This is a genomic window from Kribbella qitaiheensis, from assembly GCF_014217565.1.
In the GTDB taxonomy this organism is placed as follows: domain Bacteria; phylum Actinomycetota; class Actinomycetes; order Propionibacteriales; family Kribbellaceae; genus Kribbella; species Kribbella qitaiheensis_A.
Map to the genome: position 1 here is coordinate 2,455,041 of NZ_CP043661.1, position 56,101 is coordinate 2,511,141.

Annotated in this window: 56 protein-coding genes and 2 pseudogenes (1 of these 58 running past the window's edge); 32 read left to right on the plus strand and 26 right to left on the minus strand. The window is 66.5% G+C overall.

Annotation, left to right across the window (positions count from 1 at the left end; genetic code table 11):
- Positions 1-28 precede the first annotated feature (28 nt).
- Positions 29-1,339: an ABC1 kinase family protein gene (locus tag F1D05_RS11165; protein WP_185447412.1), complete on the plus strand. Its 1,311-nt coding sequence runs from the start codon at positions 29-31 to the stop codon at positions 1,337-1,339.
- A 22-nt stretch (positions 1,340-1,361) separates the two neighbouring features.
- On the opposite strand, the gene F1D05_RS11170 is transcribed toward F1D05_RS11165, so the two are convergent.
- Entirely contained in the window at positions 1,362-1,529 is a 168-nt protein-coding gene (locus F1D05_RS11170; protein WP_185447413.1) for a hypothetical protein, read from the minus strand.
- A 90-nt stretch (positions 1,530-1,619) separates the two neighbouring features.
- Between F1D05_RS11170 and F1D05_RS11175 the strand changes: the two genes are divergently transcribed.
- Positions 1,620-2,192, plus strand: a complete 573-nt coding sequence (locus tag F1D05_RS11175) for an NUDIX hydrolase (RefSeq protein ID WP_185447415.1) — start codon at positions 1,620-1,622, stop codon at positions 2,190-2,192.
- A 393-nt stretch (positions 2,193-2,585) separates the two neighbouring features.
- On the opposite strand, the gene F1D05_RS11180 is transcribed toward F1D05_RS11175, so the two are convergent.
- Both F1D05_RS11180 and F1D05_RS11185 read right to left on the minus strand, forming a co-directional pair.
- Positions 2,586-3,602 carry an alcohol dehydrogenase catalytic domain-containing protein gene (locus F1D05_RS11180; RefSeq protein ID WP_185447417.1) on the minus strand — a complete coding sequence of 339 codons (1,017 nt, stop codon included), beginning with the start codon at positions 3,600-3,602 and terminating at the stop codon, positions 2,586-2,588.
- An 8-nt stretch (positions 3,603-3,610) separates the two neighbouring features.
- The gene (locus F1D05_RS11185; RefSeq protein WP_185449107.1) at positions 3,611-4,306 is read right to left on the minus strand and encodes an SDR family oxidoreductase; all 696 of its coding nucleotides are present in this window, start codon (positions 4,304-4,306) and stop codon (positions 3,611-3,613) included.
- Positions 4,307-4,320: 14 nt separating this feature from the next.
- Between F1D05_RS11185 and F1D05_RS11190 the strand changes: the two are divergent.
- Positions 4,321-4,707, plus strand: a pseudogene (locus tag F1D05_RS11190) (LysR substrate-binding domain-containing protein); the annotation flags it as partial.
- Between the two features lie 109 nt (positions 4,708-4,816).
- Here the strand turns inward: F1D05_RS11190 and F1D05_RS11195 are convergent.
- The 4 genes from F1D05_RS11195 to F1D05_RS11210 all read right to left on the minus strand — a co-directional run bounded on the left by F1D05_RS11195 (position 4,817) and on the right by F1D05_RS11210 (position 8,437).
- Positions 4,817-5,035 (minus strand): hypothetical protein, encoded by a 219-nt coding sequence (locus F1D05_RS11195; protein ID WP_246486596.1) that lies wholly within the window; start codon positions 5,033-5,035, stop codon positions 4,817-4,819.
- Positions 5,036-5,069: 34 nt separating this feature from the next.
- On the minus strand, positions 5,070-5,357 hold the full coding sequence (locus tag F1D05_RS11200) for a WhiB family transcriptional regulator (RefSeq protein ID WP_185447419.1): 288 nt from the start codon (positions 5,355-5,357) through the stop codon (positions 5,070-5,072).
- Positions 5,358-5,511: 154 nt separating this feature from the next.
- The gene (locus F1D05_RS11205) at positions 5,512-5,706 is read right to left on the minus strand and encodes a hypothetical protein (protein WP_185447421.1); all 195 of its coding nucleotides are present in this window, start codon (positions 5,704-5,706) and stop codon (positions 5,512-5,514) included.
- 601 nt (positions 5,707-6,307) lie between these two features.
- Complete coding sequence (locus F1D05_RS11210; protein WP_185447423.1) at positions 6,308-8,437, minus strand: ATP-dependent DNA helicase UvrD2; 2,130 nt, start codon at positions 8,435-8,437, stop codon at positions 6,308-6,310.
- Positions 8,438-8,549: 112 nt separating this feature from the next.
- Between F1D05_RS11210 and F1D05_RS11215 the strand changes: the two genes are divergently transcribed.
- Positions 8,550-8,789 (plus strand): mycoredoxin, encoded by a 240-nt coding sequence (locus F1D05_RS11215; RefSeq protein ID WP_185447425.1) that lies wholly within the window; start codon positions 8,550-8,552, stop codon positions 8,787-8,789.
- 274 nt (positions 8,790-9,063) lie between these two features.
- Here F1D05_RS11215 and nudC read toward each other — a convergent pair whose 3' ends face one another.
- A complete protein-coding gene (gene nudC / locus F1D05_RS11220; protein WP_185447427.1) occupies positions 9,064-9,987 on the minus strand; it encodes an NAD(+) diphosphatase in 924 nt (307 codons plus the stop codon).
- A gap of 43 nt (positions 9,988-10,030) precedes the next feature.
- On the opposite strand from nudC, the gene deoD reads away from it, so the two are divergent.
- Together deoD and F1D05_RS11230 are read left to right on the plus strand one after the other, a co-directional pair.
- Positions 10,031-10,744, plus strand: a complete 714-nt coding sequence (gene deoD, locus F1D05_RS11225; RefSeq protein ID WP_185447429.1) for a purine-nucleoside phosphorylase — start codon at positions 10,031-10,033, stop codon at positions 10,742-10,744.
- Between the two features lie 215 nt (positions 10,745-10,959).
- The gene (locus tag F1D05_RS11230; protein ID WP_246486597.1) at positions 10,960-11,340 is read left to right on the plus strand and encodes a hypothetical protein; all 381 of its coding nucleotides are present in this window, start codon (positions 10,960-10,962) and stop codon (positions 11,338-11,340) included.
- A 300-nt stretch (positions 11,341-11,640) separates the two neighbouring features.
- Here F1D05_RS11230 and F1D05_RS11235 read toward each other — a convergent pair whose 3' ends face one another.
- Positions 11,641-12,318: a GOLPH3/VPS74 family protein gene (locus tag F1D05_RS11235; protein WP_185447431.1), complete on the minus strand. Its 678-nt coding sequence runs from the start codon at positions 12,316-12,318 to the stop codon at positions 11,641-11,643.
- Here F1D05_RS11235 and F1D05_RS42520 point away from each other — a divergent pair.
- From F1D05_RS42520 to F1D05_RS11250, 3 genes are all read left to right on the plus strand, one after another.
- Positions 12,317-13,018, plus strand: a complete 702-nt coding sequence (locus tag F1D05_RS42520) for a Uma2 family endonuclease (protein WP_185447433.1) — start codon at positions 12,317-12,319, stop codon at positions 13,016-13,018. The two genes, F1D05_RS11235 and F1D05_RS42520, sit on opposite strands and share 2 nt — an antisense overlap.
- A gap of 133 nt (positions 13,019-13,151) precedes the next feature.
- Positions 13,152-14,350 (plus strand): IS3 family transposase gene (locus tag F1D05_RS11245; RefSeq protein WP_185449045.1). Its coding sequence is split into 2 segments (ribosomal slippage): positions 13,152-13,416 and positions 13,416-14,350, totalling 1,200 coding nucleotides; the frame shifts between segments, so codons are not numbered across the junction.
- A 76-nt stretch (positions 14,351-14,426) separates the two neighbouring features.
- Positions 14,427-14,972, plus strand: a complete 546-nt coding sequence (locus F1D05_RS11250) for a Uma2 family endonuclease (RefSeq protein ID WP_185447435.1) — start codon at positions 14,427-14,429, stop codon at positions 14,970-14,972.
- Here F1D05_RS11250 and F1D05_RS11255 read toward each other — a convergent pair.
- Positions 14,969-18,193, minus strand: coding sequence for an ATP-dependent DNA helicase (locus F1D05_RS11255; protein ID WP_185447437.1), 3,225 nt, complete (start codon positions 18,191-18,193; stop codon positions 14,969-14,971). The genes F1D05_RS11250 and F1D05_RS11255 overlap by 4 nt on opposite strands.
- A gap of 40 nt (positions 18,194-18,233) precedes the next feature.
- Positions 18,234-21,383 carry an ATP-dependent helicase gene (locus tag F1D05_RS11260; protein ID WP_246486599.1) on the minus strand — a complete coding sequence of 1,050 codons (3,150 nt, stop codon included), beginning with the start codon at positions 21,381-21,383 and terminating at the stop codon, positions 18,234-18,236.
- Positions 21,384-21,938: 555 nt separating this feature from the next.
- Between F1D05_RS11260 and F1D05_RS11265 the strand changes: the two genes are divergently transcribed.
- The 4 genes from F1D05_RS11265 to F1D05_RS11280 all read left to right on the plus strand — a co-directional run bounded on the left by F1D05_RS11265 (position 21,939) and on the right by F1D05_RS11280 (position 24,039).
- Positions 21,939-22,430, plus strand: a complete 492-nt coding sequence (locus F1D05_RS11265) for an HIT family protein (protein ID WP_246486600.1) — start codon at positions 21,939-21,941, stop codon at positions 22,428-22,430.
- On the plus strand, positions 22,423-23,097 hold the full coding sequence (locus F1D05_RS11270; protein ID WP_185447441.1) for a DUF6624 domain-containing protein: 675 nt from the start codon (positions 22,423-22,425) through the stop codon (positions 23,095-23,097). Before F1D05_RS11265 ends, F1D05_RS11270 begins: the two co-directional genes overlap by 8 nt.
- A gap of 336 nt (positions 23,098-23,433) precedes the next feature.
- Positions 23,434-23,847, plus strand: a complete 414-nt coding sequence (locus F1D05_RS11275; protein ID WP_185447443.1) for a helix-turn-helix domain-containing protein — start codon at positions 23,434-23,436, stop codon at positions 23,845-23,847.
- Between the two features lie 30 nt (positions 23,848-23,877).
- Positions 23,878-24,039 (plus strand): hypothetical protein, encoded by a 162-nt coding sequence (locus F1D05_RS11280; protein ID WP_185447445.1) that lies wholly within the window; start codon positions 23,878-23,880, stop codon positions 24,037-24,039.
- Positions 24,040-24,299: 260 nt separating this feature from the next.
- On the opposite strand, the gene F1D05_RS11285 is transcribed toward F1D05_RS11280, so the two are convergent.
- Both F1D05_RS11285 and F1D05_RS11290 read right to left on the minus strand, forming a co-directional pair.
- Positions 24,300-24,596 carry an MGMT family protein gene (locus F1D05_RS11285; RefSeq protein WP_185447446.1) on the minus strand — a complete coding sequence of 99 codons (297 nt, stop codon included), beginning with the start codon at positions 24,594-24,596 and terminating at the stop codon, positions 24,300-24,302.
- 78 nt (positions 24,597-24,674) lie between these two features.
- Positions 24,675-25,514: a TIGR03560 family F420-dependent LLM class oxidoreductase gene (locus F1D05_RS11290; protein ID WP_185447448.1), complete on the minus strand. Its 840-nt coding sequence runs from the start codon at positions 25,512-25,514 to the stop codon at positions 24,675-24,677.
- Between the two features lie 358 nt (positions 25,515-25,872).
- On the opposite strand from F1D05_RS11290, the gene F1D05_RS38795 reads away from it, so the two are divergent.
- Complete coding sequence (locus F1D05_RS38795; protein ID WP_206686173.1) at positions 25,873-26,076, plus strand: hypothetical protein; 204 nt, start codon at positions 25,873-25,875, stop codon at positions 26,074-26,076.
- Positions 26,077-26,118: 42 nt separating this feature from the next.
- Here F1D05_RS38795 and F1D05_RS11300 read toward each other — a convergent pair whose 3' ends face one another.
- Positions 26,119-26,385, minus strand: a complete 267-nt coding sequence (locus F1D05_RS11300; protein WP_185447449.1) for a DUF2277 domain-containing protein — start codon at positions 26,383-26,385, stop codon at positions 26,119-26,121.
- Positions 26,386-26,462: 77 nt separating this feature from the next.
- Here F1D05_RS11300 and F1D05_RS11305 point away from each other — a divergent pair, with 77 nt between their 5' ends.
- Positions 26,463-27,107, plus strand: coding sequence for a TetR/AcrR family transcriptional regulator (locus F1D05_RS11305; RefSeq protein WP_185447450.1), 645 nt, complete (start codon positions 26,463-26,465; stop codon positions 27,105-27,107).
- A complete protein-coding gene (locus F1D05_RS11310; protein WP_185447451.1) occupies positions 27,104-27,907 on the plus strand; it encodes a maleylpyruvate isomerase family mycothiol-dependent enzyme in 804 nt (267 codons plus the stop codon). Before F1D05_RS11305 ends, F1D05_RS11310 begins: the two co-directional genes overlap by 4 nt.
- Positions 27,908-27,977: 70 nt before the next feature.
- Here F1D05_RS11310 and moeZ read toward each other — a convergent pair whose 3' ends face one another.
- The 3 genes from moeZ to F1D05_RS11325 all read right to left on the minus strand — a co-directional run bounded on the left by moeZ (position 27,978) and on the right by F1D05_RS11325 (position 33,260).
- Positions 27,978-29,168, minus strand: coding sequence for an adenylyltransferase/sulfurtransferase MoeZ (moeZ, locus tag F1D05_RS11315; RefSeq protein WP_185447452.1), 1,191 nt, complete (start codon positions 29,166-29,168; stop codon positions 27,978-27,980).
- Between the two features lie 237 nt (positions 29,169-29,405).
- A complete protein-coding gene (locus tag F1D05_RS11320) occupies positions 29,406-32,048 on the minus strand; it encodes a Calx-beta domain-containing protein (protein WP_246486601.1) in 2,643 nt (880 codons plus the stop codon).
- Positions 32,049-32,435: 387 nt separating this feature from the next.
- Positions 32,436-33,260 carry an alpha/beta fold hydrolase gene (locus F1D05_RS11325; protein WP_246486602.1) on the minus strand — a complete coding sequence of 275 codons (825 nt, stop codon included), beginning with the start codon at positions 33,258-33,260 and terminating at the stop codon, positions 32,436-32,438.
- A 158-nt stretch (positions 33,261-33,418) separates the two neighbouring features.
- On the opposite strand from F1D05_RS11325, the gene ligD reads away from it, so the two are divergent.
- The 4 genes from ligD (at position 33,419) to F1D05_RS11345 (ending at position 36,042) form a co-directional block, all read left to right on the plus strand.
- The gene (gene ligD / locus F1D05_RS11330) at positions 33,419-34,345 is read left to right on the plus strand and encodes a non-homologous end-joining DNA ligase (RefSeq protein ID WP_185447455.1); all 927 of its coding nucleotides are present in this window, start codon (positions 33,419-33,421) and stop codon (positions 34,343-34,345) included.
- 119 nt (positions 34,346-34,464) lie between these two features.
- The gene (locus tag F1D05_RS11335; RefSeq protein WP_185447456.1) at positions 34,465-35,094 is read left to right on the plus strand and encodes a TetR/AcrR family transcriptional regulator; all 630 of its coding nucleotides are present in this window, start codon (positions 34,465-34,467) and stop codon (positions 35,092-35,094) included.
- A gap of 228 nt (positions 35,095-35,322) precedes the next feature.
- Entirely contained in the window at positions 35,323-35,550 is a 228-nt protein-coding gene (locus tag F1D05_RS11340) for a DUF3107 domain-containing protein (protein ID WP_185447457.1), read from the plus strand.
- Between the two features lie 213 nt (positions 35,551-35,763).
- Positions 35,764-36,042 carry a GlsB/YeaQ/YmgE family stress response membrane protein gene (locus F1D05_RS11345; RefSeq protein ID WP_206686174.1) on the plus strand — a complete coding sequence of 93 codons (279 nt, stop codon included), beginning with the start codon at positions 35,764-35,766 and terminating at the stop codon, positions 36,040-36,042.
- Between the two features lie 209 nt (positions 36,043-36,251).
- Here F1D05_RS11345 and F1D05_RS11350 read toward each other — a convergent pair whose 3' ends face one another.
- Positions 36,252-36,941, minus strand: coding sequence for a ferritin-like fold-containing protein (locus F1D05_RS11350; protein WP_185447459.1), 690 nt, complete (start codon positions 36,939-36,941; stop codon positions 36,252-36,254).
- Positions 36,942-37,340: 399 nt separating this feature from the next.
- On the opposite strand from F1D05_RS11350, the pseudogene F1D05_RS11355 reads away from it, so the two are divergent.
- The 3 genes and pseudogenes from F1D05_RS11355 to F1D05_RS11365 all read left to right on the plus strand — a co-directional run.
- A pseudogene (locus F1D05_RS11355) lies at positions 37,341-38,456 on the plus strand (DEAD/DEAH box helicase); the annotation flags it as partial.
- 271 nt (positions 38,457-38,727) lie between these two features.
- Positions 38,728-39,480, plus strand: coding sequence for a hypothetical protein (locus F1D05_RS11360; protein WP_185447461.1), 753 nt, complete (start codon positions 38,728-38,730; stop codon positions 39,478-39,480).
- 201 nt (positions 39,481-39,681) lie between these two features.
- Positions 39,682-40,641 carry a DUF4349 domain-containing protein gene (locus F1D05_RS11365; protein ID WP_246486604.1) on the plus strand — a complete coding sequence of 320 codons (960 nt, stop codon included), beginning with the start codon at positions 39,682-39,684 and terminating at the stop codon, positions 40,639-40,641.
- Here the strand turns inward: F1D05_RS11365 and F1D05_RS11370 are convergent.
- Positions 40,638-41,396 carry a ParA family protein gene (locus F1D05_RS11370; RefSeq protein ID WP_185447464.1) on the minus strand — a complete coding sequence of 253 codons (759 nt, stop codon included), beginning with the start codon at positions 41,394-41,396 and terminating at the stop codon, positions 40,638-40,640. The two genes, F1D05_RS11365 and F1D05_RS11370, sit on opposite strands and share 4 nt — an antisense overlap.
- A 119-nt stretch (positions 41,397-41,515) precedes the next feature.
- On the opposite strand from F1D05_RS11370, the gene F1D05_RS11375 reads away from it, so the two are divergent.
- Positions 41,516-42,373 carry an alpha/beta fold hydrolase gene (locus tag F1D05_RS11375; RefSeq protein ID WP_185447465.1) on the plus strand — a complete coding sequence of 286 codons (858 nt, stop codon included), beginning with the start codon at positions 41,516-41,518 and terminating at the stop codon, positions 42,371-42,373.
- A 439-nt stretch (positions 42,374-42,812) separates the two neighbouring features.
- On the opposite strand, the gene F1D05_RS11380 is transcribed toward F1D05_RS11375, so the two are convergent.
- Entirely contained in the window at positions 42,813-43,061 is a 249-nt protein-coding gene (locus tag F1D05_RS11380; protein ID WP_185447466.1) for a hypothetical protein, read from the minus strand.
- Here F1D05_RS11380 and F1D05_RS11385 point away from each other — a divergent pair.
- Positions 43,054-43,536, plus strand: a complete 483-nt coding sequence (locus F1D05_RS11385; RefSeq protein WP_185447467.1) for a winged helix-turn-helix domain-containing protein — start codon at positions 43,054-43,056, stop codon at positions 43,534-43,536. The genes F1D05_RS11380 and F1D05_RS11385 overlap by 8 nt on opposite strands.
- Positions 43,537-43,664: 128 nt before the next feature.
- Here F1D05_RS11385 and F1D05_RS11390 read toward each other — a convergent pair whose 3' ends face one another.
- Together F1D05_RS11390 and F1D05_RS11395 are read right to left on the minus strand one after the other, a co-directional pair.
- A complete protein-coding gene (locus F1D05_RS11390) occupies positions 43,665-44,735 on the minus strand; it encodes a hypothetical protein (RefSeq protein WP_185447468.1) in 1,071 nt (356 codons plus the stop codon).
- Positions 44,732-45,235 (minus strand): RNA polymerase sigma factor, encoded by a 504-nt coding sequence (locus tag F1D05_RS11395; RefSeq protein ID WP_185447469.1) that lies wholly within the window; start codon positions 45,233-45,235, stop codon positions 44,732-44,734. The genes F1D05_RS11390 and F1D05_RS11395 overlap by 4 nt, the downstream gene beginning before the upstream one ends.
- Before the next feature lie 930 nt (positions 45,236-46,165).
- Between F1D05_RS11395 and F1D05_RS11400 the strand changes: the two genes are divergently transcribed.
- Both F1D05_RS11400 and F1D05_RS11405 read left to right on the plus strand, forming a co-directional pair.
- On the plus strand, positions 46,166-46,993 hold the full coding sequence (locus F1D05_RS11400; RefSeq protein WP_185447470.1) for a hypothetical protein: 828 nt from the start codon (positions 46,166-46,168) through the stop codon (positions 46,991-46,993).
- Between the two features lie 50 nt (positions 46,994-47,043).
- Positions 47,044-47,304, plus strand: a complete 261-nt coding sequence (locus F1D05_RS11405; protein ID WP_246486605.1) for a hypothetical protein — start codon at positions 47,044-47,046, stop codon at positions 47,302-47,304.
- Between the two features lie 105 nt (positions 47,305-47,409).
- On the opposite strand, the gene F1D05_RS11410 is transcribed toward F1D05_RS11405, so the two are convergent.
- The 3 genes from F1D05_RS11410 to F1D05_RS11420 form a co-directional block, all read right to left on the minus strand.
- Positions 47,410-48,204 (minus strand): ABC transporter ATP-binding protein, encoded by a 795-nt coding sequence (locus F1D05_RS11410; RefSeq protein ID WP_246486606.1) that lies wholly within the window; start codon positions 48,202-48,204, stop codon positions 47,410-47,412.
- A gap of 139 nt (positions 48,205-48,343) precedes the next feature.
- On the minus strand, positions 48,344-48,640 hold the full coding sequence (locus F1D05_RS11415; protein WP_185447474.1) for a hypothetical protein: 297 nt from the start codon (positions 48,638-48,640) through the stop codon (positions 48,344-48,346).
- Positions 48,640-49,809, minus strand: coding sequence for a helix-turn-helix domain-containing protein (locus F1D05_RS11420; protein WP_185447475.1), 1,170 nt, complete (start codon positions 49,807-49,809; stop codon positions 48,640-48,642). Before F1D05_RS11420 ends, F1D05_RS11415 begins: the two co-directional genes overlap by 1 nt.
- A 288-nt stretch (positions 49,810-50,097) precedes the next feature.
- Between F1D05_RS11420 and F1D05_RS11425 the strand changes: the two genes are divergently transcribed.
- The 5 genes from F1D05_RS11425 to F1D05_RS11445 all read left to right on the plus strand — a co-directional run bounded on the left by F1D05_RS11425 (position 50,098) and on the right by F1D05_RS11445 (position 54,044).
- On the plus strand, positions 50,098-50,472 hold the full coding sequence (locus tag F1D05_RS11425) for a hypothetical protein (RefSeq protein WP_185447476.1): 375 nt from the start codon (positions 50,098-50,100) through the stop codon (positions 50,470-50,472).
- A complete protein-coding gene (locus F1D05_RS11430) occupies positions 50,469-50,825 on the plus strand; it encodes a hypothetical protein (RefSeq protein WP_185447478.1) in 357 nt (118 codons plus the stop codon). Before F1D05_RS11425 ends, F1D05_RS11430 begins: the two co-directional genes overlap by 4 nt.
- 677 nt (positions 50,826-51,502) lie before the next feature.
- Positions 51,503-51,670, plus strand: coding sequence for a hypothetical protein (locus F1D05_RS11435; protein WP_206685912.1), 168 nt, complete (start codon positions 51,503-51,505; stop codon positions 51,668-51,670).
- Between the two features lie 188 nt (positions 51,671-51,858).
- The gene (locus F1D05_RS11440) at positions 51,859-52,206 is read left to right on the plus strand and encodes a hypothetical protein (protein ID WP_185444046.1); all 348 of its coding nucleotides are present in this window, start codon (positions 51,859-51,861) and stop codon (positions 52,204-52,206) included.
- A gap of 113 nt (positions 52,207-52,319) precedes the next feature.
- Positions 52,320-54,044: an FtsK/SpoIIIE domain-containing protein gene (locus F1D05_RS11445; protein WP_185447480.1), complete on the plus strand. Its 1,725-nt coding sequence runs from the start codon at positions 52,320-52,322 to the stop codon at positions 54,042-54,044.
- A gap of 577 nt (positions 54,045-54,621) precedes the next feature.
- Here F1D05_RS11445 and F1D05_RS11450 read toward each other — a convergent pair.
- Positions 54,622-56,101, minus strand: the 3' portion of a protein-coding gene (locus F1D05_RS11450) for a recombinase family protein (RefSeq protein ID WP_246486851.1). The gene runs 92 nt beyond the window's last position; 1,480 of the gene's 1,572 nt are visible here — the last part of the coding sequence; its start codon lies beyond the right edge, outside the window; the stop codon is at positions 54,622-54,624.

The window sequence follows — 56,101 nt, forward strand, 5'->3', positions numbered from 1 at the left end:
CACTTGGGTGACCGGACAGAATGGGGATGTGTCAGACCTCCCCCGCAAAGCGCTCAGCCGTACCGCGAAGTTGGCCAGTCTGCCGCTCGGTGCCGCCGGGCGCGCCACAGTCGGTCTGGGCAAGCGGATCGGCGGTGCTCCGGCCGAGGCCGTGATGGCCGAGTTCCAGCGCCGTACCGCGGATCAGTTGTTCTCCGTCCTGGGTGAGCTCAAGGGCGGGGCGATGAAGTTCGGGCAGATGCTGAGCCTGATGGAATCGGCGATGCCCGAGGAGTTCGCGGCGCCGTACCGGGCGACATTGACCAAGCTGCAGGACTCCGCGCCACCGATGCCGGCGTCCACTGTGCACACAATCCTGTCCCGCGAGCTGGGCAAGCGGTGGCGGGACCGGTTCGAGGAGTTCGATGACATCCCCGCGGCCGCCGCGTCCATCGGCCAGGTCCATCGGGGCATCCTGAAGGATGGCCGGGAGGTCGCGGTCAAACTGCAGTACCCGGGTGCCGCCGAAGCGCTGCGGGCCGATCTGAAGCAGCTCGGCCGGTTCGCCCGCACCCTCGGCACGTTCTTCCCCGGGATCGACATCAAGCCGCTCGTCGCCGAGATGCAGGAACGCATCGGCGAGGAACTGGACTACGACCGCGAGGCGCAGGCGCAGCAGCAGTACGCCGACGCCTTCAAGGACCACGACGAGTTCGTCGTCCCGCGCGTCATCAAGCACTCCCCCAGCGTCATCGTCTCGGAGTGGATCGAAGGCAAGCCGCTGTCGAAGGTGATCACCGACGGCTCCAAGAAGGAGCGCGCCGCGATCGGGCTGAAGTACGTCCGGTTCATGTTCAGCGGGCCCAAGTACGCCGGTCTGCTGCACTCGGATCCGCACCCGGGCAACTTCCGGGTGATGCCCGACGGCCGTCTCGGAGTGGTCGACTTCGGGCTCTGCGCGCGGCTGCCGGACGGGCTGCCGTCAGCGATGGGCCGGTTGCTGCGGATCTCCCTCGAGGGCGACGGCGCGGCGGTTTTGGCCGGGTTGCGCGAGGAGGGGTTCATCAAGCCGCGGATGGACATCGACCCGAACCAGTTGATGGATTACCTGGCGCCGTTCGCCGAGCCGGCCCGGGAAGAGACGTTCCAGTTCAGCCGGGCCTGGATGCGGGCGCAGGCGACCCGGACGAGCGACTTCCGCTCGCCGAACGCGTCCCTGGGGCTCAAGATCAACCTGCCGCCGTCGTACATGCTGATCCATCGCGTCTGGATCGGCGGCATCGCCGTGCTGTCGCAGTTGGAGGCCGAGGCACCGTTCCGCTCGGTGCTGGAGGAGTTCCTCCCGGGCTTCGCCGACTAGCCCGTACTGCGTAAGCGCTGGCTCACCACCAGGCGCTGTCGAGCTTTCCCTCGATGCTGCGGACGTTCTCGCGCGCGCAGGCGTCGCAGTACAGGAGCTTGCGCCCGTTCTCGACCGAGGTCATCCAGGTCAGCGGCGCCTCTTCTGTTTCGGCCTGCTGGCCGCACAGTGAGCAGGTGGCGTTCGGCATGCTCCCAGCATGGAGCAAGCGGCTAGTGCACGTGCCTGGGCGCCGCTAGCGCAACGGAACTTCCGACACGGGGCCACTAGTGTCCTGCGCATGCGTTGGCTGGTGCACGGTGAAGAAGTGGTCTGGAGCAGTCCCTGGCTGAGTGTCCGTCGCCTGGATGTCGAGCAGCCGGACGGCAAGCGGGTCGGCTACGACGCAGTCCGGCTGAGCGATGTCGCTGCGGCTGTCGTCACGGACGCCGAGCAGCGAGTGCTGCTGCTGTGGCGGCATCGGTTCCTGACCGATACCTGGGCATGGGAGCTGCCGATGGGGATCGTGGAGCCGGGTGAGGCACCGGCCGACGCGGCGGCTCGCGAGGTCGAGGAGGAGACCGGCTGGCGGCCGGGGCCCCTCACTGCGCTGAGCCGATCGCAGCCGGGCGCCGGGATCATGGACTCGACCCACTACGTCTTCCGGACGACCAGCGCGTCGTACGTCGGGGAGCCTGTCGAGCGGAACGAGTCGGACCGGATCGAGTGGGTGCAGCTGGCCGACGTACAGGGAATGATCGAGCGGCACGAGATCGTCAGCGGGATCACCCTGATTGGTCTACAACAGGCCCTGCTACAGGACGCGGCTGCTGTTGGGCCCGGGCGTCCTGGAGGAGTTCCCGGCGGTAGCTGAGGCTGCTGCGAGTGAAGCGGTCCGTGTTGGCGTCGTAGACAGCCCGACCGAGCTCGGAGCCGAGCGCCTCCCGCGGTACCGCGTCGGCGCCGGCCAGGATGAACTTGAGCACCTCGTCCAGCGCCGCGAGCGCGCCGTCCAGAGCGGACCGACTCCGTACGCCGGATGCCTCGGCGGATGGGCGCTCCGCCTGCTCAGCGGTGTCTGTGGAGGTGACCGGCGCCGCATCGCGGATGCTGCCGGCAGACTTGTTCGACGCCCGTACGGCGGGGCTCGTCGGCGAACTCGGGCTCGTCGAGGCCGCCAGAGAGCGGGAACGTGGCCGCTGGATTCATGGCGACTGCGCTGCAGGCGCGCAACCGCGCCAAGCAGCACAGCCGGACGTCCGGTGGGTCAGGATTGCGGTTGGGTTTGTAGGACGATGCGGAGGTTCGCCTTCGGCTGGTGCTGCCAGGCTTCCTCGGCCTGCTCCAGCGGGTAGGTCTCGATGATCGGCCGGACCCCCTTCAGGACGGCGAAGTTCAAGGTGTCCTCGCTGTCCTGGGCGACCCCGCTGTACCAGCCGGACAGCGACAGACGGCCGTCCGCCAACTCATGGCCGGTGACCTGGATCGGGTCGCCGCCCTCCAGCACGATCAGCTGACCGTTCGGGCGCAGGCCCTTGATCAGATCGGTCTGGAGTTCAGCGCCGGAGACGGTCGCCAGTACTGCGGACGCTCCACCGAGTGCCTTCAGAGCCTCACCCGCGTCGCCCTCGGTGCTGTCGATGTACTCGTCCGCGCCGAGCTGACGGGCCAGCTCCTCCTTGTCCCGACCGCGGTTGATCGCGACGGTCCGGAAGCCCATCTTGTCCGCGAACTGGATCGCCAGGTGCCCGACCCCGCCGACACCCTGTACCGCGACCAGGTCGCCCGGGCCGGCGTGAGAGTGGCGGAGCGCGTTGAAGGCGGTGATCCCGCCGCACATCAACGGGGCCGCCTCCTCGAAGGTCAGTCCCTCGGGGATCCGGGCGACCGCGTCCTGCGGCGCGACCATGTACTCGGCGTACCCGCCGTCGTACGACGTACCGACGATCGTCCGGCTGACGCAGTTGGTGAAGTCACCGCGCCGGCAGTACTCGCAGGTGAAGTCGACGCCACCGGACCAGCCGACGCCGACCCGCTGGCCGACCTGCCAGACCTCGACCCCCTCGCCGATCGCGTCGACGACACCGGCGATCTCGTGGCCGGGCACCCGTGGCAGCTTGGTGCCGAACAGGGCGTTGCGGGGAATGGCGTCGCCTCCACAGATGCCGCAGGCCTGCACCTTGACCCGGATCTGCCCCGGCTGCGGCTCCGGAATCGCCATATCGGTCACCACGAAAGGTCCACCGGCCTGCTGAACCTGAGCCGCACGCATCGTCGCTGTCATTTCTCTCCTCAGTGCATTCCGCCGTCGGCCACCAGTTGCTGGCCGGTGATGAGTCCGGCATCGTCGCCGGCCAAGAAGGCCGCGATGCCCGCCACGTCCTCGGTCGTGCCCAAGCGCCCGATCGGAACCATCGCGATCAGGCCCTTCTTGTACTCATCGTTCGCCGGGTCGGTGAAAATCCCCGCGCCGTCGATCGGCCCCGGGACGATGGTCTTCACGGTGATGCCCCGCGGCCCGAGTTCGAGCGCGAGCACCCGGGCGAGATAGCCGGTGGCCACCTTGCTGGTGCCGTACAGCCCCACGCCGACCTGCGGGACCGTCGTGGTGTTCGACGAGATCGTGATGATCCGGCCGTTGTCGGCGATCCGCCGGGCCGCCTCGCGCAGGACGAAGTACGGGCCCTTGGTGTTGACCCGGAACAGCAGGTCGAAGTCCTCCTCGGTCACGTCGGTGACCGGGATGTTCACCTTCTCCATACCCGCGTTGGCGACCACGATGTCGACCTGGCCGAACGCCTCGATCGTCGCGTCGTACAGGCGCTCGATGCCGGCCAGCTCCGACACGTCGGCGGCGACCGTGATCGCCTTCACCCCGAGCGCCTCGGCGGCCGCCTGGACCTCGTTCGCCGCGGTCTCGTCGCGCGAGTAGTTGACCACCACGTTCGCGCCCTGCGCGGCCAGCCGGAGCAGGATCGCGCGGCCCAGCCGCGCTCCCGCCCGGCCACCCGCTGTCCGAGCGGACCTCGCTGACGACCGCGGATCTCGCCGGCGTCCCCGTGATCGGTCCCCGCGACGGGATGCCCGAGGCGGTGGTGAACTTCTGGTTCATCGATCCCCGTCCCGATGGCAGCCGGGCGGTCTTCGGACCCCAGGCCCGTACGCCGGAGGAATGCCTCCACCTGGTCGCGGCCGGTCACGGCTGCTGGATCGCGCCGGCTTCGACGGTGACGTACTTCGCCCATCCGCGGCTGGTCTGGCTCCCGCTGGTGGACGCGCCGCCGAACGTGCTGGCGCTCATCTGGTCGCGCGACAGTACAAATGCGTACCTGCCGCTGCTCCTCCAGGAGACCCGTCGCATCGCGGTCTCTTGTACGCCGGCCAGCTGAGCCTTTGCTCTGCCCGGACATGCCGAGGAGCGGCATCCGGGTGGATGCCGCCCCTCGATCGTTCGGGTGGTGCTACCGGCGCCTGGTCAGAAGTGCCGGAGGTGGTGGATCAGACCAGCCGGGCGAGGGTGAGGCGTGCCTTTGCACTGGCCCTCGCCGCGCGACGGGTGGCCCGCTCGGCCTGCTTCTGTGCCCGGGCGATCTGGGTCGCCAGGTGGAAGCGCCGGTTCTGCTCCGCGTCGTTCAGTTTGGAACGACAATGAGCACGGGCGAGATCTTCTTGAAGTAAATGCATTTCAACTCTCCTGGGTGAAGTCTGGGTTTTCATGGTTCTGAGTCTCGATTCGGGATGGGTTAGGTCGTCAGGCGGCAGTAACGGTGTCGCACTTGCGAGGGCGGCCACGGGGCCGCTTGCGCGCAACGACAACACCCTGGACGAACAGTTCGCCTCCCCACACTCCCCACGGCTCGGAACGCTCAAGCGCTCCGGCCAGGCACTCGGCCTTCAGCGGGCAGGTGGTGCAAAGAGACTTTGCGTGCTCGACGTCCGCCGGGGATTCGGCGAAGAAGAGTTCTGGCGCGTAGGACCGACAGGGCAGGTCCTGCGACGTTGCAACCTCGTTGAATGCATCGAGGAAGCTAACGCTCATTCCGGTCACCTCCTAGTGACTGTCGTGCTGTTCTCTTGCTGCCTTCGTCGACCACCCGGATTGGTGGCCGGCAAAATCTGTGTCGGACAAACAAAAGGGCCGCGGGACCCTGGTGAGGGTTCCGCGGCCTTGGAGGTGCCGGCTGACTTTCGTGTCAGACCGGTGGACTCCATGCTCGAGAACCCTGACCGCCGTACTTCGCATCACCCACAGCTCCGCCCTGGATCAGGGCGAAACCGGTGGCCATGAGCACAACGGTCGCGTGCAGACGCGACGGGACGGCACCCTGGATCTGGGCGCACGGCTGCGTGCTGACGCCGAACGGCTTCTTCGCGATGTTCGTGTTCATTTCCAAGGCACCTCCTTCTCGTTGTGTGGCGAAGCGGGCGGTTAGCTCGATCGCTATGGTTTGAAGTTTTCGGTCACACCTCGACCGCAGAAGGAACAGTACGCCGACCTCGTCAGGCCCCGCAAACTATTTAACGCCAGTTTGCAAAGTTGGCCGGAAGTTGCCGCCGCGAGGCCCGGATCTTGCTCCCGGACGCCGTTCCGGCACGCTCCGGCACGCCCCCGGTACCCTCCGGGATCGTTGCCTCTGTCATCTAATTGCCACATCTGCCCTGAGCAGAACAAGACGTCCCAACCATGCGCCTCCAGCCGGCAGGCCCGCAACGAGTTTTCCGCGCCAAGCCCGGCCCGCTGCCCTCAAGGGCAACTCAGTGAGTGGAGGGTCGCACGCCGGAGGAGAACGTCCGGACCGCCAGGCCATCAATAGGGGGTAGTGAAGTCAGGCGTGAGCGCGGGCGCGGGCCGCGGGGCTGCAAAAGGGCGGGTATTGATGGCCTGGCGGTCCGGATCCGCGGCTCGGGGCCGGCACACGAGTCCGGACCGGCCGGACCTCGACGCACGGCGTGCCCGGCCGGGTCGCCGGATAGATCGGGCGGGCGGCTTCAGCGGGTGCAGATGTTGATTACTGGTTCGCCGTACTTCGTGACCTTGGTTCGGCCGATGCCGGGGATGCGGATCAGCTCGCGCTCATCTGTCGGGCGGGTTTCCGCGATCGCGATCAGGGTGGCGTCGGTGAAAATGACGAACGCGGGCATGCCCTCCTCGGCGGCGCGCTCGGCCCGCCATTCGAGCAGGGCGTCGTACAGCTTCTGGTCCATCGAGCCCGGGCAGTCCTCGCAGCGGCCGAGTTTGCGGGCGGCAGCCTCGAGCAGGCCGCGGCCGCAGACGCGGCACTTCGGGATCGGCTTGTCCGAGCGCGACACCCGCGGCGTGGTCGATCGCGGCGACGACGACTCCCACTCGCTCGGCCGGGAGGAGGTGCGGACCCCGATCGGGTCGAGGAACCGGGTCGGCCCGCGGGTGCCGCGGCCACCTGGTGAGCGGGACGTCGACCAACTGACCGACAACTGATCCTTCGCGCGGGTCACCCCGACGTAGAACAACCGCCGCTCCTCCTCGACCTGGGCCGGTGTCTGGGCGTAGGTGATCGGCAGTGTCCCCTCGTGGGCGCCGACGATGAAGACGCAGCCCCACTCCAGGCCCTTCGCCGCGTGCAGGGTGGCGAGCGTGACCCCCTCGGCCAGCGGCGCGTGCTGGATCGACGCGCGCCGGTCCAGCTCGGCCATCAGATCACCGAACCCGGCCTTGGGATTCGCCTTGGCGAAGTCGGACGTCATCGTGACGAGCGCGCTCAGCGACTCCCAGCGATCGCGGACCGCGCCCTTGCCCTCGGGTGGGTCGAGCGTCCAGCCGGCGCCACCGAGGATGCCGGTGACGGTCTCGACCAAGTCGTCGTCGGACGCGCCGCCCGCCTTCGCCTGGCCACGGAGGAGCATCGCGGCCTGCCGGATCTCGGGCCGCTCGAAGAATCGCTCGGCACCCTTCAGTACGGCGGGGATCTTCCGCTCGGCCAGCGCCTGCTCGAAGTTCTCCGACTGCGCGTTGGTACGGAACAGCACCGCGATGTCGCGCAGCGCCGTACCGGAGTCCTGGAGCCGGGCGATCGCGCGGGCGACGGCGTCCGCCTCGGCGACCTCGTCCGGATACTCCCGGTACGTCGGGGTCGGGCCCGCGTCACGCTGGGATCGCAAGGTGACCCGGCCGGGCAGACCGGTCGGTCCGGCCGCGTCGAGCACCTTGTTCGCCACGTCGACGATCTGCGGGGTGGAGCGGTAGTCGCGGATCAGCTTGATCACGGCGGCGGACGGATGGCGCTGGGCGAAGCGGACCAGGTTCTCCGGGTCGGCGCCGGCCCACGAGTAAATGGTCTGAGCCGGGTCGCCGACCACGCAGACATCCTCGCGACCACCCAGCCAGAGGTCGAGCAGGCTCTGCTGCAGGGGCGAGACGTCCTGATACTCGTCGACGACGAAGGTCCTGTACTGCCGGCGGATCTCGGCGGCGACCCGCTCGTCCTCGGCCAGCAGCGCGACCGCGCAGAGCAGCACGTCCTCCAGGTCGATCCGGCCGCGCTCGATCTTGACGTCCTCGTACGCCGCGAAGACGCGCGCGATCGTCGCCGGGTCGAACGCGGCCAGCGCCCGGCCGGACTGCGGCGCGACCTTCGCGTAGTCGTCGGGGCGGACGTTGCTCACCTTGGCCCACTCCACCTCGCCGGCCAGGTCGCGCAGCGCCGGGGTGTCGACCCGGACGCGGCAGCGGTTGGACGCCTCGGTCAGCAACGGGAACTTCCGGTCGATGATCGGTGGCAGCTCGCCACCGAAGACCTTCGGCCAGAACCATCTCGCCTGCCGGAGCGCGGCCGAGTGGAAGGTGCGGGCCTGGACGCCGTTCGTCCCGAGCTGGGCGAGCCGGCCGCGCATCTCACCGGCCGCGCGCTGGGTGAAGGTCACGGCCAGCACCCGGGCCGGATCGAAGGTGCCCGTGCGCACGCCGTACGCGATCCGGTGGGTGATCGCGCGGGTCTTGCCGGTGCCGGCACCGGCCATCACGACGACAGGTCCGTGCAAGGCGGTCGCGACGGCTCGCTGCTCGGGGTCGAGGGCCTCGAGCAGTTCGTCGGCGGACTTGCCTGCGACGGACTGCGTGATGTTACTCACGGACTGAGACATGCGGGAACAGCTCTCCCACCGGAGGGGTTCGGATACAAGGTAGAGCCACCCTAGACGGGCCGTCGGACAGAATCCGCAGCCCGCCGGACAACAGAGACGGAGCAAGCCGACGATGGCGGCATTCACGATGTACTCGACCCCCTGGTGCGGGTACTGCCACCGGTTGAAGGGCCAGCTCAAGCGAGCCGGTATCGAGTTCGCCGAGGTCGACATCGAGCAGGTACCGGACGCGGCGAAGATCGTCGAGAAGGTCAACAACGGCAACCAGACCGTGCCGACCGTGGTCTTCCCCGACGGCACCGCGATGACGAACCCGTCGATCGCCCAGATCGCCGACAAGCTCGTCGCCTAGTCCCCGTACTACGTACGCGGCGCCGCAACCCTGACGGGCAGCGCCGCGCCTCCACGTCGCCGGCGGCTGTCGGGGAGGTCCAGAGGTGGAGACCGTGATCACCAAGTGGGGACCGCGGACAAGGAATAGCCTGACCCAGGTCCCCACGACCTGGTCAAGGCCCACTCCTGGTCAGGTCCCCACTCCCGGTCAGGTCCCTAGGCCCGCAGACGCGGGCAGCATCACGAACTGGCTGTAGTACTAGGTCAGTGCTTCCACCACTCGGTATAGGTGGTTACCAGCTGCCGGTTAGTTCCTCGCCGTACCAGCCTTCGATCAGGCGGCGGGAGATGGAGATGTTGCCGGGGAGGGCCATCGTGCCGGCTTCGACGAGGGCGCGGAGGTCGTCGCGGCTGAACCACTTGGCTTCGGCGATCTCGTCCTGATCGACGTTGATGTCGTAGCCGGTGGCGGTGGCGTAGAAGCCGAGCATCAGGCTCGACGGGAGCGGCCAGGGCTGACTGCCGGCGTACTGGATGTCTTCGCCGATGACCACGCCGGTCTCCTCGAAGACCTCGCGGCGTACGGCGGCTTCCAGCGACTCACCGGGCTCTACGAAGCCGGCGAGGGTCGAGTAGCGCCCCTCCGGCCAGGCCTCGTTGCGGCCGAGCAGTGCCCGGTCCTGGTCGTCGGTGACGAGCACGATGATCGCCGGGTCGCTCCGCGGGAAGTGGCTGAGCCCGCAGACCGGGCAACGCCGTACGTGGCCTGCGTCTATTACCTCGGTGTGGTTGCCGCAGTTGGCGCAGTGCGTGTGTACGGCGTGCCAGTTGGCCAGCCCGACCACGTTGACCGCGATCCCGGCCTCCCGGTCGTTCAGCAGGCTGCCGAGCTCGCGCAGCCCGCCGTACGACTCGTCCGCCTCGCCGTCGACCAGTACTGCGAACACTGCCCGCCCGTCGGCGGTCTGCCCGGCTCCTGCGGTGTGGTCGATCCCCAGGAAGATCCGCACACCGTCCGGCGCAGCAGCAGGCGGGACCAGGCGCAGCGACGTACGGTCACTCTCCACTGCGAGCTGGTCGCCGGCCACCAGCGTCACCTGCGTGTCAGTGTCGGCCCACGCCTTCTCCAGCCATTCCGCGTCCCGCCGCCGGTCGGCAGCGCGGTCGAGAACGGAGCGGGACAGCGACAAGGAACCAGGAACGATCGAGTAGGCCACGTCTTCAACGTATCTCGGCCGCCGCCCATGGGAGGATCCCGGCATGAGTATTCACATCGCCGCCGAGAAGGGACAGATCGCGCCACGCGTGCTCTTCCCCGGTGACCCACTGCGGGCCAAGTGGATCGCCGAGACCTACCTGTCCGACGTCACCTGCTACACCGAGATCCGGAACATGTTCGGGTTCACCGGCACCTACAAGGGTGAGCAGGTCTCCGTCCAGGGCTCCGGGATGGGTCAGGCGTCGGCCTCGATCTACGCCAACGAACTGTTCGCCGAGTACGACGTACAGACCCTGATCCGGGTCGGTACCTGCGGCGCGCTCACCGAGAAGGTGAAGCTCCGTGACGTGATCGTCGCGATGTCCGCCAGCACCGACTCGCAGATGAACCGGCTGCGCTTCCACGGCATCGACTACGCGCCGACCGCCGACTACCAGCTCCTCCGGGCCGCGGTGGACGGCGCCGAGGCGGCCGGGCTGAACGTGCACGTCGGCCAGGTCTTCTCCGGCGACCTGTTCTACAACGACCGTCCGGACCTGGTCAGCCGCACCGCGGAGTACGGCGTACTGGGCATCGAGATGGAGGCCTCCGCGCTCTACACGCTGGCCGCCAAGTTCGGTCGCCGGGCGCTCGGCATCATGACCGTGTCCGACCACCTGATCACCAAGGAGGAGACCACCGCCGAGGAGCGGCAGACCACCTTCTCCGAGATGATCACCATCGCCCTCGACGCGGCGATCGGGGTGCCGGTCTGAACCGCTGGGGCGCCGTCCTGCTGAGCACTGCCCTGCTCGTCGGTACCGCAGCCTGTTCCAGCGACAAGTCCGCTCCCTCCTCCTCCTCCTCCTCTTCCTCCTCCTCCTCCGACAAGCCGGACGCTGCTGCCACCGCTGGCAAGCCCAGCACCAGCCAGCCGACTGCGAAGTCGTCGGACGGTGCTGGACCGACTACGCCGCTCAAGGCGAGCGAGGTGGTGGCAGGGCTCACCGGTGCGGGCTACAAGTGCAGCAACGACGGCACGTACGCCATCTGTACTTCGGGTCCCGCAGCAGTGTGGGTGCTCACCGGGGACCACCCGCGGCCGCCGGTGGTGTCACTGCACTCGGCCGGCCCGGTCGCGACTGCGTCCGCCGCGATCGCCAAGGCACTCCCGCAGGCGCTGGAGATCGCGCACATCGGCCAGAGCCAGGAGATCACCGACTGGTTCGCCAAGCAGAACGGCAAGACGTCCGGTCAGCTGTCCACCGGCGACTGGCAGGTCGACTACTCGGCCGAGGTCGACACCGAGGAGCCGGGCGCGCACCTGAGCCTGATGGACAAGCTCTGCAAGGCCAACTGCACCGCTGAGTGACACAGGAGGTGGAACCGTTACCCCGTACCGGTTCCACCTTCTTCCACGTTGACCAGGAGCTGGCTGCTCGTACTACGTGCCGCGTTGACCAGGAGCTGGCTGCTCGTAATACGGTGCCGCATTGACTAGGAGCTGCTGCTCGTACTACGTGCCGCATTGACTAGGAGCTGCTGCTCGTACTACGTGCCGCATTGACTAGGAGCTGCTGCTCGTACTACGTGCCGCATTGACTAGGAGCTGCTGCTCGTACTACGTGCCGCGTTGACTAGGAGCTGCTGCTCGTACTACGTGCCGCGTTGACTAGGAGCTGGCGGCGCTCGCGCTGGTGCTGGCGATGATGGCTGCGGTGACAGCGGCCTGCACTTCCTGGACCGCCTTGCGGACAGCCTCCGCGGCCCACTCGGACTCCGCGATCTCCTTCGCCCGGCGCTTGAGCGCCTTCTTGTCCACCGCGTCGGTGACGACCTTCGGGACCGCGTTCTGTGCGTTCAGCAACGCGATGAGCGCAGCGGTGCGCTCATCCGGCTCTGTACCGAGCTTGAGCACACTGCCCAGCGCAGTACGGACCTCTGCTTCATGCCGCGCGTCCTTGGCCGGCCAGCGGGTGACCGGGAACAGCCCGAGCACCTTGTCCTTGTCCGCCTCCAGAACGCCTCGCTCGGCGAGCCGGGTGAGCAGCTGGTAGCGCAGGTTCTTCGAGAGCTTGCCCAGCAGGTTCTTCGGCTTCTGGCCGGACTTCTGCGCCAGGAGCGCCAACCGCTCGTCCAGGATCGCGTCGCCGGTGGACGACGTGTCCAGAACCTTCAGCCGGCCTTCCTTGACGTCGTCACCCGCCACGGCGATGTCCACCTTGCCCAGCAGGGTCAGCTCGATCAGCACGGCGCCCCCGAGCGAGTAGTCCAGGCCTGGGTTACCGGTGATCGGCTTGCCGCTCTCGTCGTTGTACAGCAGCAACAGCAGGTCCTCTGCAATCAACATGCCGTCCAAGGTAGGTCCGACTCACCTAGGCGGTCATCAGCCGTGGGGACTATTCACCGCATCCTCCGCAAGACTGTTACTCGCCTCAGTGCTGGCCGTTGGGGTAGCGGTGGCCGTTGAGGATCACTGGTTCGCCCAGCTCGGCTGCGACGTCGGTGAGGAAGTTGGGGCAGAAGTAGTACCAGCTGATCGAGCGAACCTTGCCGTCCTCGGCCACGAGTTGCATCACGTCGTTGACCGAGGCCTTGCCGTCGCTGTCGACCAGGCGGATCACCAGCACGGTCTCGCCCCACAGGTCGACCACCTCGGCGGTGTAGCGGGATGGCTTGGTCAGGTCGAGGGTGTGCTCAATGGAGCCATCCCGGATCTGGTCGGCGCCGCACTCGTTCAGCATGCCGAGGATCTCGCTGTCCGCATCCTCCAGGAGCAGAGACGTCAACCGCGGTACGTAGTACGCCCACCCTTGCTCGCCATCGAGGTCGTCTCCCCCCGCACCCGCGTCACCGACGTGGTCCTCGAACGCGCCCGCTACGAGCAACACGGCATCCCGTCGTACTGGCTCCTCGACCCCGACCGCCAGGAACTGACCGTCCTCCGCCTAACCAACACCACCTACACCTGCCAAACCATCGCCCAAGGAGGAGAACCCTTCCCACAAACACCCCCTTCCCCCTCAACTTCTCCCCCGCCCAACTCCTGAGCTGATGGAGCACCGGGCAGTCAGGGGCAGATCCAGATCTGCCCTCCACACACTTGGCGGATCGGATCTGAGGTGCCACGAACCTTCCGGACAGCGGCTCAACTAAGATTGAGCTGTCCGGAAAGGGAAGATGTTGCCGCGTCCGAAGAAGAATTTCACTCCTGAGTATCGGGAGGAAGCTGTGAAGTCGGTGATTGAGACTTCACGTTCTGTCACTCAGGTCGCGAGAGAGCTCGGCATCAACCCGGGAACCCTCAGTAACTGGGTGAGCGCCTTTAAGCGAGACCATGCCGGCGAGGAACCGGCATTGAGCATGGACGAGCGTGCGCGGCTCCGCGAGCTGGAGCGGGAGACGCGAGAACTCCGGATGGAAAACGAGTTCCTAAAAAAAGCCGCAGCATACTTTGCCAAGGATCATCGTTGAGCGAAAAGTTCGAGTTCATCGATGCGGAGTATGCCAACAGGTTGACCCGAGAGAACGGAAATGCGCCGTCGATTGTGAAGATGTGCCGGTGGCTCGAGGTGAAACGGTCCAGTTTCAATGATTGGCGGAGCCGTCCGATGTCGGCGACTGCGCGCCGCCAAGGCGAACTCAAGCTGATCATCGTCAAGTCGTTCGAAGAGTCCGACGAGACCTACGGGTACCGGCGGGTGCATGCCGACCTGGTGGCCTGGGGTGTGACCTGTGGGCTGGAGTTGGTGCGCAAGCTCATGCGTGAGTTGGGTTTGGAGCCGTGCCAGCCGCGGCCGTGGCGGCACTGTCTGACCGAGCAGGATGGCCAGGCCGGCCCGATCCCGGATCTGGTAGATCGGGACTTCACCGCTGATGCTCCGGGGCACAAGATGGTCGGAGACATTACCTATGTCTCGACCTGGGAAGGGTGGCTTTATCTGGCGACCGTGCTCGATTGCCACACCAAAGCTGTGATCGGGTGGGCCATGGACGACAATTACAAAACCCCGCTGATCGAAGCCGCGATCGACATGGCGGTGCGGAATCACGATCTTGTCGACGGCGCAATCTTTCACTCCGACCGGGGCAGCAACTACACTTCCGCCCAGTTCGCCGCGACTTTGAAGAACAATAATCTTCGCCAATCAGTCGGGCGGACCGGTATCTGTTACGACAATGCGATGGCCGAATCGTTCTTCGGCGCTCTCAAGAACGAGCGTACCCACCGAACCGAGTACCCGACCCGCGACCATGCACGCCGCGATATCGCCCGCTACATCGAATTGCGCTACAATACTAAACGCCGTCACTCAGGGCTCGGCTACCGGACCCCACAGCAAGCCCACGACGACTACCTGGAAACACAATCCGCCGCCTGAATCAGCCATCAAAAAGCTGTCCGGAAAGCGCGTGGCACCTCAATCAGAGTGGTCTGATGACCACGGAGGAGGCACCATGGGAGCTGTGCAGAGACTTGAGCCTGATCCGTTCACGTTGGCGGACCTCGACGCTCTACCAGCGGACGGCCGGCAGCACGAACTGGTCGACGGGCTCCATCTGGTGACGCCCGCGCCGACGCCGCTGCATCAGTCTGCAGTGGGCGAGCTTTATCACCGGCTGCGGCTCGGCTGTCCTCGTGATCTCAAGGTGTTCCCGGCTCCGCTGGATTTCCGGCCGACGCCACATCGTTCGCTCCAACCCGACGTCCTGGTCGTACGCCGAGAAGACATCGGACCCAAGACGGTGGAGCGCCCTCTGCTGCTGGCCGTCGAGGTGTTGTCGCCGGCGACTCGCGCGAAGGACCTACTTCTGAAGCGCGGACTGTACGAGGACGCCGACGTTCTGTCCTACTGGATCTTTGATCCTGACCAAGAGCAACTCACGGTGCTTGAGTTGGTTGACGGGCGGTACGTCGAGCGGGCTGTTGTGAAGGGTAGTGATGCCTTTGAGGCTGAGCTGCCGTTCCCGGTGCGGATCGTGCCTGCGGAGCTGGTGGACTAGCCGTTGAGGAGGGCGATCAGGGCGGGCTTGTCCGGGAGGTTTTCGGGGTGGGTCACGTCGCCGGTGCGGACGTAGTAGAAGGCCGCGGTTACCTGTGTGATGGGGATGCCCAGGAGTTCAGCCCAGGCGACTCGGTAGATGGCTAGCTGGAGGGGGTCGGTTGTTTCGGTGCGGCTGGTTTTCCAGTCGATCACCTCGTAGCCGCGGGAGCCGTCGGGACGGATCACCTGGTAGACGGCGTCGATGCGGCCCCGGACCACCCGGCCGCCGATGGAGAGGGCGAACGGGGCTTCGATCTCGTACGGCATCTTCTCGCCGTACGGGCCGATCCGGAACGCGTCCATCAGCTCGGTCAGGTCGGTGTCGTCGACGATGCCCTCGTCCGCCGCGCCGGGCAGGTCGTCCGGGTCGATCAGGAACTGCTGGCCGAAGTAGCTCTCCACCCAGGCGTGGAACCTGGTGCCGAATCGCGCCGCCCGGTTGGGTTTGCGCGGCATCGGCCGGGCCAGCTCGGACGCCAGCCCGTCCGGGTCCTTCGCCAGCCGCATCACCTGGGTCGCGGACAACGCGGCCGGCAGCTCGACGTCGTACGCCTTCCGGCTCCGGCTTTCCCTTGCCTCTGACAACAATCGTTCGAGCTCGGAGTCCCAGCGCGCCACCGTCGCCTGTTCGTCCAGCAGCAATGACTCCTCGGCGTCGAGCGACGGCCCCTCCTCGCGGGACAGCTGCACCAGCGCCACCGATTCGAGTCGCCGTTGGTAGGCGGCCGCGTCGTACGGGGCGGGCCAAGGTGCCTGGGTCTGCTCGGCCAACTCCGGGTTCTCATCGGCCAACTCGGGCTGCGGAGCCCACGAGATGACCCGCTCCCCCGCATGCTTCTTCAGCACTTCCAGGTACGTCGAGGGCCCGCGCGGGCGTTTCTGCGTCGGCCCCCACCAGTGCCCGGTGGCGACTAGGAGCTCCTTGGCGCGTGTGAAAGCGACGTACCCGAGGCGGCGCTCCTCCAGCGAGTTGACCTCTTTGCACTCGTCGGCGAACGCCTTCAACCCCGCGTTCGACAGGTCGTGAAAGTCGGGCAGCGTCTCGGCGTCACCGCGCAACGGCCAAGGCAGCACCTTCGCGTTGGTGGTCCACTTGTCCCGGCCGCGATCCGACGGGAACACCTTCTGCACCAGCGTCGGCACGAACACGACCGGCCACTCCAGACCCTTCGACCGGTGCGTGGTCAGCAGCTTCACCGAATCGGCTTCACTCGGTACGGCGAGGTCGAGGCCGGCCGCGTACTCCTCCTCGGCCGCCAGATACGCGAGCAGTCCGTCGAGTGATCCGTCCGACTCGGTCGAGACGAAGTTGCCGACGGCATCGAGGAACGCGGCCAGGTGGTCGCGCCGGCCGGAGTCGACGTGATCAGGCGTCGCGGTGAGCTCCACGTCCAGCCCGATCGTGCTGATCACCCGGCGGACCAGATCGAGCAGCGGCTCCCCGGCGTGCGCGCGCAGGTCCCGCAGCTCGACCGACAGCTCGCGGAACCTGGTCATCGCCTCGGCGGAGTACCCCCAACCGTCAGGTCCCGGGTCGTCGACGGCCTCGGCGAGCGAGATCACCTCGGTCGAGTCCATCCCGGCGACGGCCGCGTCCAGCGCAGCGACCAGGTCGTCGGCGGCCGGGCGGTCCCCCGCGTCCGCGAGGATCCTCGACCGGTTCGCGAGCAGCGCCAGGTCGCGGTGACCGATCCGGTAGCGCGGGCCGGTGAGGATCCGCAGCATCGCCGCGTTCGCTGTCAGGTCGTTGACCGCTTGGAGTGTGGCGACCACATCGACCACCTCGGGCAGCGCGAGCAGTCCGCCGAGGCCGACCACCTCGACCGGCACCTTCCGCGCGATCAGCGCCTCGTGGACCGCGCTGAGGTCGGTGTTGGTCCGCATCAGGATGCCGATGTCCTTCCACCGGCGGTTCGTCGTCTTGTGCGCGGCGACGACGGCGTCCGCGACCCACTCGATCTCCTGCGAGCGCGTCTCGAACAGGCCGACCGTGATCGCTCCCTCGGGCGCGTTCTCCGGCGCCTCGAGCGGAATCACACCGGGGTGTTGCTGATAGAGCTCGGCCGCATGTTGGTTGGCCGCGGCCAGAATCTTGCTGCCACACCGACGATTCACACTCAGCACGTAGCGGGTCGCCGGCGTACCGTCCGCGTTCGGGAAGTGCTCGGGGAAATCGTCCAAGTTCGCCACCGAGGCGCCGCGCCAGCCATAGATCGCCTGGCACGGATCGCCGACGGCCGTGACCGGATGCCCGCCGCCGGAGAACAACGCGGTGAGCATCCGCCGCTGCGACACCGACGTGTCCTGGTACTCGTCCAGCAGCACGACCTTGTACCGCGCTCGCTCGATCAGCGGGACCTCAGGGCACTCCTCGGCCAGCCGCGCGCCGAGCGCCATCTGGTCCGCGAAGTCGACCACGCCCCGCTCGCCCTTGTACTTCTGGTACTCCTCGACCAGCTGCAGGATCTCGTTCCGCTTCAGCGCGGTCTCGGCCAGCTTCTTCACGTCGACTGTCTGCTTGCGCGCCGCGGCGACCTCGGCCCGGACTGCCTCATCATGAGCCCGTACGTCGTCCGCGCGGATCAGGTGGTCAGCGAGCTCGCCGTCGAGCGAAAGCAGGCTGTTCACCAGCGTCGGCACGTGGTGCGACGCGAACCGGATCGGCCCGGCGGACCGGCGTACGACGCGTCCCGCGAGCTGGAACCGGGTCGCGTCGGCGAGCACCCGGACGTCTGGTTCGAGGCCGAGCCGCAGGCCGTGCTCGGAGATCAAGGTGCCGGCGAAGGCGTGGTACGTCGAGACGACCGGCTCGCCGGACTCCTCGGTCTGCCAAGCGTCGAGGTTGCTCCGCAGGTGCGCGGCGAGGATCGGGTGCTGGTCGGGTGGCAAGGTCGAGCCCAGCACGCCGGCCTTCGTGAGGTCGTCGCGGATCTTCACGTCGAGCTCATTTGCCGCCTTCTTGGTGAAGGTCAGCCCGAGCACCTCTTCCGGCTGAACCTGCCCGGTGCAGATCAGCCAGACGACCCGGGCAGCCATCGCCGTGGTCTTGCCCGACCCGGCGCCGGCCACGATCACACCCGGCGCGAGCGGAGCCGTGATCGCCTCCAACTGCTGGTCGCTGAACGGGATCTCGAGGAGATCGCAGAGCTCGGCCGTCGACGTGAGCTTCGCGCGAGTCACCGGACTCCCCCTTCGACCGGGCAGTGGAATTCAGGGCGCATCAGACGATTTCCCGGCCTTCGGGCTGGATCGGACAGAGGCCGCGCACGTCACAACGAGCGCAACCGTCGTTGCGTTTGGCAACGAATTCCTCGGAGCGGACCATCTCCGCCGCATCCTCGACGGCCTCGTCCAGCCAGGTCCGGCCGTCGTCGTCGGTTTCGAGCGGCGCCTGACCCTGGACCTTCGGCAGACCGACATCGTCATGGCGCAGCTGAACCAGCTCGGCACCGCCACTGCGCGGATCGTCCCCGAGCGCCTTCATCTGCCGGGACGTGATCGCGCGCTGGTAGATCGCCAGCTGGACGTGCCTCGCCAGCGCAGGTTTGGTCGGCATGTTCCGGCCGGTCTTCAAGTCGATCACGCGAATCTCGCCGTCGCCGTCCTGCTCCAACCGGTCCATCCGGCCCTTCACCTGGACGGCCGGCTTGTTCTCGTCGGGGAGCAGTACGTCGAACTCCACCTCGGTGCCGAGCAAGGTGCGATCGGGCCGGCCCTTGTGCCAGGCGACGAACCGGCGCAGCGCTTCCTCCGCCTCGACCCGCTCGCGGTCCGAGATCCAGCTCGACTCGAATTCCAGCTGCGTCCAGACCTTGTCGAGCCAGCCGTTCAGCTCGTCGATCTCCGGCGGCAGCGTCCCGCTGGCGACCGCATCCGCCAGCGTGTGGAGCACCATGCCGAAGCCGATCGCCGAAGTACTAGGTGTCTCGCCGCCTGCTCTCCGTTGCAGGAACCAGCGCAGTGGGCAGTCCACGATCGTCGTCAGCGCACTCCCTGTCAGCGGCACCGGCTTGTCCGGGTTCGCGACTGGGCGCTCGGACTTCGTCCGCTCGCGCACGCCCCACCAGCGCTCCGGGTCCGCGGTCGGGACCAGCGCGTACTCCCGCTCGTCCACCGCGTCGGCCAGGTGCGCCAACTTGTCCGCCGCGACCCGCTTCAGCGCGGGCGACGAGGCGGGGTCGGACAGCACGCATCGCAGGTCGGCGACCAGCCCGGGCAGTGACAGCGGTCGTCGCGGTCGTCCGGCCACGAGTTTCAAAGGAATGTCGAGCTCAGCAAGTAAGCGTGATGGTTGATCGCCGTCGGCTTCCGGCGCTTGCACCGCCGTCACGATCAGCCGCTCGCGGGCTCTGGTGATCGCCACGTAGAACAGCCGTCGCTCCTCGGCCAGCATCGCCCCGGCGGTCAACGGCTCGACCAGCCCATCCGGCCCGAGTCGGTCAGGCTCCAGCAGCGATCCCCGGCGGCGGAGATCCGGCCACTGTCCTTCCTGCACGCTCGCCACGACGACCAGCCGCCACTGCAGTCCTTTGGAACGGTGTGCGGTCATCAGCTGCACACCGTTTTCCCGGTACGTCGCGTCGAATCGGTTGTCGCCCGCGATGTCCAGCGACTCCAACTCGCTGAGGAACGCCGAGACACCCTTGAATCCGACCTGCTCCTCGGCCCGGCTCGCCGCGTCGAACAACGCGCACAGCGAATCCAGATCCCGGTTGGCCGCGCGGGCTGTCTCTCCTCCGCTGTTCGCCTGGCCGCGGAGCCGTCGCAACCATGGCGACTCGGACCACAACGACCACATCACCTCGTCCGGCGCGGCACCGGCCGTGACGATATTCCTTGCCTTGAGCAACCTCTCGCCGAGGGCGACGAACCGCGCCTCGGCCGGGGAGGCCTGCTCGTCCAGGAGCAACGGGTTCATCAGGGCTTCGCGGAGCAGTTCGTCCGAGGATCGCGGGAGCCGTTGGCCATTGGCGACCTCGCGATCGCGCCTCCGCAGTACGCGGGCCAAGCGCCTCAGCTGCCCCGCATCCATCGCGCCCAGCGGCGACAGCGCCAGGGCGCGGACTACGTCGACGGTCAGCGTGACTGGATCCGCGACTGCCCTTAGCGCGAGCAACATCGGCCGTACTGCGGGCTCGCGCGACAGCGGCAACTCGTCTCCGGCGATGTCGACCGGGATGCCGGCGGCGGCCAAAGCGCGGCGCAGTGGAGGGATGGACCAGGTGCCAGACCTGACCAGCACGGCCATCTCGTGCCAGCCGACACCGTCTTGCACGTGCGCGCGGCGGAGCAGGTCGGCGATGTGCTCGAGCTCGGCCCCGCTGGTGGAGTAGAGGTTGGCCTCGACCTTGCCCGGTCCGAAGACACAGCTGCCGGCGTCGGGGTTGCGGAACCGGTCGAAGGTGTCGCGGTCGAGGGTGCCGGGCACGCCCAGCCGGTTCACGACGTTGCGGGAGACGCGCGACAACGTAGTACCGAATCTTCGCGTCGTCGCGAGGGCGATCTGGGCCGCCTCGTCGCCGGCCGCAGTACGGAACTCGTCGGTGAATCGCAGCAGACCGCGGACGTCGGCGCCGCGGAACGTGTAGATCGACTGGTCCGGATCGCCCACGACGACAAGGTCGCGGCCGTCGCCCGCGATGGCCTGGAGCAGCTTGGTCTGACCGGGATCGGTGTCCTGGTACTCATCGACGAAGACGACCTTGAACTCCTCGCGGAGCTTGGCCTGTACTTCGGGTTGCTGGGCCAGGATGACCGCGCGGTGGATCAGCTCGGAGTAGTCCAGCACCTGCTCGTGGTCGAGGATCTGCAGATACTCCTCGAAGAAGTCGCCGACCGCGACCCACTCCGAACGGCTGGCCGACTGGCCGATCGCGGACAGGTCCTCCGGGTCGAGCCCGAGCTGCCGCGCCTTGCCTATGACGGCCTGCACCTCGTCGGTGAAGCCGCGCGTCTTGAGCGCAGGGTGGAGGCTGCTCGGCCACTTCGTCATACCGACCTCACGACTGCCCGCGAGCGCTTCGCTGAGTCTTAGCGACTGCTCGGGGCCGGAGGGGAGGCGGAGTGGCACGTCGAAGGCGTCGGCGGGGGTGAATCTGCGGAGGAGTGCATAACAGAAGGAGTGGAAGGTCATGGACGGCATGACCTTCGTGGTCCGGCCGAGGCGCCCGGTGATGCGATCACGGAGCTCGGTCGCGGCCTTGCGGCCGAAGGTGAGGACGAGGACCTCGTCGGGGCTGAGGCCGCGATTGCTGACGCGGTCGACGACAGCCTCGACCAAGGTGGTCGTCTTGCCGGTGCCAGGACCGGCAAGCACGAGCAGCGGGCCGCCGGGATGATCGACGACGGATTGCTGGTCAGCATCCAGCACGGGCGCAGGGTTCTGCTGAACCCCCTGCCCAGCCGGCCTCACCAACCGGTACCGCGACCCTGTTCGACTGACCACCACCACATCCCATCAGACCCCTCCGACATTCCAGCTCCCCACCCGCCGCCGCAGGCGACCTTCCCGAAATACGGACACCTTCTACTGCGGGGGAAAGCCCCCAGGCCAGCTCCCACCTACCCCAGGGACGGCGCTCCTACGTCGCGCCTAGATGAAGGCGAGGTGGTCGCAGCTGCTCGGCTATCGCTGAAGCCTCGCCTGCGGCATGGACGCCTTTGTGCACCGGCTGAGTATTCGGGGCCGATTGCATGCTCAGGCCGCGCACAAAGGCCCGGAGTGACCGGGTCGATTGCCTGCCTATGTGCATCCGGTGAGCGTTCTCCGCCGGCGGAATGCTCAGCCAGTGCACAAGGACGCCCGAACCGCGGGCAGGTAGTGGGCAACGAAACCGTCTGGTGGCGGTCCCAGGGGTGAGTGTGGGCACGGTCTGTTCAGGCAGCTGTTTTCTGTCCGCCGGGAAGGCAGCGGGAGCGTGGCAAGGTGGTGGTTCTCGTCTTTGGGGTTGGTGTGTTCAATCATGAGCCGGTTGATTATCGGTGTCCGTTCTGTTTGGTGGCGTCTGGTGGTGAGGATGAGGTGACTGCGCAGGACGATCTGGTGCTGGAGTCGGTGGGGGCGTTTGCGTTTGTGTCGTCCCGGTGGTGGCCGAACAACAAGGGGCAGGTGTTGGTCGCGCCGCGGGCGCATCACGAGAATCTGTACGATCTGCCGGCCGCCGACGGGTACGCGGTACATGATCTGGTTCGTGAGGTCGCGGTTGCGATCCGGTCGACGTACGGGTGTAGCGGGGTGTCGACGCGGCAGCACAACGAGCCTGATGGACATCAGGACGCTTGGCATCTGCATGTCCATGTCTTTCCTCGCTACCGCGGCGACAACCTTTATGGCACGCGCCATCTAGAAACCACGGCTACGCCCGACGAGCGAGCGCCGTACGCGCAAAAGTTGCGGAGGTACTTCGCCGATGCATGAAGAGTTGCGAAGCGAGTTGCTCGGGCGGTTGGACGCCGACCGTGCGGCGGTGGCGGCGCTCCTCGCGTCAGCCGACGAGTACCGCGAATCGTTTGCCTCCCGACCGGAAGCGGCTGCCAGCATTGTCTGGCCCTACGGGCTGCTCGAGTGGGCACCTGCCGAGACCGCACCTGCCACGGTTCGCCGGGTGATCACCGTCGTCCACGAGAACACCAAGTGGCTGGGGCAGATCATCACCCAGTACGGGTGGCCGGGGAGGTCGCTCGTCGGTGAGGACGGGGCCGACGCGGCCTGGCTGATCCTCCAGCACGTCGGCTCCGGCGTGCCGACCATCGGAACCCCCGAGGGCCTGGCCTTCCAACGCACCTGCCTGCCGATTCTCGAAGACGCCGTACTGAAAGGCGAAGCTCACCCTCGCCATCTGGCCCACCTCGCCGACAACCTCCACGCCCGAGCCGACGAGCCGCCGGAGTTCGCAGTACTGATTTCCGCGTACTCCGTCGTCGACGGCCAAGCAGTCTTCACCCACCCAACCGACCTGGCCGCGATAGACCGCCGCCGAGCCGAGATCGGCCTCTCCCCCTTCGCCGAGGACGTCCGCCGCCGCTCCCTCGCCGAGCCCCAATCACCCACAGGCGCACATCGAATAGAGCCCTGGGCCCGCTAGCCGATCGTTCGAACATTTCGGCTGTTTCGGTTATTTCGGATAGAATGCGGCTGAAGGGGGTGGGTCGTGGCCATCAGGAAGAGCGCCAAGGTCAGCGTCGCAGCGGAGCCAGGGACCAGGAAAAGGGCGAGCTCTGCTGCACGCAAGCACGAGGCGGGCGTTGAGCAGCCTCGTGTTCGGGCAACTGGTTCGGCACCCGCCAAAGTCGCCGGGAGAGGTTCGTCAGCGGCCAAGCTCCCCAAGAGGCCAGGTCGCATCGTCGCCGTCAAGCACCCGGCGCGGCTGCGAAGGACCGCGGCAGAGGAAGTCGCGGCACCGCCGAAAGATGGTCTCGTCGTGCCGGTCACCGAGCCGGAGCCGGATCTGCTCAAGAAGATCGACCGGATCATCAACCGAGGTTCCGAAGTGACGCTGGTCCATGGCAGGTCGAGCGTGGAGGTGACAGGCGAGGCGCTGGCGGCTTTGCGGCAGATCGTCGCCGCGCTCAATGCCGGACCGCTCAGCCTGCTCATCGGGGACAGCTGGGACACAGAACTGACCAGCCAGGAAGCCGCCGACTTGCTGAACGTCTCACGGCCGTACGTCGTGAAGCTTGCGCGCGAAGGCAAGATTCCGCATGTCCGGGTGGGCAACCGGCACAGGTTCTTGCTGTCCGACATCCAGGAACACGGTCGGCGTCAGCGCCTCGATCGCGAGCAGGCACTGGCATCGATCGCCCCCGAAGATGGCTATTCGGACGAGGACTTCTGACACGTGCCGGCCCCGCATCCCACGCCGTCGGTGGGTGCTCTCGATGCATGCGTACTGATTCCCGCCGGCCTGCGGGACCTCCTGCTTTCCTGCGCGAACGAGGCCGTCTTCAGGCCCGTCTGGCAGGACGAGATCCTCGACGAAGTCCGCCGGGAACTCGACCCGTCTCCTGGTGGAGCGGTCATTTGGTGACTGAGAATGTGCGCGACTTTCCGGCCGCGTCCTGTCCGGCAGGCAAGCTGTCGTCGAGCCGGACCAGTTCCTGCTGGACCGGCTGGCCGATGTTCCAGCGATGGTTCGCGGGGCCGTCCAGGGGATGTCGAATCGCATGAAGTACCCCAAATTGTCACCGGCGGATCTCGCCGGCCTGATGGCGAAAGGCCGGTACGTGCCCGGGTTCGGCGAGAAGGTGGCCGAGCTGTTCTTCTCCTGAGGTGGAGGAGTCGCGTGGGCTAGTCGTTGGGGGTCCAGCGGGATTGGTGGAGGTTTACTTTGCCGTTGGTTACTCGGACGCCGTCGCCGCGGAGGAGTTCCAGTTGGGTGTCGCCTACTTCTTCGGCGGGGATGCCGCTGGCTCGGATCACGCGCCACCAGGGGACACCGCCGCCGTACTCGCGCATGATGGCGCCGACCTGACGGGGGCCGCCTTGGCCTACGTAGGCGGCGATGTCGCCGTACGTCGCGACGGTGCCGGGCGGGATCGACTCGACGGCCAGCAGGACTGCTTCTACGTATTCCTCCCTGTCCACGCCACGAACGGTATCCGCCCGCACCGACAAAGAGAGGGTGCGGGCGGCCTACAGGTCAGGTGGCGGGCTGCGTTCTTACTAGGCCAAAGAGGCCAGGGCCTTGGCCAGGGGTTCTACTGCCGAGGGTGGGGCGTCCAGGGGAAGGTTCATGACGACCAGGTCGACGCCTGCTTCGCCGTAGGCGGCGGCGTCGGCGACGGCCTTGTCGAGGGGTTGGTCGGGGTCGATGCGGACGTTGACCGAGCAGGTGATCTCGGCGGGGTCGCGGCCGAGGTCGGCGCAATGGCCGAGCAGGATCTCCTTGAGCGGGGTCCATTCCTCGGGGTTCGGCACGATCACGTTCCACTGCTGGGCCCAGCGGGCGACCGCGCGCAGGGTGCGCTTGGGGCCCTTGCCGCCGATGGTGATCGGCGGGTGCGGGGTCTGGACGGCCTTCGGTTCGCAGTACGCGTCGGTGAGCTTGATGTACTGACCGTCGAAGTTCGCGACCTTCTGGGTGAGCAGCGCGACCATCGCCTCGACGCCCTCGTCGAACCGGTCGAAGCGTTCCTTCAGCGGCGGCAGGTCGATCCCGTACGCGTCGCACTCCAGCTGGTTCCAGCCGGCGCCGATGCCGAGTTCGAGGCGGCCGCCGGAGATGATGTCGGTGGTCGCGGCCATGTTCGCCAGGACTGCGGGGTGCCGGTAGATCATCCCGCTCACCTGGCAGCCGACCCGGATCCGCTTGGTCGCCTGAGCCAGTGCCGCGAGCGTGGTCCACGCCTCCAGGTTCGGGCCGGCCATGTCGCCGCTGAGCGGGTAGAAGTGGTCCCAGTGCCAGGCCGACTCGAAGATCTCGAACTCGTCCGCCGCGATCCAGACGTCGCGCATCTGCTGCCATGTCGTGTGCTCGGGCCTGGTCTTGATCGCAAACCGCATCGCAGTTCCTCCTGGGTAAAGGCTTTCCGGCAGCTCGGACCCTACTCCTCCACCCCTGAGCCGCAGCCTCTCCAAATGCTGGGCGCGACGGGGCTGTGGGTGGCGATAATCGGGTCGGTGACTACTTCACATCAAGGCTGGGGAGCTGTCGAGCGGCTTGATGCCGGCCGGATGGTGGCCGGGCTCGAGCGTGAGGCCGGGGTGCGGCTGGTTGTCGAAGGGTTCTGTTCCGGGGGTGAGGTCGGGGCGGCCTATGTCCGGTGGGAAGACGGGCGGCGGTCGGTGTTGAAGTGGCGGCCGCGGTCGACTGTCGAGGAGATGCGGGGGTCGCTGGCGGTTGTCGACGTACTCCGATCCGTTGGTCACTCTTCGCTTCGGCGCCCACAATTCCGGCCCGGCGATCGAGCAGAGGCTGGACGAGCTCCTCGACGGTTTCCCGCCCGCCGTGCTGCGGCCCATGTGGGCGCACATGAGCCTGCGGATGACCGACTGGGCGATCCGGCACTTCAGCGCCGCCGAGGTCGACCACTGGCTCGACCTCGCCGAGCAACGAGTCGCCTGAGCGTAAGTCCTCAACCACCGGCGGCATGGCGGGTGGAGCGGGTCAGTCGAGGCCGAGACGAGCCCGTACTTCGGGTCTGCGTAGCGGGGGCACGGTCTGCGGCGGCACCCGGCGGTCCGGCATCTCGGCCAGCAACTCCTCGGTGATCCGGGCCACCTCGGCGGCGGCGCGCTCGATCGGACCGCGAGTGGTCGCGCTCAGGGAGCCGACCCCGGTCACCTTGCGCACGTACTGCAGGGCAGCCGCGTACACCTCTTCGGAGGTCGCCGCCGGCTCTAGTCCACGGAGAACGGTGATGTTTCTGCACATACTCCGACAGTACGTCCCGGCGGGGACAAATCTACGAGGTGTTGACATACCTAATGCCATTAGGTTTTCCTTAGGTCATGTCGACATCACAAGACCTCGACCGCCGTGGACGCCGCCGCCAGCAGACGATCGACGAGATCCTCGACGTCGCCGTGGCGTTGATGGAGTCCGAGGGCGTCGCCGCCCTGAGTCTGTCCGCGGTGGCCCGCCAGGTCGGCATGCAGCCGCCCTCGCTCTACCAGTACTTCGCTTCCAAGATGGCGATCTACGACGCGCTCTTCCAGCGCGGCGCCGAGCAGGTCTGCGGCGCGCAGCGCGCCGCCCGGGCCGCCGCAACCACGACGGACCAACTCCGGCTCGGGCTGATCGGAGTCACCGCGTTCGGCCAGTGGTGCATGGAGAACCAGGTTCTCAGTCAATTGCTCTTCTGGCGCACGGTTCCGGGGTTCGAGCCGTCGCCGGAGGCCTTCGCCCCGGCCCAGGACATGGTGGAAGACCTTCGGAGCAACCTGCGGGCCGCGGTCGAGGCCGGGCAGCTCGAACCCACCGCGGTCAGCGAAGAGGGGATCGCCCTGTTCACGGCGATGACGGCCGGTCTGTTGTCCCAGCAGATGGCGAACGAGCCCCACGCGACGTACGAGGAAGGCCGGTTCACCCGGCTGATGCCCGTCGTCGTCGACATGTTCTACGAGCGGTACAAGCCAACCAGGGGGAAGACATGAGCACCACCACGTTGCATGCCCGGGACATTCCCCGGGCCGACCGAGCCACCACCCGCAAGCACCGCGACGCCGAGATCCAGTCCTGGCGTGACTTGATGGACTCGCTGGACGAGGCCGACTGGCGCCGTAGTACGGTCTGCACCGAATGGGATGTGGCCGACATCGTCGGGCATCTGTGCGGGCAGGCCGAGGACGTCAACCGGCCGTGGTCCTTCCCGCTCCGGGACCGCCGGGCACGGCGCGACTACCCGGCCATCGGACTGCTCGACGCGCACATGCTGGTCCAAGCGGACGACCACCGCGGTACGCCGCCGGCCGAGTTGCAGGAGCGATTCGCCAGGCTGTGGAGGAAGGCGACGCGGACGATCAGCCGCAATCCGGCGCTGATCCGGCGGATACAGATGAAGGTCGAGGGCATGCCGGGCTTCGACAAGCTCGAACTCGGCTACATCCAGGACATCCTGCTCGCCCGCGACCTGTGGATGCATCGCGACGACGTGTGCCAAACGCTCGGTCGCACCTTCGACGCCGGCCCGTACGCCGAGGAGCTGATCGCGCAGGTGATGCTCGACGTTCAGGACGGCCCGTTCTGGAAGGGTGCTCCGGTCGAACTGATCCTCACCGGCCAGGGCGGCGGCAGCTATCGCCTTGGCGAAGGCGATCCGATCGCCACCGTCCGTACGGACGCGGTCGGCTACATGCGCACCGTGTCAGGACGCGATGACAACCCTCGAGTCGAACTGCTCGAAGGCGACCAGCTGGGCGCCGAAGCGGTCGCCACTTGCCGGATGCCCTTCTAGCCAACGGCAGACGGGACCAGCGAACCCCTCGGCTCCGGAGGAGTGAGCCGAGGGGTTCGTAAGTACGGAATCAGTACGTCGGTTGCGACGGATCGATCTGGTCGACCCAGGCGACGACGCCGCCGCCTACGTGGACCGCGTCCGAGAAGCCGGCGCCCTTGGCGATGGCAAGGACCTCGGCGGAGCGGACGCCGGACTTGCAGTGGAAGACCAACTGCTTGTCCTGCGGGAGCTGCTCGATGGCGACACCGGTCTGGAAGTCGGCCTTCGGGATCAGCACCGAGCCCGGGATCCGGTTGATCTCGTACTCGTTCGGCTCGCGGACGTCGATCAGGACGAAGTCCTTCTCGCCGTTGTCCTTGAGCTTGATCCACTCGCTCAGCTGCTTCACCGAGATGGTCGAACCGACGGCCGCGTCGGCCGCTTCCTCGGTGATCGCGCCGCAGAAGCTCTCGTAGTCGATCAGCTCGGTGACGGTCGGGTTCTCGCCGCAGATCGCGCAGTTCGGGTCCTTGCGAACCTTCAGCGCGCGCCAGTTCAGGTCGAGGGCCTCGTAGATGTTCAGCCGGCCGAGCGACGGGTCGCCGATGCCGGTGAGCAGCTTGATCGCCTCAGTCACCTGGGCGGCGCCGACGGACGCGCAGAGCACGCCGAGCACGCCACCCTCGGCGCAGGACGGGACCATGCCGGGCGGCGGCGGCTCCGGGTAGAGGCACCGGTAGCACGGGCCGTGCTCGGCCCAGAACACGCTGACCTGGCCGTCGAAGCGGAAGATCGAGCCCCAGACGTACGGCTTGCCGAGCAGCACCGCGGCGTCGTTCACCAGGTACCGGGTGGCGAAGTTGTCGGTGCCGTCGACGATCAGGTCGTACTGCTCGAAGATCTCGAACACGTTGTCGTTGTCGAGGCGCACCTCGTGCAGGACGACGTTCGTGTACGGGTTCGCCTCGAGGATCGACTCCTTGGCCGACTGGGCCTTGGACTTCCCGATGTCGGACTGGCCGTGGATGATCTGGCGCTGCAGGTTCGACTCGTCGACGGTGTCGAACTCGACGATGCCGAGCGTGCCGACACCGGCCGCGGCCAGGTACAGCAGCGCGGGGCTGCCCAGACCGCCGGCGCCGATGACCAGCACCTTGGCGTTCTTGAGCCGCTTCTGGCCGGCCATCCCGACCTCGGGGATGATCAGGTGCCGGGAATACCGGCGGACCTCGTCGATGGTCAGCTCAGCGGCCGGTTCGACCAGCGGTGGCAGTGACACGGACAACTCCTCGTCAGCGGGAAAACGTGCGGCACGACTTACAACCAGTCGCACCTCCCCCATGTTCCCGCACGCTTCCAGCACACCCCACCCAGGTCCGCATCCCAAGACATTCATCCCGTACTACGGACAGCCGGGCCGGCGCCGGCGATCGGGTGCAGGTGCGGGAAGGCGTGCGGCCGGGGAACGCAGCAGCGCCCGGAGCTGGCTGCTCCGGGCGCTGCTACCAGCGATGGATCAGTCGTTGTCGGTGATGGTCCCGGTCAGGGACAGTGGGAGCTTGATCTCGGCCCCGCCGGCCTCGGTGAGCTCGACCCTGAAGGTCTCGGTCGGCTCCTTGACCTTGTCGTCGACCAGCTTCACCTCGATCACGCCGGTCGTCTGGCCCGGTTCGAGGTAGCCGTCGATGTAGTCGATCGGCTGCGGCTCGCTGCCGTCGTCGTTCGGGTTGAGGAAGTCCTTCCCGATCACCGCGGTGCCGTTCTTCAGCGTGCCCGAGACGAAGACGTAGTCGTCGCTCGGCGCCGACAGCTTGATCGGGAACTTGAGCGAGCCCGCGTTCTCCGCGGCCGTCGCCGGGCCGATCGTCATCGTCGGCGTCGGGTCGTCGTCGATCACCGTGCCGTACCCGAACGACGCCGCCAGCAACGCCTGCTTCGGCGCGGACAGCACCAGACTGAACTCTGCGTCCGCACTGTCACGGGTATTGCCGGTGATCGCCACGGTGATCCTCTTCCGGGTCTGGCCCGGCTTGAAGACGAGGTGCTCGGCAACTGCACCGACAGAGCTGCTCAGGTTGCCGTTCGTCTCGGCGTACACGCTCACCGCGACGGGGCTCGGACGCGACATCGTCACCCAGAAGTCGACGTTCTTCGTGCCGCTGTCGCCTTCGGGGATCCTGCCGATGCTGGACGCCGACAGCTGCGGCAGCCGCGACGGCGCCGACTTGCCGAGGTCCGGCCTGGAGAAGGCCAGATCGCTGATGAACACCGATCCGGAGGCGACCTTGTCGGTCCGCAGCTCGACCGCCCGGACGTCGCGCAGGTTGATCCCCTTCAGCGAGCTGGTCGGGATCCGGACCGTCCGGAGCAGGTTCTTCGGCAGCCCGCTGTCGTTCGAGCCGGGCATCCGCACCAGTGCGTCGCCGAGGCTGGAGGCCGGAATCGAGACCGACTTGCCCTTGCCGTCGATGACCACGACGCTCAGGTCGGTCTTCGGTGCGCCCGCCGGGTCCGGTGCCGCCCGGAACGACAGTGCGGAGTACCGCCGGACGTCCCGCTGGGCCGCGGTCAGGTTGACCCGGACCGCACCGTTCTTGCCCGTCCAAGTCAGCTTGGTGACCGCCGTCGTCGGGGTCTTCGCGGCGAGATACGCCTCGATCCAGTGCGGTGACTGTGCACTGTCCTCGCTCGTCACGCACTTGGCCGTGTCAGCGACAGCCCGACCGGCAGGTGCGTCCACACCCGCACACACCGTCGCCTTGGCGTTCCCGGTGACCGCTCCGGCCTTCAGCGCCTGGTCGAAGTGGTTCAGGTCCCGCCTGCTTCCGGCCGGCGCCTGCGATACGACCCGTACTACGGAGTTGCCGGCCGACGCGGCCCGGCTGTTCGATCCGTCGAGCAGCCCGTAGAACTGGGTCTCGTGGCCGAGCTGTAGCCGGAAGAAGCCGACCACGTACGCCGTACCGACGGCTTGCTGCTGCTTCGGCGTCAACCGGCCCGCGTACTTCGCACCGCACGGTGACGCTTTGTCGTCTTCGCCGTACCAGTCGTCGTTCGAGGGCGCCTCGGACTGACCCGGGGTCCACTCGGTGTTGAAGAAGTTGTGGTTCGCGCCGAGCACCGTCACGGTCGATCGCGGCGCGGTGTCGCCGGTCACGGAGTACCGCGTGTCGTCGTAGAACTTCTGGCCCTGCAGGTCGGAGACGTCGCCGTCGCAGTACGGCAGGATGACGCTCATCGCGACGCCGGGCACCGTGGCCCGGGCGAAGTCGGTCGGCGCCAGCGGCAGTACTGCGCGGATCCCGTACTTGCCACCGCGGTCGGCGTTCAGCACGGCCGCGCGGGCGACGCCTTCGCCACCACGCGAGTGACCCATCAGGCCGACGTTGGTCAGATCCACCTTGCCGACGAACTTGCTCCCGAACGGACCGCCGCCGAGAGTGGACCACTTCTTCCACAGATCGAGGTGGTCCAGGATCAGCTCCGCACGCGCCTGGGCGCCGGTGTCGACGACGCCGCCGTCATACGCGTTGATGGCGTCCGCACTGATCGACACCACCTGATACCCGTTGCTGGCGAGCGCCTTCGCGGCACCGTCGTACCCGCGGTAGCTCGGGACCATCTTCTCCCCCCGCGCGCACGGCCAGGGCTTGTCCGACGGCTCGGTCGCCTCGCCGTAGCAAACCTGGTGCCGGCCGTGCAGGAAGATCACCAGCGGCCTGGCGCCGGCCACACCCTTGGGCGAATAGACCTTGCCCCGTACTTCGGACTTCTGGCCCAGGCCCGGCAGATAAACCGCCTCGTCACCCAGGTTGTACTCCGCGGTCTCGACCGCGTATCTGCCGGCGGCACCGGGGTCGGCCGCCAGCAGCGGGCCCTTCGGCGCCTTCAGCCAGTCGGCGTCGGTGGGTCCACCGGCGAGACGGCCGCGCTTGTTCTTCTCGTCGTCGGTGCCGTCCGTGGACCACACCAGCTTCACGTCCTTGGCCTTCAACAGCGCCGGATCCGAACTCACCACGGTGGCGGTCAGCCGATCCGGTGACTGCCGGGCGATCCCCACGGTCTTTCCGTCGACGGCGATCAACGGCAGCGCGTCTCGCAACGGCGCCGGCGTCGTCAGCCGCAATGTCAGTTGATATCCCCCAGCAACCTTTTGCACCTTCCAGCCTTTGCCTTTGGCAACCGGTCGTAGAGCGCCGTTGGCAAAGACTGGTGGTGCAGTGGTTACGGCCTGGGCCTGGCCGGCGGGTCCGAGCAGTGTGCCACCCAGTAGCACGACCGCAAGCCCCAGACTTCCGAATACCCGCACAACGATCCTTTCGTCAGCAGACAGATCAATTCGACTGACTCCCGGGTTTGGCGGCGGGTTGTCGAGAACAGCGAAGTCGGCCCAAGATCATCCCCCGGGATGATCTTGGGCGCCCAGATGGCTACCTGAGGAGGTGCCATCGGTCTCGCCGGGCTGTTAGTACGTCAGTCGACGCCAATCGTGCCGCCGGGTGGCCGCGCGGATGTGCGGATCAGATGCCAGCTTCGTTGCAATAGCTCACGCGATCAGCTGGCGGAAGGCCTTCTCGACGAGCTCGGGGTGTTCCATCTGGGCGACATGGCCGGACCGCGGGAGATAGAGCAGCCGGGCATCGGGGAACGCGCGCTGGGCCTTGGTGCGGATCCGGGCATCGACCAGGCGGTCCTTGCCGCCGTAGATCAGCTGCACCGGGACCTGGACCTTGGCCACGTCCACCCACAGCGAGCGCCGCGGCGGCGCGAGGTAGGAGAGCATGATGCTGCGGGCACCGTCCAGGGTTGCCTGCGCCCCCCACGGCTGTTCGTCGCGCCGGTGCAGCTCGTCCTCGTACACGGTTCGGAGCTCGGGCGGCAGCGCACGAGGATCACCGAAGACCATCGACAGGCCGGTCTCCAGCCGCCGGTCGAACGGGATCCGCTTGGTCCGGTCGAGCACCATTCTGCCCAGCCGGGGAATCGCCAGCGCGGTGAACCAGACCGCGGTCGCCGATGGCCGGGGATGTGGCAACGCCGGTGAGATCAGGGTCAGCGACGCGACCTGCCGCGGACGCAATGCCGCCAGGGCGACCGCGACCGCCCCGCCCATCGAGTTCCCGAACACGTGCGCCGGCTGGTCGAACTCGGCGTCCATCAGCTCACCGAGCAGGGCCGCCTGCTGCCGGATCCCACCGATGCCCGCGAGTGGCGGCGTCCGGCCGAAGCCCGGCAGGTCCGGCGCGAGGCCGCGGACCGTGTCGTTCAGCAGCAGCCCCAGAGCGGTCCAGTTCAGCGACGAGCCGCCGAGCCCGTGCACGAACAGGGCGGGTGGAAGGTCTTTGGCCGCCCCCGGCACGTCTCTGACCAACAGTTCGACACCAGCGACCCGCACTGTTCGCGCCGGCCATTCCTGCGCCCCCAACGGCACCGTAGCGCCGGTTACTGACCCGTAACTTTCCACGAAAGCCATAGTAGGCCGCTTCTCGACGGAGCGATTTGAGCGAATGACACTGGACACTGGGAGACATGGCAGCCGGACAGACGCAACTGACCACCGAGGTCGACGGGCAGACGATGAAGCTCACCAACCTCGGCAAGGTGCTCTATCCCCAGACGGGGTTCACCAAGGCCGAGGTGATCGACTACTACCACCAGGTGGCCTCGCTGCTGCTGCCACACCTGTCGGATCGGCCGCTGACCCGCAAGCGCTGGCCGGACGGCACCGGCGCGGCGTACTTCTTCGAGAAGAACGCTCCTCGGGGTACGCCGGCCTGGGTCCGCACGGTGACGCTGCCGACCCCCGGTAGCTCTACCGGGCGGGACGAGGCCGACTTCGTCGTGGCGGACGACGTCCAGACCATCGTGTGGCTCGCCAACCTGGCCGCGCTCGAACTGCACGTCCCGCAGTGGCGGATCGGACTCTCCGATGACGGCAAGACGCCGACCGCCGACCTGATCGTGTTCGACCTCGACCCGGGTCCGGGAGCGACCATCGTCGAGTGCTGCGACGTGGCCCTGGCGCTGCGCGAACTGCTGAACCATTTCGGCCTCGAAGGCTGGCCGAAAACCTCCGGAAACAAGGGGATGCACCTCTACGTGCCGATCGAGCCGGCGACGTCCCGCAGTACCAGCGCGTTCGCCAGGCAACTGGCCGAGCAGCTGGCCGAGGCGTTGCCGGAGAACGTGACCGCGAACATGACGAAGGCGCTCCGGCCCGGCAAGGTGTTCATCGACTGGAGCCAGAACGCCGGCGCCAAGACCACGCTCGCGCCGTACTCGCTGCGCGGCGCCGAGGAGCCGCGGGTCTCCACGCCGATCGACTGGGACGAGGTGGCCGCGGCGACCTCGGTGGAAGAACTCACCTTCTTGCCGGCCGACGTGCTGGCCCGGATCGAGGAGTACGGGGACGTGCTCGAGGGCCTGTACGACGACCCGCGACCATTGCCGTCCTGACCGCCTGATCGAGGCTGATCCGTCTGTCGAGCGGACGCAGGTGACTACCGCTAGGTAAGATTCAGTTCAACTACCCGGGGCCGTGCCGGCCGCTGGACCGCAAGACCGAAGGAGCCGACGTGTCGACGACACCCGAGACTGCGCCCAAGCGCGGCAGCCGCCTGCCGCGGCTGGCCCGCCGCGCGCAACTGCTCGAGGCGGCCCAGGAGGTCTTCGTGGCGAACGGCTATCACGCCGCCGCGATGGACGACATCGCCGATCGCGCCGGCGTCTCGAAGCCCGTCCTGTACCAGCACTTCCCCGGCAAGCTGGACCTGTATCTGGCACTGCTGGACAGCTCGTGTGAGGCCATTGTCGCCTCCGTCCGGGAAGCGCTGCGGTCCACCGAGGACAACAAGGAGCGGGTCGGCGCGACCATCCACGCCTTCTACGAGTACGTCGCGAACGCCCAGGGCGCGTTCCGGCTGGTGTTCGAGTCGGACCTGACCAACGAGCCCGCGGTCCGCGAGCGGGTCGACCGGGTCACCCACGCGTGCGCCGAGGCGTGTTCCGAGGTGATCAGCGCGGACGCCGGGCTGAACAAGGAACAGTCGATGGTGCTGGCCGTCAGCCTGGTCGGGATGGCCCAGGTCAGCGCCCGCTACTGGCTGGCCGCCGACAACCCGTCGCTGGCCCAGGAGCAGGCCGCCGACCTGGTCGCGAGCCTGGCCTGGCGTGGCATCCGCGGTTTCCCCCGCACCGAAGCCTGACCGGACAACAGAAGCCGCCCGACGTACTGGCCCACATCACCAACTCCGTACGGCGCGCCGCCGCTTCGCACGTCTGTCTGCTCCCCCCATCCATCGCCTTCCCTTGTTTTCCCCGCTCTCGGGTTGTTCTGCTCTGGGCGGACTGGTGAGAGCGGGGGGCCGGCAACGGATAGGCTCGAATCGGGTACCGGCGAGAGCCGCCGGTCGGAACGCGCCCGGGAGGGTTTCGTGGAGGTCAAGATCGGCGTCCAGCACGCCAATCGCGAGTTGGTGCTGGAAAGCGAACTGAGCCCGGCCGAGGTCGAGCAGGTCGTGGCGGACGCGTTCAGCGGTAAGAGCAACCTGTTGTCCCTGACCGACGAGAAGGGCCGCAAGCTGCTGATTCCGGCCGACCGGCTGGCATATGTCGAGATCGGTGAGGTCTCCAGCCGCAAGGTCGGCTTCGGCGCCATCTGAGCGCCTCACAACCCCGTCCCAGAGCCGGCCCGGTACTGATCACAGTGGCCGGCTTCGGGGTCGGGTTGACAACGGTTCGGCACCCGGCCGCGTGTCCCTGTTGCGGAGTGCGACGAACTGAGGACGATGAGGGTTAGACCTGCGGGTCTGGTGGTCTGTTTAGCCCAGGGCACCAGGGTGACTGCAGGTCAGTCATCCCTCTAGGAGGAAACCGTGTACTGGGTCTGGATGCTCATCGTCAGCCTCATCGCCGGCATCATCTTCGGGCCGCTTGCCCGTCTGGTGCTCCCCGGCAAGCAGAACATCAGCCTCGGCTGGACCATCCTCGGTGGCGGCATCGGTGCCTTCATCGGTGGTCTGATCGCCAAGGCCGTCGGCGTCAAGGACACCAGCGGACCGGACTGGACGCAGTACCTGATCCAGATCGTCTGCGCGGTGATCGTGGTCGCCATCATCGCCGGCTATCAGGGCCGGTCGAGATCCACTGCCTGACCAACCTCACCTCAGCGGCCGCCACCCCACCCGGGGCAGGCGGCCGTTGTGCTTTAGGGGGTCTTGCGTCCGAAGAGGTGAGGGTTCTGCCCCTCTGCCATTCGGACGCGACGTCACCCCCGACAGCGCGCGGCATCACGCCGGCGCTTGCGTCCGAAGCTGTGAGGGGCAGGACCCTCGGAGGTTCGGACACAAGCGATCGGGGTGGGTCAGGCCTGGAGGCCGAGGGCGTTCATTCGGGCGGTGTGGGCCTCGGTTAGGCGGGTGAACATGCGGCCGATGGCGGCTAGGTCGAGACCGGGGCGGTCGACGCTGCCGGCCAGGAGCGCGGCCAGCGGGTCACGGTCGGCGGCGATCCGCTGCGCCTGGCTGAGTGCCTCGCCGACCAGCCGACGACCCCAGAGCGCGAGCCGGCCACCCAGCTTCGGGTCCTCCTCGATCGCGGCCCGGACCCGGTCCACCACGAACTCGGCCTGACCGGAGTCCGCGAACACCTCGAGCACGAGCGCCCGGGTCTCCGCGTCGACGTACGCCGCGACCTCGCGGTAGAAGTCGTTCGCCAGGCCGTCGCCGACGTACGCCTTGACCAGGCCCTCGAGCCAGTCGGACGGCGCGGTGTGGTCGTGGAAAGCGTCCAGTGGCGTGACGAACGGCTGCATCGCGTCCATCGGGTCCACCCCGAGCGCGACCAGCCGGTCCCGGAGCTGGACGAAGTGCCCGAACTCGGTCGTTGCCAGCTGCGCCAATTGGGCCTTGTCGTCGAGCGTCGGCGCGAGCTTCGCGTCCTCGGCGATCCGCTCGAACGCCGTCAGTTCGCCGTACGCGAGCACGCCCAGCAGATCCACCGCCGCGGCCCGGTAGGCGGGATCATCAAAGGCCGTCAGCTCACTCACAGACATCCTCGCTTCGCTGCGGTGTCTGCGAGGCACGAGTCGGGCTGTCTTGATTGATTCCCTCGCGTTGCTCGGTCATGGGTCGCACCATATCGGGCCAGCGGTAGCCGGGGTGGAATCCGCGCGAGGCGGCCGTGGCGGGTATTCCCGCTACACTGGGGGGTGTTTCGCCGGTGACGCGCCCAGATGGGCAGCTGGTGCGAGCCGCTTGCACAGTGTCCCGCGCCGTGAAATTCGAGGGTGGATCGTTTCGATCCGCCCCTGGCGCCCGGCCCTGCTGCAACTGTCCGCACAAGCATGTGAGAGGCGATCAGCCTGACCACCTTCCGTGAGCTCGGCGTCCTGCCCGAGATCTGCGACGCGCTCGATCGCGTCAACATCGTGGAGCCTTTTCCGATCCAGGAGATGACGCTTCCCATCGCACTGATGGGGACCGACCTGATCGGCCAGGCCCGCACCGGTACCGGTAAGACCCTCGGGTTCGGTATCCCGCTGCTGCAACGCACCATCTCCCCCGGCGAAGCCGATTACGAGGAGCTGGCCGCGCCCGGCAAACCGCAAGCGCTGGTCGTCACCCCGACCCGCGAGCTGACCATCCAGGTCGCCAAGGACCTGACCACCGCCTCCACCGTGCGGTCGGTCCGGATCCTCACCATCTACGGCGGGGTCGCCTACGACCCGCAGCTGGACACCCTGAAGTCCGGCGTCGACGTCGTCGTCGGTACGCCGGGACGGCTGCTCGACCTGGCCAACCGGGGCGTCCTCGACCTGTCCCACATCAAGGTCCTCGTCCTCGACGAGGCCGACGAGATGCTCGACCTGGGCTTCCTGCCCGACGTCGAACGCATCCTGCGCAAGACCCCCGAACTGCGCCAGACGATGTTGTTCTCGGCAACCATGCCGTCCGCCGTCATCACCTTGGCCCGGACGCACATGCGGCACCCGCTGAACATCCGCGCCGAGTCGCACGACGACTCGCAGATGGTTCCAGCCACCGCGCAGTTCGTCTACCGCGCGCACGACCTGGACAAGCCGGAGGTGGTGGCCCGCATCCTGCAGGCCGACGACCGCGGCCGGGTGATGATCTTCTGCCGGACCAAGCGGGAGGCCTCCCGCCTCACCGACGACCTGATCGACCGCGGCTTCAAGGCAGCGGCGATCCACGGTGACCTGAACCAGCAGGCTCGCGAGCGGGCGCTGACCAGGTTCCGTGGGGACAAGGTCGACGTGCTCGTCTGTACCGACGTCGCCGCCCGCGGTATCGATGTCGAGGGCGTCACGCACGTCATCAACAACACCTGCCCGGAGGACGAGAAGGCCTACGTGCACCGGATCGGCCGTACCGGCCGGGCCGGCGCCAGCGGCATCGCCGTCACCTTCGTCGACTGGCCGGACATCGTCCGCTGGAAGACGATCAACAAGGCCCTCGACCTTCCGTACGAGGACCCGCAGGAGATCTACTCCACCTCCCCGGAGCTGTACCACGATCTCGGTATCCCGTCCGAGGCGAAGGGCCGGATCAAGCCGGGCCCGCCCGGCCGAGGACAAGCCGGCCCGGGACAGGCCGGCCCGCCGTTCCGACAGCGACCGCGGTGACCGTGGCGAGTCGCGCGGCGAGCAGTCGCGGGGTGAGCAGTCGCGGGGTGAGCACAAGGGCGGCGAGCACAAGGCCGATGGCGACGGCGGCGAGCGGTCGAACCGGAAGCGGACCAATCGCAACCGGCGACGTACCCGCAGCGGCCGTACGGTCGAGGGCGAGGCAGCGGCGACGCAGCCGAAGTCCGACGACGACGTGACCGCGAAGACCGTGGTGCCGCCGACGGCCGAGTCGTCGACCGAGGCCGCCGAGGCGTCGCGCGAGCGCAAGCCCCGTCAGCGCAGCCGCCGCCGTACGTCGAGCTCCACCGATGCCGCCGCGACCACGGAGGCTCCGGCCACCGAGGTCGTCGAGGCCAAGGCCGAGGTTGCCGAGAGCAAGGTCGAGTCCGTCGAGGCTCCGGCCGAGGACAAGCCGAGGGCGACCCGGACGAGGAAGCGGGCCACCAAGGCCGTCACCGAGACCACCCCCGAGGTCAGCGCCGAGGCGCCGGCCAAGGCGAGCGCCAACGAGACGTCCGCCAAGGCGAGCGTCGAGGCACCCGTCAAGGCGAGTGGCGACGAGGCACCCGTCAAGGCGAGTGGCGACGAGGCTCCCGTCAAGGCAACTCGGACCCGGAAGCGTGCCACCAAGGCCGTCGCCGAGACCACTCCCGAGGTCAGCGCCGAGGCGCCGGTCAAGGCGAGTGGCGATGAGGCGCCCGCCAAGGCGCCGAGGAAGCGTGCAACGAAGGCGACCGCCGAGGCCAAGCCTCAGGTGAGCGACGACGCCCCGGCGAAGCCGGTCAAGACGAGCAGCGACGAAGCCCCGGCCAAGAGGACGCGGAAGCGCGCTGTCAAGGCGACCGACGCGCCGTTCGCGGCGGAGGCTGCTGCCGAGGAGAAGCCGAAGCGGGCCAAGGCCGCCAAGGTCTCCGCGGTGGTTCCGACCTTCACGGCGCCGGAGTAGCGCAGTACGGCGCCGGAGTAGCGCAGTACGGCGCCGGAGTAGCGCAGTACGGCGCCGGAGTCACTCAGTACGGCGCGGAGTAACGCAGTACGAAGCGAGACCGGTTCGTGGCTGAACGGTGACCGGTCTCGCGCAACGAACACCCTCACCTCACCCGTCCTAGATCAGAACGTTGACCATCGGGTGGGAAGAGGTGTGGCGATGACGAGGACGCGTATCACGGCCGCGGCAGCAGGAGTGATCCTGGCCGCGGCCGTACTGCTGTCCGCCTGCAGCGCAGGCGACGCAGGCAACAGTTCCGGCGACACGCAAGGAGCTGCTGTACCGGCGCCGGAGAAGGCGCAGGGAGATGCCTCACAGGCGGACGGCAAGGCGCCACAGTCCGGAGGCGGCGCCGCCGACCAGCCGGCGGTGACCCGGGCGATCATCAAGACCGGTTCACTCACGGTCGAGGCCGACGACGTGGATGCCCAACGCCAGAAGGCGGGCACCATCGTCACCGGCCTGAACGGTCAGGTCGCGACGGAGGATTCCGGCAGCGACGCCGACGGCCGGATCACCCGGGCGAACCTGGTGCTGAAGGTGCCGACCGCGTCGTTCGAGAAAGCGATCCAGCAACTCTCCGGACTCGGCAGGCGGACCGCGATCCACCAGGAATCCACCGACGCGACCGAGGCCGTGGTGGACGTCGCGAGCAGGATCTCCACGCAGCGGGCCGGCCTGGAACGGATGCGGGCGTTGCTCACGAAGGCGACGACGATCGGCGAGATCGTCGCCGTCGAGTCCGAGCTGACCCGGCGTGAGTCCGACCTCGAGGCGTTGCTCGCCAAGCAGAAGGCGCTGGCGGGCCAGACCGAGCTGGCGACCCTCAGCCTGATCCTCGCCGAACCAGGCAAGGCCCCGGTGGTGGAGAAGGACGACACCGGATTCCTGGCCGGCCTGAAGGGCGGCTGGCACGCTTTCGTCGCAACCCTCACCGTTCTGCTGACGGCCCTGGGCGCCCTGCTCCCCTTCCTGATCGCCCTCGCCCTGATCGGTGTCCCGCTCTGGCGCTACCGCCACCGCTTCCGCAGGACTCCGGTTCCGGCGACAGCAACCGCCGGCGGCTCCGCGCCGGGCGCTGGTGTGCTGCCCCCACCGAAGTACCGCGACCCGAGCTAGAGCAGGTTGGCGGCGAGCTTTCGGTAGGCGTCGGCGCCCGCAGTACGGGAGGCGGTGCTCAAGATCGTCCGGCCGATCGCGGGCGCCTCGGCGAAGCGGATCGACTTGGGGATCGCGGGAGCCAGGACGGTCAGCTCGTACACCTCGGCGATGGTGTCCAGGACAGCGCGGGCGTGGGTCGTGCGGCCGTCGTAGAGGGTCGGGAGTACGCCGAGGACCTGCAGGCCGGGGTTGGTCAGCTGCTGGACATCGTGGATGGTGTCGAGCAACTGGCCGACCCCGCGGTGCGCCAGAGTCTCGCACTGCAAGGGAATCAGTACATCGGATGCCGCCGACAACCCGTTCACCGTCAGCAGACCGAGCGTCGGTGGGCAGTCGATCAGGATCCAGTCGTACGCCGATCGCAGCGGGCGCAGCGCGGTACGGACCATCTGCTCCGGTCCGCTCTCGGCCGCCAGCCGGACGTCCGCCGTCGCCAGCTCGATCGTGGCCGGCAACAGGTCCGGGCCCTCGTCGGTGCCGACCAGCACGTCGCGCGCCTTCACCCCGCCGAGCAGGACGTGGTGGATCGATTTGTCCAGGTCTTCGGGATCGATGCCGAGCGAGAACGTGAGGCAGGCCTGGGGATCGAGGTCGACCAGCAGCACGCGCTGACCGAGCTCCACCAGGGCAGCTCCGAGTGAGGCAACCGTGGTCGTCTTGGCCACGCCGCCCTTCTGGTTGGCAACCGCGAGTGTGCGAGGCACGGTCGTCATTGTGCCGCACCCCGGAACGCCCGGTAGCCCACCCCGCCGACCCGTTGCGTCCGAAGCCCCGTGGGGCAGGACCCTCGAGCCTTCGGACGCAACGATCGGGGGACGGGTTACGGTTGGGTGTGAGTACTCCGCGCACGCTGACGTTGCCCGACGGGGTGCACCCCGCGACCCTGGACACCGACCGTGGCAGCTTCGCCACCTTGCAGGCCCGCCCGGATGTCGGTACTCCGCTCGGCACGGTGCTGCTGGTCCCCGGCTGGACCGGTAGCAAAGAGGACTTCACCCCACTCGTGGACCACCTCGCGCGGTACGGGTGGATCGCCGTCGCCGTGGATCAGCGCGGCCAGTACGAGACGCCCGGGCCGGCCGACGCCACGGCGTACACGCTGGCCGAGTTCGGCGCCGACGTGGTCGCGATGAGCACGGCGCTCGGCGGCTACAGCCAACTCGTCGGGCACTCGTTCGGTGGCCTGGTCGCGCGCGAGGCCGTGCTGACCGACCCGAGTGTGTTCTCCAGCATCACGCTGCTCTGTTCAGGCCCTGGCGCTTTCGGCGACGAGGTGACGCGGCAAGGGCTGCAGATGCTCGCCTTCGGCCTGGAGAACCTGCCGATCGAGCAGGTCTACGACCTGAAGCTGGACCACGACAGCAAGGAGCTCTCGTACGTGGCGCCGGCCAGTGACGTCACCGCTTTCCTGCGCAAGCGGTTCACCGGGAACGCCCCGATCGGGCTGGCCGAGATCACCAAGCGGCTGCTGGACACCGACGACAGAACGGACCAGTTGGCCAGGTCCGGCGTCCGGGCGCAGGTCGTGTACGGCGAGACCGACGACGGCTGGCCGCTCCCGATCCAGGACGCGATGGCCGAGACCCTCGGCGTACGGGCGCAGACGGTCCCCGACGCGGGTCACTCCCCCGCGATCGACCAGCCGGCCGCCACCGCGCGTCTCCTGGTCGACTTCTTCCACAAACGCTGAGCCCAGCCGGCGAACACCTCGCAAACTCACCGTCAACCCTTTCCACGACGCTCGAAAGGGACTGGACGGGCCCCCGCCGTGACCGATAGTGGCCTGGTGGCCATTCATCTGGTCCAGACGAGTTTTGCCGAGTGGAGGGTGTCCACCGATGACGGTGCAAGCCGAAGGAGTCGCACTGCAGACTCTCAGCCCACGGCACACCGAGCTTGTCCTGGGCGACCTCGACCGGGTCCGGATCGCCGTCGCGCCGGCTCCGATGGCCAGCCTGATCTCGATCGTCGTCGACGCGCTCGGCGGACCCCGGCAGGGCATCGCGCCCGACTGGCTCCGGGCCGTCCGCCGCTCGCTGCCCACCGACGCGGCCCAGGCGGTGACGCCGATGTTCGACCGCACTCGCGCGCTGCTTCCCGCGTGCCTGACCCCACTGGGCATCGACGGCTCACCCGTCCAGGACCAGCTCACCAGGGTCGCCGACCTCTCCCCCGACGACCTCAGCGAAGGCGTCGAGATGCTGGCACCCGGCGAGCCGCCCACGCCGTGGCGAGGCGCCCTGCGCAGGCCGAGGCAGTGGACCAGCCTGTACGTGAAGGTGCTCGCCGCGGCCTGGAAGGCGTACGCCCCGATCTGGCAGCAGTCCACCGCCCTCCGCACCCGCGAGGCCGAGCGGATCGGTGCGGGCCGTGGTCACCGGCGGTCTCGACGTCCTGCTGTCGAACCTGAGCACCAGAGTCCGGTACGCCGACCAGACCCTCTACCTCTCCGACCGCTATCCGTACCGGGTCGAGCTCCAGGATCGCCCGCTCGTCATGGTGCCGCTCGTCTCCGGTGCGGCCGCCTCGGTGTTCAACCTGGACGAGCCCGACCGGGCATGGCTCGGCTATCCGGTGCCAGGGTTGGAGCGACTCGGCACCGGACCGGTCGTCACGGCCGAGGACAGCCTGAGCCTGCTGCTCGGACCGATCAGGGCCGCGATCCTGCGGGCACTGGACCGCCCGAACAGCATGGGTGGCGTGGCCGATCAACTGGACGCCGGACCGAGCACCGCGACGTACCACTGCACCCAGCTCGCATCAGCCGGCCTGGTCGTCCGCCAACGCGCCGGCCGCGAGGTGCGCATCCAACGCACCCCTCGCGGCGACGCCCTGATCGACCTACTCAGCTGATCGCGGCGACCTTCTCGGGCGCCGGACCTCGTTGCAGGACAGGGTGCATGGCTGACGATCGGTAGTCACCAACAGCACGCGGCCCCCGGGAAGCTGGTCTTCCCGGGGGCCGTGTGCTTCGCCGGTGATCAAGGGGCTGGTTTGATCACCGGTTGGATGTTGAGGTTGTCGAGGCCCAGGGGTTCGAGGGCGGTGACGGCCTTGTCGTCGAGGACGCGTAGGTCGATGTTGACGGGGTGGTCGCCGACGCCGCCGCCGTAGCTGAGGGGGCTCAGTACGGAGGTTGGGATGGCGGCGAGCTTGTTGCGGAGGTTGTCGACCTCGGTCTTGCTGAGTTTGACCTGGGTGACGCAGAGGTTGCCCTTGACCAGCGGGGTGAGGAGCCGGCGGATCTGGGCGACGTCACCATGGGCGACCCCGATCATCAGAACACTCGGACCGGTCGAGGCGCCGTTGTCGGTCGGGAGACCGTTCGGCCAGCCGATCGAGAGCTCCTGCAACTGGTTCGGGCGTGCGCTCACGAACGCCTCGACGGCCGGCGTGACCAGGTCGCTGGAGTCGCCCGGCTTCCACCCGCCGGTCGGTGCGGCACACGGGACGGTCGACCCGGCGTCCGGCAGCTTCACCACCGGACCTTGCTTGTCGACGGCGATCTGGCCGTCGGTCCAGATCCCTTCCAGGTGGGCGAATCCGGCCTTCACGCCGTCGACCGTCGGCAACCCCGACAGCCTGTCCGGGTCCACTCCGGTGAGCTTGACCTCCGCGCCGGGCGCGCAGGCCGCGGGCTTCGGGGGCGCGCCGACGGTCGCCGGCAGATCCGAGGCGACCGGGATGCAGTAGACGGCCGGTTTGGCGGGGGCGGCGACCACCTGGCCGTCGACCTGGACCCGGTCGCCGTTCCGCACCTGCAGTGGATGCTTCCTGGCTCCGGTCGATGCGATCGCGCCCTTGCCCGCCGCCGTCGACTCTTTGCCTTGGGCAACGGATGGCGACGGGTCGTTCCGGTCGGGCAGGAAGACGATCGCGGCGGTCGCGATCGCCGCGACGCTGGCGGCGGCCAGCGCTGGGACGACCCAGCGGCGCGGCTTCTTCGACACGATGATCCGGTCCAGGTCCGGTTCGGGCGGGGACGGCTGACCGGCCCGCCAGCGGGCACCAGCCTCCGTCAGCAGGTCGTCGACCTCGTCGGTCGGGCTCATTCGCTGACCTCCAGCAAGGAGCGCAGGCGTGCCCGCGCATCGGAAAGAGTTGATTTGACGGTGCCCTCGGAGCAACCCATCACCGCTGCGGTGTCAGTAATCGACAAGTCAGCGAAGTAGTAGCAGTCCACAGCCAGTCGCTGCCGTGTGGACAAGGTCGTCAGTGCCTGGTCGACGTCAACCCGCGCTTCGACGTCCTGGCGGGCTACTGGGGCGTCGTGGTCGTCGAGCTCGGCGACCGGTCGTAACCGGCGGGCCGCCTTGCGGGCTTGGTCCGCGGTGATCGCGAGCAACCACGATGACGCCGTACCGCGGGAGGCGTCGTACTGGTCGCGCTTCATCCACGCCCTGGTGAGTGACTCCTGGACGATGTCGTCGCGGTCGGCTCCCACCGCGAGCCGCGCGGCCACCCTGGCCATCGCGGCCAGATGTGGGCGCACCCACGCGACGAACGTTGCCCCGTCCGCGGGCGGAGCGTTCGCACTCCGCTCATTCGTCATCGTCGACACACCCTGTCTACCCGCGGACCCCCCAGACCGGTTGGGTCCCGCCACCAAGTCAACGACAACAACCCCACCAGGTCATGCGTAGCGGGGCTACCCCGAGCCGCTGCTAAAAAGAAGAAAGGCGGGGCGTGTTCTCCCAGGTCATGCGTAGCGGGGCTACCCCGAGCCGCTGCTAAAAAGAAGAAAGGCGGGGCGTGTTCTCCCAGGTCATGCCCCGCCCGCCACCCAGAACCCCCAGTTACCCAGCACTCCTGACGCATCTGTGGGGCCGAGTCAGTGCCCCCTGTCAGTGCCCCCTGCATCGCGAAAGTTGATCATTCGCCTGGTTTTACCGTTCTGTGGATGAAACGGTCGACAAGCCGCCATCCCCGAGGTCGCCCAGTTCGCCCAGTGCGCCAGGGCCCGTTGCGTCCGAAGAAGTCGAGTGCAGGGCCCTCAGTTCTTCGGACGCAAGCTCCTCCGGACCGCCAGACCATCACAATCACCGCGCGGCACTCTCCACCACGCTCGCCGGAGGCCAGAACTACCCGATTGTGATGGCGCAGCGGTCCGGCCTACCTCGCCAGACGAGGGCACGGCGAGGCGATCCGGTAGGTGCGATCGGTGGCAAGTCGGGCGGTAGGTGGACGAGTGGAGGGCGCGGCAGGGCGGAGTCTGCGGGAGAAGCGAGTCCGTCCTCGGCATGGCGGAGCCACCCCACACCGGGACCCGACGACCGCCCGACCACCCCGGCCCCGCGCACCGGCGTACAGGCAGCCCGTCAACCCGCCCATCCACGCAACGCCAAAACAGGACCAACGAGCAACCCTCCTGACCCACACCTACGTCGGAAGAGCCAGTTATCCACAGATTTCAGAAGCCACCCCATGGCTTGTTCGCGGCTGACTACCGTCGAAGGACCGGAATCTACTGGGGAGAATTCTGATGCCACCGCCAGAGCTGGACGACCTGCCCGAGCCGCACGATCTTCACAACCGCCTCAGCGCCGACCGTCCACTCGATTGGGGTGATCCGCTGCCCTCGAAGGCTCAGATCGCCGCGGAGTTCGGTGCAGGTGCGGCAACCCGCGGCCTGGAATTTCTGACCAGGGCGCTCGAGGTCGAAAAGCGAGTCACAGCAGACTTCACGGCTGCCGTTCCGTCGGGCACGGTGCCCCACAACCTACAGAACCGAATGAAGTCCCCACACTCCCTGGCCCGCAAGCTCCGCAAGACGGAGAACTACTGGTCGCCCCGTGATCCTGAGGACGTTCTTCGCTACACCGTCGTTGCCCCTGAGCCGGACGACCTCGTCGAAGCCGCAGCCGGCATCGTGCGAGACCTACAGTCCAAGGGCTGGGTGATGGACTCGGCGCATCACTCGTACGTCGATGGCAGCAGATACAAGGGGCTGCACGCCTTCATGCATTGTCAAGGTGAACTGGTCGAGCTACAGATCCATTCGCAGGAGTCGCTCGAGGTCAAAACCCGGACCACTCCCCTCTACGAGGTCGAGCGCGATCCGCGCCAGAGCCCACCCGCGCGCGCCGCCGCCCGCGCCGCCTGCATCAGCATGTCGGTCCAGATGCGGCAACCCATCGGCATCGCAGAACTCACCGAACTCGGTGGCGTGCCTGTCAGTACCAGAAGCTACGGTGGGACGCACAGCACCGCCTTGGCGCGACCTGGTGCGAAAACGCCCTCGACCGCCCAAGTACCGGCCAAGCCTGGACATCCGGCGCCCGGCAAACCTCGAGATGGGATCGAACGATGACGCGGCTCTACCTGGTCAGTGATGCTAGTCGACGGCTTTGGGTTGCCGCGTTGATCGATGAGGATATCTGGACCTATGTTGCCAACACCGGCAAGTTCCACCGCAACGACGGGCTGCGGCATGACTACTTCATGCTCAGGGAGCTTCACTACTCCGACATCGGGCTCGCGGAGGCACGGCGGTTGATCTCCGGCGGCGTCGGGACAGTTGACGGAACGCTGTTCCCCGACTCCCTCAAAGGCTGGCTCGAAGACCCCGAGTCACTCACCACCGACCAGGTCTTCGCCGCCCACATTGCCGACCTGGCCTGACTCACAGGTTTCGCACGGCGTGAAGCGTCCCAACCCCCGAGAGCGCTTACGTCCGAAGTACTGGTGGGCGTGACCCTAACTTCTTCGGACGTAAGGCGGCTCGGGTTAGCGAGTGCCGGCGGCGGTGTAGAGGCGGGCGATGATTGATTCGATGTCGGGTTCGGCTACGGAGAGGTCGACCAGGGGGTAGGAGGCTGCGATCTGGGCTACCAGGGGCGCGGCTGAGGTGGTGGTGGGGAAGGAGAGGTACTGGCGGGGGCCGTCGACCTTGGTGACGGTGGCACCGTCCACGGTGATGGGCGGGAGGGAGGAGGCGAGGTCGACGACCAGGGTGCGGGGCGCCGACTGGCTCGCCCGGAGGCCGGCCAGCGTTCCGTCGTACACCTGATGGCCGTGGTCGATCACCATCACCCGCGAGCAGAGTGCCTCGATGTCGTCCAGGTCGTGGGTCGTCAGGATGATCGTCGTCCCGCGATCTTTGGTGACCTGGGCAAGGAATTCGCGCAGTCGCGCCTTGCTGATGATGTCGAGCCCGATCGTGGGTTCGTCCAGGTAGACGATCTCCGGGTCGTGCAGCAGCGCCGCCGCGATGTCGCCGCGCATCCGCTGACCCAGCGACAACTGCCGCACCGGTACGTCGAGCAGGTCGCCGAGATCGAGCAGTTCGACGAAGGTGGCCAGGTTCTCGGCATGCCGGTCCCGCGGTACGCCGTACATCTTCTGCAGGACCGCGAACGAGTCCTTCAACGGCAGGTCCCACCACAGCGTCGTGCGCTGACCGAAGACGACGCCGATCCGCCTGGCCAGCTTCAGCCGGTTCCGCGACGGATCCACCCCGGCCACCCGGATCGCCCCGCCGGTCGGGACCAGGATGCCGGTCAGCATCTTGATCGTAGTCAAGTTGCAGGACTGGCACCCTTGACGTTTCCGCAGGTCAGAGCCACTTTCAGTGGCCTGCCGCGCAGCCCGTAGCGGCCCACGGAGAGGGTCACACGCCTCCCCGCAGGGCCACCGACCCTCAGCGGTTCAGGCTGCCTCGTCATCTGGGGTTATCTGAGTCCGCAGAAGGCGTCTGCCAATCAATGTAGGAGGACTGCACATCAATCACGTCTCCGTGATTTGCTGCAAGTTCGTTGACCATCCTTACCGGAACGCCGATATACCACCCGTCGCCCGACAGGAACTCACTCCATGTATCCGGCAAGTCAGCAGGACTTGTAATGCTCGAAATATCGACTCTCATAGAGTCCGGGCTTAGCAGACCTTCGGGCGTCAGGCGCTGCAACCAGCCGAAGCCGTCAGCGCAGAAGATCCAGCCTTGCTGTAAAGCCGTCATCATCGAACCTTTAGCGCCTCGGCGAGGTCGCGAACGGAAGTTCTATCTCGTTCACTCGGTGGCACGGCGAGGTATACGCGCTGACCGAGACCGTGAATTACCTTGCTCCGTTCGGTTTCTAGAAGTTGGCGAGCTTGGCCAGCGCCAGTATCAATGTCTTCGCTTTGCACAACGCCCCAAGCTCGGTGCATATCAAGTTGAGCACGCCAACGGATCGCAGCTTTGGGAAGCTTCTCGGCCTCGGCCTGAATAGCCTGGGCTTTGGCAATATCACCTAGCGCCGTGTAGGTCCAACTAGCGGCGATAGCTAAACGCCAACCCGGCATCGCGAAGATTGACGAACCATCTTGGTCTTGAGCCAACTCTAGTGACCGGTAGGCGGAACCTAAAGCCTGATTTGCAGATCTCGAATCCCCTTGGCTAGCGAAGACATGAGCCTTCGCCGCGTGCGCCTCGATCAGGGCTGACGCTGGACCACCGAACGTGATCGGGTAGTCAGCAGATTGCAGGACCTCTTTATCTTCGCCGCCTTCATAAAACACGCGATACGCAAGTCTGGCCCGACTCCACGCACGCATATCTCTATCACCGGAATGATCGGCCAACTTAACAGCGGTGTTATACCAACGTTTGGCGGTGACGGGATCACCAAGGCTAGCAACTGACGATCCATAGACCATTGCGAGCCGGACGCCGTGCCTTCCTCTGAGGTGGGGGTTGGCCGACAAAACGAGCAAGTCACCCATGGCTCTCTGCGACAGTTCAGAAAGTGGTTCCGTCATAAAGCCTCGACCATAAGTAGAGACGATGCTTTCCCAATCGTCGGCATCAGTGACAAGGCTCGCCGCTCGATCAAGAGAATGACGCAACGTTTCTGCGACTGCACTCGGCGCAATTGCGCCCACACTCGTTAGCGTTCCGAGCGCCTTCAAAAGGGTGCGGCGGTACACTTCGTCATCATCTCCTAACCGCGCAAGCTCTGTGAATAAGCCAGATGTTTCTAGCGCTTGGTCCACAGCTTGCGCGAATGCTTCGGTTGGTTGTCGCAATCCAGTTTCGACGTGCCCAATGAACGCCGGAGAGAAGTACACGAGACGGGCCAAGCCCCGGAGGCTCAGGTCTCGCGAGCTCCGCACCGATCTAAGGGTTTCCCCAAAGCTACTGCCCATCGTGCCCCGCTCCTAGCGCTGATGTCCGCACCGTCACGCCATTTGTAGACGGCTTGTAGACAGCGGATCCCTGGTCTCAACGTCCAACACCTAGCAGGCTACTCCGTATGGCCGACCAAGGCCCAGGGAGACGGTGCGACAGGAGGAGGTCAGATAGCTGATGGATATCCAGAGTGCGGCCAATTGGGGCGCGGTGGTTCTGGCCGTGCTGGCCTTGGCTGACTTCGCGACGATTCTTGCGATTCGTGCGTCTATGCGTCGCGATGAGTCGGGTTCTGGGTCGGCCTGATGGATGACTGCGGGGACTGGCTCAAGCGGTATGCGTTGGTCTATCTGCGGCATGTGCCGCCGTTGACTAAGCCTGATGTGTATTCGCTCCAAGGGGTTATGCGCCGGTTTGCCGTAGAGAGCGGCGTGCAGGTGGTCGGCCTGTTCGTTGAGAAGCCGGAAGATTCTTCGGTGGCTTTAAGGGCATTGCTTAAGCGGGTCGAGTCGCGCGGTATCAGGGTGGTGCTTGTGCCCGAGCCAAACTATTTCCCGGACAGTGAGCCTGCCGTGTCGGTGGTTAACAGGTTCAAAGAACTTGACGTGGACGTGAAAGTTTTACCGTTGGTTTCGATTCTGAAGTGGAAGAGCAGTCTTTCGAGCGGGGAGGGTCAATGACGATTCTTGCGGAGAACAGTGTGAGCACTGGGCAGAAACCGGCACCGTATGTCGCGGCGTATATCCGTCGGCATGTGCTGATGACGCCACGGGAAATGGCGCAAGCCCAGCAGGGCATCATCGCTTTCGCGCGAGCGAGGGGGTTGGAGATCGCCGAAATCTTTGTCGAAGAGTTGGAGACGGTCCCTGACGCTTTCGCGCGCATGGCGGAGAAACTGCACGGTACGGGCGAACGTGTAGTGATCTTGCCGGGCGTGCATCATCTCGCCGGTTTAGGTACTCCACCGCTGGTCGCGTTGCAGGCTTTCACGGCTGACGGGGTTCAGGTGCTGATTGCCGGACACGTCGAGTAACTCTGACCGGTCAGGTTGGCCGGTGGGCAGCATCAAGGTTTCTGCCCGGTCATCCTGGCTTCGGCGGGGCGCGGCATGGCGTAACCATTCCGCCCCTCACAACGGAAAAGAGAACCATGTAGCGCCCCGCCGTTTCCAATAGACGGCAGTCCCTCGCTCGCGTCCCATTCGATTGCGTATGGCACTTCACAAGCGAGCGGGGGACTGCTGAAACACAACTGAATAGTTTTTACACGTAACCCGTGACCGCAACTCACGGAACACTTACCCGTCCCCCGAGGGGTAAGTGTTCCGTGCGCCGGTCGCGGGCCTATCGTGCGGTTGCAGCCCGATTTGCGTCGGTGTGTTAGGGGGTTTGCAACTTGTTGCAATTAGCTTGGGAATACATTCGAGAGGTGGTTGTGTTGGGCAATAGAGAACGATTCGTCACTCATGCGGAGGTGGTTGTTTGAAGCTCGGTCAGCAAATGCGGTACCTGACTCGTTGTGCATGTCTTGCGCGAAAGGACAGGGGCCGGGCTGGCTGTGAGAAGTGTTTGCGCCGCTACGCCTATGCGCGGAACGGCCAGACGAAAGGTTGCCGGTGAATCTCACGGACCGGCAATCCACGGGGACATTGCCCTCTCTCTTCACTATCCGAGGAGAATCGAGAGGGGGTGATGAGTACTGATTATTTCGGTGTCACTGCTGCTGACGTTTGCTGTCGGTGTCTTTGTGTTGATCCGCTACACAAGTCTCACGGTCATTCAGGCTGTGATTTGTGTTCTGTTCGGGTTCTTCCTGGCATCCAGCGAGTTCGCGCCGTATATCCGGCAGTTCCTGTCCGAGTTCCTCGGCGCTAAGTAATTGCTGTGTCCGGTGTCTAAGTAGCTGACACGGTCGGGCCACTGTCTAGGGAGGCAGTTTGTGGCCCGGCCACTCCCAGCGGTATCTGTCATTTCCTAACACGTTTGGAGTAGTTCTATGTCTTTGCAGGGTTCATGTTGTCTATCAAAGGTCGGTGATTTGTTCTGAACGTGCATTCCGCACGTCGTATGTCTCTTGAGCAAGTAGATGCAGCCCGCGCCCGATTTGAGGCGACTTTGCGCGCGGCTCCCCTGAACCTTCCCGCCGATACCGGCGTGGATGCTTTCGTCATCTCTTCGGCCGATGTTGCCGACTTGGTCCGGGAAATCAAGCGTCTCCGTTCCCGCTATTTCGTTCTCGAAGCCGCGTGCCGTGCCGGGTTGCTGGCAGCGGTCGAGAACGACTCTCGTCCTGCCCCGTTGTGGGTGCTGGACTCGCCGTGGCTTTACGTCACGGATGCCCTCGCCGCGCCCCCGGTCTTTCACCCGCTGGCCGATGTTCTCCCCTTGATCTTTTGGGGAGGTGAACAGCTTTGATGCGTCGCCGTGGCGCGGCCCCTTACCGGGGCCGCCCCGGCGGTCGTCGTGGCCGCCGGGACGAAATGTTCATGATTCCTGTCAACTATGGACGCGGTAATGATGCCTATTGGGTGGGCGAGTTGTTCCGCGTGTTGTGGCGTTACCGCGCGGAGCTGGCCCCGCTGTATTGGCTGGCAGGGTGCTTTATCGCGGGGGCATGGCTCCACGCAGTGCACTCCAATTGGTGGCCAGTGACCGGACTGGCCGGTATCGCTGGAATTGTGACTCTCGCGATTCGTCCGGCCCGTTTGGTCGAGCGGTTTCCGTTGCTGGCCCGGTGGCGGGTCCGGCTGTGGGGTGGCGGTTTTATCGGTTACGTGTCGGCATGGCTGTCTTGTGCGGCCATTTACGGCGCGACCGCTGGGCCAATGGAATCTTTCGCTCTCTTGGGTGCCGGGGTTTTCGCTGGTCCGTGGTTGTGGCGAGAGGACCGGCGACGCCTGACCCGCGTTCGGATTGTCCGCGACAAATTCCCAGACACTGCCGATGCCGCCGGACTGACCGGGGCAAAGATGGTGTCGGCGGTTATGGACCGGTGGGGATGGACCGCACGGATTAAACTTCGGCGCGGCCAAACCTACGGTGATGTGGTGAAACATCTCCCCGAGCTCGAATCGGCATTGGGTTCCCGGATCGGGGGGACACGCGCGGAACCGGTCACCGAGGATGCGTCGCAATTCACGTTGCGCTTGGTCGAAACCGACCCGCACGCCGCCCCTGTGAATTGGGAACCACGCCCGGTATCCGTGACCGGGAAACCGCACCTGTCGATCACCCAATCCATCATCGTCGGGTTGTTCGAGGACGGCACGCCCATTACCGTGCCGCTCTTGCGGAAGCATGTCCTGATCGGTGGCGCTACCGACTCCGGCAAATCAGGGTTGCTGAATGTGATCCTGGCCCGGATCGTTGAATGCGCCGATACGGTCATCTGGGGTATCGACCTGAAAAGGGGAATGGAGCTAGCCCCTTGGTCGAATGTCTTGCAGCGATTGGCTACCGATAACGATTCTGCGGAATGTCTGCTGAAAGCAGGCGTTGAAGAGTTGGAGAAACGCGCGGAATTTCTGACAAGCCGCGGCCGGCGTGAATGGTACCCGAAATTCGACGCTCCTGCTCTGTTCATTGTTATCGATGAATACGCGGAGCTTTCGGCGAAAGCACAGAAATACGCGGATTCGATCGCACGGCGCGGACGCGCGGTGTGCGTGAATCTCATCATCGCGACGCAGCGTCCGACCCAAAAGGCGATGGGAGACGGGTCGGCGATCCGGTCACAGATGAATATCCGCTTCTGCCTCAAAGTGAATGAGCGGCCTGACGTAGATCTGATCTTGGGTGCCGGGAAACTGTCGGCAGGGTGGGATACCACGTCGTTTGATGGAGCCGGGAAATTCCTGGTATCCGGACCCGGAATGAACACGCCGCGCCGTGGCCGCGCATTCCTCATCACCGATGCCGACGTGACGCACACAGCGGCCACCTACGCCCGTACCGGGTCGGTTGCCGACACAGCCGGGGCCGGAACCTCTGAGAGCCGTTCTGACGGCCGGTCAGGGGGTCGGGAGACCACAGGGGCACCCTTGGGCGTCTCAGGGCCGGAAATGGCGCTCTGGGCCGCGCTGCGGGACGCCCCGCGCGAGGGGGTGACCCTGGCCGTGTTGCAGGCGGCCACCGGGAAGGGCCGCCCGTGGATCTACCGGCGTCTCAAGGCGGGGCAGGCCGACGGCACCGTGACCAACCCCGACTACGGCCGGTGGAAGGCCACCACCCGCCCGCAGGATCACGTTACGTAAGTGTTCGCAGGTGTCCCAGTTGTGCACGAATCTCGCGCGCGCCCGCACGTTGAGGCACACGCTCCGGGGCGCGAACACTTCCGAGACACTTCCACTCCGGTGACACACAGTCACCAAATTGCCGGTGCCGTGAACCGGCTCGGAATGGCTGGGCCGACAACGACGGGGGTGGTCGCGTCGGCCCAGCCCGCGCGGCCCGCAACACAACCAGGGTGACCCGGCAACGTTTCGCGCGAACTAACGCGCAACTGACCTTACCGCCGACCGCAGGAGGCGATCACCAACGCCAAACCGGAAACGTCCCTCAAACCCCGCCGCAAAGGCGAGAAAGGAGAACACACAGAAACAACGCGCGGCGAAAACCTCGCCGCGCGAACTCGGAGACTACTGGAAAGACAAACCCCACAAACCCACCGATCCCGACATCATCGCGAGAGCCGCAAAATGGCCACTGCCTGACGATGCCTTAGCTGCCCTGCTAGCCCGCGTGCTTGGCATCATTGACGACTGACACACAAAGACGCCCGCTGTCCCCTCAGCATCTCGGGGGAACAGCGGGCGTCGGCTTTTAGATAGTTCAGGCGGCGAGATCCTTCATGAAACCGCCGAACGAAACACGCTTCTCAATCGGCATACGCGGATTCTTGTTCGCCTTGTGCAGCAACGGCGCACATACCATTTTGATGATCTCGCGGCGGGTCGCTACTTCCGGGATAGCAGCCCATTGCTCGGCTGCGTCCGGCCCGACCAAATCCTGAATGATATCCGGGACGGCAGCAGCCCGGATCGTTTTCTCAGCCAACTCGATCCGGTCACGCAAATCCTTTTGCATGTCCACAAAATCATCCGGGTGCATCGCGCCGGACATCCGCAAAGCCTTGTTCTCACCCAACTGCCGTTCCGCTAAAGCAATGTCGTCCTCATGGGCCTTAATGCTCGCATCGTTCACCCGACGCTGTGAAATGAGCCGCTGGTAAACATCCGGACGGGAAAGCCAAGCAACCAGCACCGACTCGACATAGGAATCGAACTTCGCGAAGTTTACCGACGAACAGTATTTCTTGCTGCACCGGTAAACAACCGCTGCACCGTTGTTCGCGGACTTGTGCTTGCTTTCCAGCCACGCGCCACACTCGGCACACCGAGCCGCATACGACAACAGCCATTCAGCATCCGGCTTGTCCTTCGCTTTCCTGCCGGTCCTGTCATGACCTTTGTCGTCACGATCAAGAATCCGCTGCACGTCCATGAATACGGCAGGGCTCACGATCCCTTCCCACTGCCCATCAGAAACCACAGTGCCGTAACTGGCCCGCTTCCCCATATAGGCCGCGTTCCTCGCAATGAACTCGACTGTCTGCCGCGACCACAGCAAACCACCCGGCGACGGAATACCCCGCGAGTTGAGATCCCTGGCGATAGCACCCGAAGTCGTCAACTTACGCAACTGCCTGAAAATGTTCTCCACCACATCGGACGTTGTGTATTCCTCTACCGTGCCGGTTTCGGTATGAACAGCGGTCCGCTCGGTCACGTCAAACACCTGCCGGTCGAAAGCGCCTGTTTTCTGATCCTTGAAACGCTCATACCCATACGGGCAACGCGACGCCGGACGGCCGTCCTTCTTCTGTTTGGCCAATCCACGGCTCACGCCGTCGCTCACCGCATCCGAGAACGTCTCACCCTGAACCGCCATATTAGCCAGTGAATTCCGGTCCGCCGTCACCCGAAGGTCATAAAGGTTTCCGTTGACCAGCCAGAAGAAGCAGCCGTTCTCAAAACACAGATTCCGCAGCATCGCGAACACTTCAAGATCTCGCTGTGACCGCGAAACATCAACAAGCACCAAGACATTAGCCTTACCCGTCTTGATCTCCTTCAAAAGCTCGGCGAAATCTTCCCGCCCAGCCGCCTTACGCCTGAATCGCGAAGCCGATTCATCGTTATCCGAGTACTCGCCGAGTTTGGTCCACCCGTTTTTCTCGATCTCCTCATTGTTCATGTCGCTTTGCTGGTCAACCGAATAGCTCTTGCGCTTCTGATCCTTACTCGCCCGC

Bases quoted from the DNA above. Each gene is read 5' to 3' on its own strand.
- F1D05_RS11350 (WP_185447459.1), bottom strand. From the start codon at position 36,941: ATGTCTGTGAGTGAGCTGACGGCCTTTGATGATCCCGCCTACCGGGCC.
- F1D05_RS11210 (WP_185447423.1), bottom strand. From the start codon at position 8,437: ATGTCTCAGTCCGTGAGTAACATCACGCAGTCCGTCGCAGGCAAGTCC.
- deoD (WP_185447429.1), top strand. From the start codon at position 10,031: ATGAGTATTCACATCGCCGCCGAGAAGGGACAGATCGCGCCACGCGTG.
- F1D05_RS11400 (WP_185447470.1), top strand. From the start codon at position 46,166: ATGCCACCGCCAGAGCTGGACGACCTGCCCGAGCCGCACGATCTTCAC.
- F1D05_RS11420 (WP_185447475.1), bottom strand. From the start codon at position 49,809: ATGGGCAGTAGCTTTGGGGAAACCCTTAGATCGGTGCGGAGCTCGCGA.
- F1D05_RS11235 (WP_185447431.1), bottom strand. From the start codon at position 12,318: ATGTTGATTGCAGAGGACCTGCTGTTGCTGCTGTACAACGACGAGAGC.
- F1D05_RS11305 (WP_185447450.1), top strand. From the start codon at position 26,463: ATGTCGACATCACAAGACCTCGACCGCCGTGGACGCCGCCGCCAGCAG.
- F1D05_RS42520 (WP_185447433.1), top strand. From the start codon at position 12,317: ATGCCGTCCAAGGTAGGTCCGACTCACCTAGGCGGTCATCAGCCGTGG.
- F1D05_RS11425 (WP_185447476.1), top strand. From the start codon at position 50,098: ATGGATGACTGCGGGGACTGGCTCAAGCGGTATGCGTTGGTCTATCTG.
- F1D05_RS11215 (WP_185447425.1), top strand. From the start codon at position 8,550: ATGGCGGCATTCACGATGTACTCGACCCCCTGGTGCGGGTACTGCCAC.
- F1D05_RS11310 (WP_185447451.1), top strand. From the start codon at position 27,104: ATGAGCACCACCACGTTGCATGCCCGGGACATTCCCCGGGCCGACCGA.
- ligD (WP_185447455.1), top strand. From the start codon at position 33,419: ATGGCAGCCGGACAGACGCAACTGACCACCGAGGTCGACGGGCAGACG.
- F1D05_RS11370 (WP_185447464.1), bottom strand. From the start codon at position 41,396: ATGACGACCGTGCCTCGCACACTCGCGGTTGCCAACCAGAAGGGCGGC.
- F1D05_RS11440 (WP_185444046.1), top strand. From the start codon at position 51,859: ATGTCTCTTGAGCAAGTAGATGCAGCCCGCGCCCGATTTGAGGCGACT.
- F1D05_RS11175 (WP_185447415.1), top strand. From the start codon at position 1,620: ATGCGTTGGCTGGTGCACGGTGAAGAAGTGGTCTGGAGCAGTCCCTGG.
- F1D05_RS11430 (WP_185447478.1), top strand. From the start codon at position 50,469: ATGACGATTCTTGCGGAGAACAGTGTGAGCACTGGGCAGAAACCGGCA.
- F1D05_RS11200 (WP_185447419.1), bottom strand. From the start codon at position 5,357: ATGAGCGTTAGCTTCCTCGATGCATTCAACGAGGTTGCAACGTCGCAG.
- F1D05_RS11300 (WP_185447449.1), bottom strand. From the start codon at position 26,385: ATGTGCAGAAACATCACCGTTCTCCGTGGACTAGAGCCGGCGGCGACC.
- F1D05_RS11290 (WP_185447448.1), bottom strand. From the start codon at position 25,514: ATGCGGTTTGCGATCAAGACCAGGCCCGAGCACACGACATGGCAGCAG.
- F1D05_RS11415 (WP_185447474.1), bottom strand. From the start codon at position 48,640: ATGACGGCTTTACAGCAAGGCTGGATCTTCTGCGCTGACGGCTTCGGC.
- F1D05_RS11205 (WP_185447421.1), bottom strand. From the start codon at position 5,706: ATGAACACGAACATCGCGAAGAAGCCGTTCGGCGTCAGCACGCAGCCG.
- F1D05_RS11180 (WP_185447417.1), bottom strand. From the start codon at position 3,602: ATGACAGCGACGATGCGTGCGGCTCAGGTTCAGCAGGCCGGTGGACCT.
- F1D05_RS11395 (WP_185447469.1), bottom strand. From the start codon at position 45,235: ATGACGAATGAGCGGAGTGCGAACGCTCCGCCCGCGGACGGGGCAACG.
- F1D05_RS11250 (WP_185447435.1), top strand. From the start codon at position 14,427: ATGGGAGCTGTGCAGAGACTTGAGCCTGATCCGTTCACGTTGGCGGAC.
- F1D05_RS11270 (WP_185447441.1), top strand. From the start codon at position 22,423: ATGCATGAAGAGTTGCGAAGCGAGTTGCTCGGGCGGTTGGACGCCGAC.
- F1D05_RS11170 (WP_185447413.1), bottom strand. From the start codon at position 1,529: ATGCCGAACGCCACCTGCTCACTGTGCGGCCAGCAGGCCGAAACAGAA.
- F1D05_RS11390 (WP_185447468.1), bottom strand. From the start codon at position 44,735: ATGAGCCCGACCGACGAGGTCGACGACCTGCTGACGGAGGCTGGTGCC.
- F1D05_RS11195 (WP_246486596.1), bottom strand. From the start codon at position 5,035: ATGAAAACCCAGACTTCACCCAGGAGAGTTGAAATGCATTTACTTCAA.
- F1D05_RS11365 (WP_246486604.1), top strand. From the start codon at position 39,682: ATGACGAGGACGCGTATCACGGCCGCGGCAGCAGGAGTGATCCTGGCC.